Origin of the sequence: Sinorhizobium garamanticum (assembly GCF_029892065.1) — a bacterium.
Taxonomy (GTDB): domain Bacteria; phylum Pseudomonadota; class Alphaproteobacteria; order Rhizobiales; family Rhizobiaceae; genus Sinorhizobium; species Sinorhizobium garamanticum.
Genome location: NZ_CP120373.1, coordinates 560,602 through 616,830, shown reverse-complemented (window position 1 = coordinate 616,830; position 56,229 = coordinate 560,602). Strand labels below are relative to the sequence as shown.

The window sequence follows — 56,229 nt, the reverse complement described above, 5'->3', positions numbered from 1 at the left end:
GGGCCGAACTGACCGCCGAAAAGCTGGTGCGCGCGGCGGCCGGCATTGAAACGCAATCGAACGGTAGGGCCGCATGATGGCGAAGCTCCTCAAGAATCGCGAAATCCTGCTCGTCGTCGCCATCATCGCGCTCGTCGCCCTGATCGCATTGCGGTTCCCCGCTTTCGTAACTCCGGCAAGCTTTGCCCGTGTCTACAACGACACCTCCATTCTGATCATTCTGGCGCTCGGGCAGATGGCGGTGATCCTCACCCGCTGTATCGATCTGTCGATGGCCGCCAATCTTGCGCTGAGCGGCATGGTCGCGGCCATGTTGAACACCGCCTTTCCCGGTCTGCCGATTCCCTTGATCATTCTTGCGGCGATGGCGCTCGGCGGCCTGCTAGGCATGATCAACGGAACGCTCGTCTGGAAACTCGACATACCCCCGATCGTCGTTACGCTCGGAACGCTGACGATCTATCGCGGCCTGATTTTTCTTTTGACGGACGGCAAGTGGATCAACGCCCACGAGATGAGCGACGCCTTCAAGGCGCTGCCGCGCTTGGGCTTTGCGGGCGTGCCGGTGCTCTCGTGGCTGTCGCTCCTGATGATTGCGCTGATGTTCCTGGTGATGAGTCGGACCCCGATCGGTCGTGCCTTCTATGCGGTCGGCGGCAATCCGCACGCGGCCGTCTATACGGGCATCGATGTCGGCCGCACGCGCTTCTTCGCCTATTGCCTCTCGGGCACGCTCGCCGGCCTTTCCGGTTATCTCTGGGTGTCGCGCTATGCGGTCGCCTATGTCGACATCGCCGCGGGCTTCGAGCTCGATATCATCGCGGCCTGCGTCATCGGCGGCATTTCGATTGCCGGCGGCATCGGCTCGGTGGCAGGCGCCGTGCTCGGCGCGCTGTTCCTTGGCGTGATCAAGAACGCACTGCCCGTCATCAACATCTCGCCCTTCGCGCAGATGGCGATTTCCGGAACGGTCATCGTCATCGCGGTCGCCGTCAACGCCCGTGCCGAGAGGCGCAAGGGCCGTGTCATTCTTAGAAAAGCGGAGGCGGTCTGATGACGGACGCCCACCTTTCTCCCCGCAACATTCCAGACCGGCTGCAGGGCCGCGGTGCTCGCATCCTGAAGAGCTGGGAAAGTCTGCTGCTTGCCGTCGCGGTCGCGATCTTTCTCGGCAATTCACTGGCGTCGCCCTATTTCCTCGATCCGTGGAACCTCTCCGACGCCACGTTCAATTTCACTGAGAAGGCGATGATTGCCTTCGCCATGGCGCTCGTCATCATCTCCGGCGAGATCGATCTTTCGGTCGCCTCGATCATCGCGCTTGCCTCGACGGCAATGGGCTACGCTGTGCAATTGGGCGTCGATACCCCGGCGCTTGTCGCGATCGGCCTTGGCGTCGGGCTCATCTGCGGCATGGTCAACGGGCTACTGATCACCGGCCTCGGCCTGCCGTCGATCGTGGTGACAATCGGTACGATGAGCCTCTTCCGCGGGCTCTCCTTCATCGTCCTCGGCGACCAGGCCTTTACCGGCTATCCCGAAAGCTTCGCCTGGTTCGGGCAGGGCTATGTCTGGTGGGTCTTCTCTTTCGAGTTCACCTTGTTCGTCGTGCTCGCAGTCGTCTACGGCGTGCTCTTGCACAAAACGAATTTCGGCCGCGCCGTCTATGCGATCGGCAACAACCAGACGGCGGCGTTGTTCTCCGGCGTCCGCGTCGCGCGGGTGAAGTTCATGCTCTTCCTGCTGACCGGCCTGATGGCAGGGCTCGCCTCCGTCTGCCTCACCTCGCGTCTCGGCTCCACCCGCCCCTCAATCGCGCTCGGCTGGGAACTCGAGGTGGTGACCATGGTGGTGCTCGGTGGCGTCAACATCCTCGGCGGCTCGGGCACCATTCCCGGCGTCGTGCTGGCGGCGTTGATCATGGGTATGGTCACATTCGGCTTCGGCCTCCTGAACGTGCCCGGCATCGTTATGTCGATCTTCATCGGCCTGCTGCTGATCTCGGTCATCGCCCTGCCGATCCTTTGGCAGCGTGCCCGCCGCCGTCTCGCGCATTGAGGTTCAATCCATGGAAAAGTATGCCTTCCGCATGCGGCTCAATCCAGGAATGGCCGCCGAATACAAGGCGCGCCACGACGCGATCTGGCCCGAACTGGTGGTCCTGCTCAAGGAAGCGGGAATTTCCGACTATTCGATCCATTTCGATGAAGAGACCAATCTGCTTTTCGGCGTGCTCTGGCGGACCGATACGCACGGGATGGCGGAGCTTCCCTCGCACCCGGTCATGCGGAAATGGTGGGCCTACATGGCCGATATTATGGAGACGCATGCGGACAACGAGCCCGTGGCCATGCCGCTGAAGACCGTTTTCCATCTGAGCTGACGATGAAGACGGTCGCTGTCATCGACATAGGCAAGACGAACGCCAAGGTCGCGCTGGTCGATCTCGACCGGTTCGAGGAAATCGCCGTGCGCAAGACGGGCAACGGCGTGGTCAATGGCGGTCCTTACCCGCACTTCGATATCGACCGTCTCTGGCGCTTCATTCTCGATAGCCTCGCTGCACTTAATCGCGAGCACAGGGTGGACGCCATATCGGTTACCACGCACGGCGCCACCGCCGTGCTGCTTGACGACGCCGGCGATCTCGCCCTGCCCGTTCTCGATTACGAGTTCGCCGGGCCGGACGCGCTCGCGGAGGACTATGACCGTGTTCGTGCGCCGTTCTCGGAGACCGGTTCAGCGCGCCTGCCGATGGGCCTGAATGTCGGTGCGCAGCTCTTCTGGCAGGAGCGTACGTTTCCGCAGCACTTCGCGAAGGTCACGACGATCCTCACTTATGCGCAGTACTGGTCCTACCGGCTGACCGGCGTAAGAGCGAATGAATTGACTTCGCTCGGCTGCCACACCGACCTTTGGAATCCCAAAGCCGCGGCGTTTTCCTCGATGGTCGAGGCACTCGGCTGGCGCAAACTCTTCGCGCCCGTTCGCAAGGCGAGCGACGTGCTTGGCGGGTTGTTGCAACAGCTGGCCGATGAAACGGGCCTGCCGCAAAATCTGCCAGTCTATTGCGGGATCCACGACTCCAACGCCTCGCTACTGCCGCATCTGCTGACCCGCAGCGCGCCGTTTTCGGTCGTCTCGACCGGAACCTGGGTCGTCATCCTCTCGGTCGGCGGCGACAGGGTGGATCTCGACGAGAAACGTGACACGCTGATCAACGTCAACGCACTCGGCGATCTGGTACCCTCGGCCCGTTTCATGGGTGGCCGCGCCTTCTCGACGCTTGTCGGGGAGAAACCACCCATCGGTTCGCTGGAGGTGGAAAGCAAGGTCTTGGCTGCGCGCCACATGCTGCTGCCGTCGGTGCCTGTCGGCTCCGGCCCTTTCCCTTGGGCCACCGCGCGCTGGACGACCGACGAAAGAGCGCTTGCTCCGGCTGAGCGGCTTGCCGTCGTTTCCTTTCATCTCGCCCTGATGACGACGACATGCCTTGATCTCATCGGAGCAAGGGGAGAGATCGTCGTCGAAGGGCCCTTCGCCGCCAACGCCGCCTATTTGCGGATGCTTGCTGCGGCCACGGGCAGAGAGATCCTTGCCGACAGTCACAGTGCCACCGGGACCAGCCTTGGTGCGGCCTGTCTCGTGACCGGCATTCGTGTCCACACCGGAGCGGAGCGCTTCACGTGTAGCGTCTCGGATGGCTATGCGGACTATGCTGAGGAATGGCGCGCGCTCACTGCGGCGCACGTAAAGCGCGTAGCCGAGGCCTAACATCTACCCAATGTAATGTGATGTAACGCGAAGTAGAGCGGCTGCGTTGCAACAAATCGATCAGAAAACGGCGGTCCGGTTTAGCGACCGGTTATGTTCAAGATTGATGACGATCGAAATTGCCGTCATTGTCAGGATTGCAGTGATGGCGGCGCCTATTCCAAGAACAATCATTGTTCATTTCCCGTCGGCGCACCATCATGATGCCGCCCAGCCCGTGTGAAAGTTACTGCCGGCGGTCTGCGCCTTTTCCACTTTCGCTTCGATACGCTATGGCAAGTAGAAGCACAATTCTAAACTCTTGTGATTGAAAACCTGTTGTTGTTTTGATCGAATATACCGCCCGTTGCATTGCAAAAGCGACGGCCTACAAGTTCTCCGCGAATTTTAGCGATTCCGATTACGGGCCAGGAAGCGTTAACTTTCAAGCAACGAATTAACCATAAACATGGTCGCACACGTCGGAATGGGAAAGTCTCAGGTTCTCCTCAAGGCATGACGCCGCACCGCCGTACCGGTTCCGGTCCGGTATCTATTCTTCACCGAAATTACTTGCGGGATGGACGATGGCAGACGCTGCGGCGCGCTGATCGCATCGATCGGGCGTGACCACCGACGGCCGTTTGGCTGGCCGGACCTCCCCAGGCGAGTTTCGATTGCAGTAGCCGGGGATTAGTGTGAGGCAGGACGCGTCAGAACAGGCAAGAAAGGGCCAAGCAGGCAGCTTGCTTGAGCGCCTGCGCTTTTCCGGGCTCGACGAAGACGGCTGCGCGCTGCTGCGCCAACATCGCGAGAGCCTTTCGCCACGCATCGACCTTGCGCTTCGGGACCTCTTCCATCGGTTCCAGACCTACGCCGCCAGCCACTTCGATAGTGATCGTCAGCTCGATCGCCTGCACGATCTGCAATCGTCGCATTGGAATGTGCTGACCGACGCCCGCTTCGACGGGCTCTATGCGGAGCGCGTGAAAGTGTTGGCCGATACCGAAGGCCGCATGGGGCTAGACCCGCGCTGGCAGGTCGCAAGTCACGCGGTCGTGCTGGAGCATCTGTTGACCGGCCTCATCGAGGATGCGTGGCCGAACTCACTCCTTCCCTTCGGCAAGGCGCGGAAGAAGGAACTATGCAATCTCGTCGCCGCGCTCGTGCGCACCACCTTCGTCGACACCGAGATCGCGGTGTCGCTGCGTTTCAACGCGCTCAGGCAGCAGCATCAGCGGCAACTCGCCGAGCAGCGCCGGGACGACGAGACGGAAGTCAGCGATCTTTTCGCAAACTTTCTGCAGGCTCTTGGTGACGGTGATCTTGCTGCCCGACTGCCGGAAGGCGCTTCGGATGCATATCAACCAATCGTCACACGCCTCAATGCGTCCCTGGATCAGATTCAGGCGGCCCTGCAATCCGCAGACGAGCGCAGCGCAGCGGCAGAAGCGATGATCTCGGATCTGCACGCCCGCGCGGCTGAATTCTCCGGCAGGGCTGGAGGTGAAGCCGAGGCACTTTCGCGTCAGGCGGCGACGCTCGGCGGCATGACCGAACGCATGCAAACCGGTTCGGCCCGCATCGGTGAAACCGAGGCGAGGGCGAACGAGACGCGCATTGCTGTCGAGCGGAGCGGTGAGATTGCCGGTCAGGCGATTTCGGCCATGGCGGACATCGAGGCGTCGGCCGAAAAGATCGGTCAGATCATCGGCGTGATCGACGAGATTGCCTTCCAGACCAATCTGCTGGCTCTCAACGCCGGCATCGAGGCGGCGCGCGCCGGCGAGAGTGGCCGCGGCTTCGCGGTGGTCGCCCAAGAGGTCCGCGCACTTGCTCAGCGCTCCGGCGAGGCGGCACGCGAGATCAAGCAGCTTGTTACCGGAACCAAGGCCCAGGTCGAGGCCGGCGTCGAGATGGTCGGCCGGACCCAGGATGCGATCAGCAGCATCGTGGAGCAGGTGATTTCCATCAACGCGGCCGTCTCGGGCATCGCCCGCCAAGCCGAAGATCAGGTGAGCGATCTTCGTACCGCCACCACCGAAATCGGCGGTATCTCGCAAGCGATGCAGCAAAGCGCGGCGCTGGCGGATAGCGCGGCGAGTTCGTCGGGCGACCTTCATGGGATCATCGAGCAACTCGGGCAGGCGATCCGCAGATTCCGTCTCGAACGGCATCAGGCGGCACGCGCTGCGGCGACGCGCAGCCCGGTACTCCCGCGCGCACCGCAGCACGCGGCGGCGCAGGCCGGCGACGACGACGCGGGCGCTCTGTTCGACGAGGGTGCTGTCTCGGAGCGGCATGTCGTGGGACGGCGCTACTAACCTTGGGCATTTTAAAGCAGGCAGGCGAGGAAACCGGAATGGCCAGCAAGAAGACCGCTCAGAAGACGCTCAGGCTCGCTCCTGTGCTCGATCTGAATGAGGCGACGGCGCTGCATGAAAAGCTGCTGGCGCTGAAAGGCAGCGCGGTCGCTATCGACGCCTCCGCTGTCGAGCGGATCGGAGCGCTCTGCGTTCAGGTGCTGGTCGCCGGCGCAAAAAATTGGGAAGAGCAGCAGCTGTCTTTCACCTTTGCAAAGGTGTCGGACGCCTTCGTTAAAACGACACAGCTCATCGGCGTGGACATCGATCCCCTGATGGCAAAGGAGATTTGAGAAATGAAGAAGAGAGTTCTGACTGTCGACGACTCCCGGACGATCCGGAACATGCTTCTCGTCACGCTCAACAATGCCGGATTCGAAACGATCCAGGCCGAGGACGGCGTCGAAGGCCTCGAGGTCCTCGAGGAAGCCAATCCGGACGTCATCGTCACCGACATCAACATGCCGCGTCTCGACGGCTTCGGTTTCATCGAGGGCGTGCGCAAGAACGACCGCTACCGCGCCGTGCCGATCCTCGTGCTGACCACGGAGAGTGATGCCGAAAAGAAGAACCGTGCGCGGCAGGCAGGTGCCACCGGCTGGATCGTCAAACCGTTCGACCCGACCAAGCTGATCGATGCGATCGAGCGCGTAACGGCCTGAAATCCGAGGACAGCCTCCAATGGATATGAACGAAATCAAAGAGATTTTCTTCCAGGAATGCGAGGAGCAACTCGCGGAACTGGAGTCGGGTCTCATGAAGCTCAACGACGGCGATCGTGATCCGGAAACGGTCAACGCCGTCTTTCGAGCGGTGCACTCCATCAAGGGGGGCGCCGGCGCGTTCGGGCTGGATGATCTCGTGTCGTTCGCGCATGTGTTCGAGACGACGCTCGATTGCGTTCGATCCAACAGGCTGGAGCCCAATCAGGACGTTCTGAAGGTCATGCTGAAGTCGGCGGACGTGCTCGCTGACCTCACCAATGCTGCCCGCGACGGCGGCAGCGTCGATGAGGCCCGCAGCCGCCAACTGATCAAGGAACTCGAAGCGCTGGCGAATGGCGAGCTGCCGCAGGCGTCGGCTGCCGAGCCGGCGCCCAAGGCTGCAGCTCCCGCGCCCATTGCCGCGACCCCAGTCAATGAGGAAGGCTTTCAGCCCGTCGCCTTTTCCTTCGAGGATTTCGAGGCGGACGAACCGGCCCTGATCGAGGCGACCTGCTACGAGATCGTCTTCAGCCCGAAATCCGAGCTTTATGCCAAGGGCAATGATGCGACGCTGCTTCTGCGCGACCTGTCGCGGCTCGGTGAGATGAGCATTCACTGCGATATGGATGGCATGCCGCCGCTCGACCGGATGAATCCGGAGGCTGCCTACTTCTCCTGGAAGATTTCGCTGAAGACGGACAAGGGCGAAGACGCGATCCGCTCTGTGTTCGAATTCGCGGAATGGGACTGCGACCTCGACATCGCTTTGGCCGGCGGCTGCGCGGTCGATGCGCGCGAGGAGCTGCCGATGCAGCCCGTTCCCTTCGATCTCTCGCTGCTGGACGAGGCACCGGCCGGTTCGGCTGAAGAGGAAGAGCAAATTGCCAGCCGCGACCGCGATGCGGCCGTTTCGGCGGCTGAGACCGCGAGCAATGTCTTGCAGATGGCCCAGTCCTCTACCCGGGCTCCTGCGGAAGCTCCGAGGAACGCGACGGCTGCGGCCAGCGCGGCCGCCCAGCAGGCCGCCTCGGCCGCGACCCCGACCATCCGCGTGGACCTCGATCGCGTCGATCGTCTGATCAACCTCGTCGGCGAACTCGTCATCAATCAGGCGATGCTATCGCAGAGCGTGATCGAGAACGACACGAATGGTCCGTCATCGATCAACATGGGTCTCGAGGAGCTGCAACAGCTCACCCGCGAGATCCAGGACAGCGTCATGGCGATCCGCGCGCAGCCGGTGAAGCCTGTCTTCCAGCGCATGTCGCGCATCGTCCGCGAAATTGCCGACATGACCGGCAAGTCCGTTCGTCTCGTCACCGAGGGCGAGAACACGGAAGTGGACAAGACGGTCATCGACAAACTGGCCGAACCGCTGACGCATATGATCCGCAACGCCGTCGACCACGGCCTCGAAACACCGGAAAAACGGCTTGCCGCCGGCAAGAGCGCCGAAGGCACCGTGCGCCTGACGGCCAAGCACCGCTCGGGTCGCATCGTCATCGAGCTTGCCGACGACGGCGCGGGCATCAATCGCGAGAAGGTGCGCCAGAAGGCGATCGACAACGATCTCATCGCTGCCGACGCCAACCTCTCGGACGAGGAAATCGACAACCTGATATTCCATGCGGGCTTCTCGACCGCCGACAAGATCTCCGACATTTCCGGCCGCGGCGTCGGCATGGATGTCGTCAAGCGCTCGATCCAGGCGCTCGGCGGGCGCATCAACATCTCGTCCAAGCCCGGGCAGGGTTCGGTCTTCACGATGAGCCTGCCGCTGACGCTCGCCGTCCTCGACGGCATGGTGGTGACAGTCGCCAACCAGACGCTGGTCGTGCCGTTGACTGCCATCGTTGAAACGCTTCAGCCCGAGGCCTCCGCGATCCATAGCTTCGGCTCCACCCAGCGCCTGATCTCGATCCGCAACTCATTCTGCCCGCTGGTCGATGTCGGCCGTATCCTCAACTTCCGCGCGACGCAGGCCAATCCAGTCGACGGTGTGGCACTGCTCGTCGAGTCCGAAGGCGGCGGCCAGCGCGCCCTGATGGTGGATGCAATCCAGGGGCAGCGACAGGTGGTGATCAAGAGCCTGGAGGCAAACTATACCCATGTTCCGGGCATCGCGGCGGCGACCATCCTTGGCGACGGCCGCGTGGCGCTCATCCTCGATGTCGACGCAATCGTCGCTGCCTCGCGTGGGCAAACCCTGAAACCTGAAATGTCACTTGCTGCAGCCGGATAATACTCATGACCTATGCCGCAAAAAATCTGACGACTGGCGGACGGGAGCTCATCGCCTTCCGCGTCGGAGATCAGGAATTCTGCGTAAACATTATGGTGGTCCGCGAAATACGCGGCTGGACGCCGGCAACGCCGATGCCGCATGCGCCATCCTATGTGCTCGGCGTGATCAATCTGCGCGGCGCAGTATTGCCGATCGTCGATCTATCCGCGCGTCTCGGCATGAAGCCCGCGGAACCGACCATTCGGCACGTGATCATCGTCGCTCAGGTGAAGAATCAGGTGGTGGGGCTCCTGGTCGACGCAGTGTCCGATATCCTGACCGTCAGGGACGATGAGATCCAGCCGACGCCGGACATTTCGTCCGAATTCGAGAAGAGCTTTGCCCGAGGCGTATTGGCGATCGAAGGCCGGATGATCTGCCTGGTCGAACTCGAAGCGGTTTTCCCCCAAGAGGAAAGGGAGGCGGCATGAGAGCTCAGGCCATTCTCGAACAGAAACTGTCGCCGGACGAATGCCTTGCAAGCGGCGAGTATCCGCTGACGCGTCGTGATCTCAACGAAATCGCTGCGATGATCTATGCCGACGCCGGCATCTATCTGAACGAATCCAAGGCGTCGCTCGTCTATTCGCGGCTGTCGAAGCACATCCGCAATCTCGGGCTCAAGGGTTTTCGCGACTATTGCCAACTCGTCGCTTCGCCGGCTGGCGCCGCGGCCCGGCGCGACATGCTCTCGCACCTGACGACGAATTTCACCCGCTTCTTTCGCGAAAACCACCACTTCGAACACTTGAAGACGGACGTATTGCCGGACCTCATCGCCCGCGCGAAGAATGGTGGACGTGTTCGCATCTGGTCGGCTGCGTGCTCGGATGGTCAGGAGCCCTATTCGATCGCGCTTACGGTTCTGTCGCTGCTGCCGAACGCGGCGGACTATGACTTCCGCATTCTCGCGACGGATATCGATCCGAAGATCCTGGCACTCGCCCGGGCCGGTGCCTACGACGCCACGGCGCTGGAAACGATCGACCCCGCCATGCGCAAGCAGTGGTTCAGCGAGGTTAATGTCGGCGGCCGCGTCAAGTGGCAGATCGACGATCGCGTCAAGCGGCTGATCACCTTCAACGAGCTCAACCTCATGGCGCAATGGCCGGTAAAAGGGCCCTTCGACGTCATCTTCTGCCGCAATGTGGTTATCTATTTCGACGAGCCGACGCAGATGAAGATCTGGTCGCGCTTCGCCGGCGTGCTGGACACCAACGGATATCTCTACATCGGCCATTCGGAGCGCGTGTCGGGAGACGCCAAGTCGAAGTTCGACAATATCGGCATCACCACCTATCGCCATACCGGCAAGTTTCATGGAGTTCGGGCATGAGTGTTCCCGCGCGCGTTCTCGTTGTCGATGACTCGGCCACCATGCGCGGCCTGATCACTGCCGTGCTCAATGCAGATCCGGACGTCACCGTCGTCGGTCAAGCGGCCGATGCGATCGAGGCCCGCCAGGCGATCAAGCAGCTTGACCCCGACGTCGTCACCCTCGACATCGAGATGCCGAACATGAACGGGCTCGAGTTTCTCGACAAGATCATGCGGCTGCGCCCGATGCCGGTCATCATGGTCTCGACCTTGACGCACAAGGGCGCGGAAGCGTCGATCGCCGCGCTCGAAATCGGTGCGTTCGACTGTGTCGGCAAGCCGCATCCCGGCGACCCGAATCCTTTCGGCGACCTGGCAGACAAGGTGAAGGCGGCCGCCCGCTCCCAGCGAAAACACATCATCACTGGCAACAAGGCGGCGGTGCCGGCCGCCGCGAACGCAAATGCCGAATACCGGGCGGGCCGCAAGATCATCGCCATGGGAGCCTCGACCGGCGGCGTCGAAGCGCTGATCACCGTCTTGCAGAAGTTTCCGGCCAATTGCCCTCCGACGGTGATCACGCAGCATATGCCGCACACTTTCACCAGGAGCTTTGCGGAGCGGCTCAATCGCCTTTGCGCGCCGTCCGTTCAGGAGGCGACCGACGGCGCCCGTCTTGAGATCGGGAAGATCTACCTGGCACCGGGCGGCGAACGCCACCTTCAGGTGGCCAATGCCGCCGCGCCTTGCTGCCGCCTCGTCGACCGCGCCCCTGTCAACGGCCATCGCCCTTCGGTCGATGTGCTGTTCGATTCGGTCGCCGAGCTCGCGGGCCGCAATGCGATCGGTGTCATCCTGACCGGAATGGGCCGCGACGGCGCATCCGGCCTCCTTAAGATGCGACATGCCGGAGCACTCACCTTCGGACAAAACGAAAAGACTTGTGTCGTCTACGGCATGCCGAGAGTTGCCTATGAATTGGGTGCTGTCGAAACGCAGCTCCCCCTCGGATCGATCGGGGAGGAGATCCTGAAGACCGCAGCAGCCCGAAAAGAAGGAAGCGAATAATGTCCATCGCCGAAAAAATAAAAGTTCTGATCGTCGACGATCAGGTCACGAGCCGCCTGCTGCTCGGCGACGCCCTGCAGCAGCTTGGTTTCAAGCAGATCACTGCAGCCGGCGACGGGGAGCAGGGCATGAAGATCATGGCCCAGAACCCGCACCATCTGGTTATCTCGGATTTCAACATGCCGAAGATGGATGGCCTGGGGTTGTTGCAGGCCGTTCGGTCGAACCCGACGACGAAGAAGGCGGCCTTCATCATCCTGACCGCGCAGGGCGACCGCGCGCTGGTGCAGAAGGCAGCTGCACTCGGTGCCAACAATGTTCTCGCCAAGCCGTTCACGATCGAAAAGATGAAGGCTGCAATCGAGGCCGTGTTCGGGGCACTGAAATGATGACCGCGGCTGCTGCCGGCAGGCGCGTACACGTCATCCAGGGCGAGTTCAAGGTCGTCAACGATCCGGATATCGTTCTTTCGACCATTCTCGGGTCCTGCGTTGCCGCCTGCCTGCGCGATCCCGTGATCGGTGTCGGCGGCATGAACCATTTCCTGTTGCCCGGCTCCGCGACAACCGGCGGCGATGCCACGCGCTATGGCGTGCACCTGATGGAACTCCTGATCAACGGCCTGCTGAAGCAGGGAGCGCGTCGCGACCGATTGGAAGCGAAGATCTTCGGTGGCGCCAAGACGATTGCAAGGTTCTCGAATGTCGGTGAGCAGAATGCCGCCTTTGCACGCCAGTTCCTGCTGGACGAAGGCATCCGCATCGTCGGCGAGAGCACAGGCGGGGAGCACGGCCGCAAGCTGGAATACTGGCCATCCTCCGGCCGTGCCCGCCAATACGCTTTGACGGGGATGGAAGCGCAACGGGCGATGCAGATGGACCAGCGCCCCGTATCCGTGCCGAAGCCGGTGGAAAGCTCGATCGAATTCTTCTGATCGTGCTTGCCCATGGGCGGCAGGAAAACGCAATTCCGAATTCGCAGACGACGTGAGAACAGACCATGCAGATCGACTATCAGAGCCATACGCCTCACGCCGAAGAATCCTTGCCCGGCGTGCTGATGCGCATCGTCACGGAGCTCCATGACGTCGCCTATCTCATCGAACGCATCGAGCCGCAGCTCTACGGCAATCGCGGCGTGGCCTCGTCGGATGCGTCCGAGCAGATGATGGTGCTTCAGGGCATTGATCTGGCCGTCCAGAAGACGCGTGGGCTGGCCGAATTTATCGATACGATCACGGCATCCATCCCCGACACCTGGCTCGTGGACGTTACGACTGCGGTCAACCTGATCAAGCTTGCCGATATGAAAAAGGCCCTCGGTAGCGGCATGCTGCGCCACGGCCACTCGCAGCCTTTGACGAAAGCCTCGGGCGACTTCGAAGCGTTTTGACGTCGATCACGTGATTTAATCGAGTAACCGAGGCGGGTTTGCCCCTGATCCCAAATTCATGAGGATTGCCCTTCACACCAGCCCTTTCCTGAGCAGGACTGGGAGACGGGACTTAAGAGGCCGCCGCGAGTCTCCTTCGCCCCGCTTGCTGGGAGATGTGGTCGCACCCCTTCGACGGATTCTCCCTGTTCTTCGTCAAGTTCGCGCAAGTTTCGCCGCCTAGCTTCGCATCCGGGGCTGGTAGATTCGCGCGTATTGGACATCGGCTGAAGCGCAAGCCGATACCCAGCGAACCCGAATGTTGGATCTGCGCATGGCGCTGGCCGGATGACCGGCCGGCCGTCTTGCGATACTGGGTGCGGAAACAGAATGAATCTGTTCGATCAATTCTCGACGTTCACGAAAAACCTCGGCAGTCTGGGGCAAAGTAAACTGATCGCGCTCGCCGTAGCCGGTATCGTTGCGGTCGGGTTCGTCCTTGCCGCCGGCATCTACGTCAACAGGCCTTCTTTTGAGACGCTCTATGTCGGCCTTGAGCGCAGCGATGTGACCCAGATCAGCATTGCGCTCGCCGAAGCGAACATCGATTTCGATGTCGGGTCCGATGGCGGCAGCATCCAGGTTCCGGTCGGGATGACCGGCAAGGCCCGCCTGTTGCTTGCTGAACGCGGTCTGCCCAGCAGCGCCAATGCCGGTTACGAACTCTTCGACAATGTCGGCTCGCTAGGCCTCACCTCCTTCATGCAGGAAGTGACGCGCGTTCGTGCGCTTGAAGGCGAAATTGCCCGGACCATCCAGCAGATTTCCGGCATCGCCGCCGCACGCGTGCACATTGTGATGCCGGAGCGCGGAAGCTTCCGCAAAGCCGACCAGACGCCGACGGCGTCGGTGATGATTCGCGCGAGCGCAACGGTCGGCCGCGGTGCCGCGTCCTCGATCCGCCATCTCGTCGCATCGTCCGTACCGGGGCTCGATGTCGACGACGTCACCATCCTCGACTCGACTGGGCAGCTTCTCGCCTCCGGCGATGACCCGGCGAACAGCGCGCTCACCCAGTCGCTCGGCGTCGTCCAGAATGTCCAGACGGATCTCGAAAAGAAGATCGACAATGCGCTCGCACCGTTCCTCGGCATGGACAACTTTCGCACGAGCGTGACGGCGACGCTCAACACCGATGCGCAACAGATCCAGGAAACCGTCTTCGACCCCGAGTCGCGTGTCGAGCGCTCGACCCGCGTGACCAAGGAAGAGCAGAAGTCCAGCCAGCAGCAGCCGGACAATGCCGCGACCGTGCAGCAGAACGTGCCCCAGGCCGCACCGCGCGGCGGCGCCGGTCCGCAGTCCAGCGACGAGGCGGCAAAGAAGGAAGAGCAGACCAACTACGAGATCAACAGCAAGACGATCGCCACCGTCAAGAACAGCTATTCTGTCGAGCGGCTGTCGATCGCCGTCGTCGTCAACCGCGGTCGTCTCGCGGCGATGGTGGGAGAACCGGCTGATCAGGTAAAGATCGACGCGTATCTCCAGGAAATGCAGAAGATCGTCTCGTCGGCCGCTGGTGTCGACGCAAACCGCGGCGACGTCGTCACGCTGAACGCGATGGATTTCGTCGAGACGCAACTCCTGGACCAGCCGGTGGCCGGCCCGGGCGTCATGGAAATGCTGACGCGCAATCTCGGCGGCATCATCAACTCGCTTGCCTTCGTTGCCGTCGCCTTCCTGGTTGTCTGGATGGGCATGCGGCCGCTCGCTCGCCAGATGGGTTTCGGCGGCAAGGCAGGCCAGTTGGAAAGCGAGGCGGCAGGCCTCGAACTGCCCGACTTCTCGCCGGTCGGTGCCGGTGCCGGGGGTGCGCTCATGGAAGGCTTCGGTGCGGACTTCGGCTTCGACAGCACCGACGACCTGCTCAACCTCGGCGAGGAGGGCAACTTCAACCGGCGCGTCAAGGAAGGACCGGAACGGCGGCTTGCCCGCATGGTGGAGATCAGCGAGGAACGCGCGGCGAAGATCCTGCGCAAATGGGCCCTCGATCGCGCCGCCTGACGAACAGTCGCAAGGCAACCGGCATATCGCAGAAATCCCGCCCGAGTGGCGGGATTTCTTGTGCGGCCAGATCAGCTCCGCCCAGCGTAACGCACCGAAGGTCCCGAATGCGAATTGTGGCTCTGGTCGAAATATTGGCTGAGTCCGGCGTGTATTGGCGACCGGCTTGGGATTCGACATCAAGAATCCTCCGCAACCCATAGAGTCTTGGCGGCGACGTCCGGCATGAAAATTAACAATAAAGCAACCTTTATAGATTCGGGGCCGCGGTCGGTGCCCCGACCGAAGGTGCATCTACTGATGATCTCTACGTCCAATGCTGAGTTTTCGTCAAATATAGTTTCGATGATTCCAAATAAAATGGAGAACTCGTGGTTTTCTATTCATGAAGCTCCTTGGCTCAGACTGCAGCTTAGTTGATGCATTTCGGCAACAGGCACGACCGTAAAGTAAGTTCCACTTTTAATTCGTTGGAAGCTTTTGTGCAAAAAGACAGGTTCGCGCGCCCTAAAAAACGCGCCTAAGTCGGGGCCAAGGCGCGCCTTCGTGACTTGTCGAGGCAACGAAATCGCATAAAAAAATATTGCATATCAATGTGGTATATCCCGCAACGCTTTCGGCCCGGTCTTTACCTGATCAGTCGCGAGGCAGGTGCGCGCAAAGGATTTCATCGGTCAGTGCCGAAGTAAACGCCTGGAAGGCGCCAATGGCTTTTCCGCGGACGCGATGTACAGTTTAGGAACTGATTCGCGTCCTGATTTGCGGATGGCGGTGAATATCGGTTCCGGCCGGGCTGTCGGCGGCGATAACAAGCGCATGTCCAGGGCGTCGAATTCGGCACGGGGGCTGAAGTTATGGACATTTCGCAGGCAGGGGCCGTCTGGCCTTTGCAGACGGCGGCGCCGCATAGAGGCGGTCGGGAAGTTTCAAGAGAACAATTGATCCGGCGACTCGCCGAAACCGCCGAACGCGGGGGTTTCGCAAACGCACTTGCGACGCTGACGGATTATGTTGGTGCGACCCACTATCTGCTTGCGCGCCACGAGCTTTCCCAGGACGGCGGGCTTGACAGCGTCGTCTGCTCCGATTGGCCGTTTGACGTCGTGCGACGGCTGGCGGGAATCGTCGTGGGCCTGAACGCCAAGACGACCGAGCTTGAGAAGTGCCTCACGGTACTGCAGCCGTGCTTTCACACGATGCCGGACGATATAGACCTGCCTCGCGGGGTCAGCCGGGAATACTGCGCCATTGTTTTCAACGTCGGACGAGCGCGGTTCTCGCTCATGCTCCTGTTCCCCGCGGACGTCATCCTGTCGCGGGAGGGATTGCGCGATATCGCGCTGCTTGCCGCCTATATCGCAAGCCTCAAGACCAGCGTCGACGCACGGCATGAGCGCGAATGCGAATTGACCGAGCGCGAAATCGAATGCCTGTTCTGGATCGCCGAAGGAAAGACAAGCGACGAGATCGCCGTCATTCTCGGGATATCCCGCAACACCATCAACAACTACATCACCAGCGTGATGCGAAAGACTGCAACGCGAACGAGGTCGGAAGCGATCGCCCATGCCGTTCGCAACAATCTAGTTTAGGGGAGGCGCCGATGGTTCATTTCGTCACAGGTGGTCGCCCCGACGACGATGGCCGACTGGGCAGGAATGGGCGAGCTGCGCGTGCAGCGACGCTGGTCACACGGCTGCAGGCGATGCAGCGGCAGATCAACGCGAAGAATTTCGCTGTCCTGCGCGTAAACGGCAGAGGTACGGCTGCGGCGCGCAAGCTAACCTGCGTGCTTCACAATTGGGGTGCCGCGTGTGAGGCGAACGCCCGCGATCTCGTCGGCGTCTATGGCGAAGAACTGCTCGCACATCTCGATCGTTCTCTGCTGCCGATCCTCTGGGATGGTCTTGGTGAGCACCAGGCCGCCGAAGCCGCCGATTTCCGCCCGTTCGCGCAACGGCTGACGGGGCGAAAACTCGCCTATTCGGGAATAGCCTTTCCGGTCCGGCTCGGCGCCCAGGGCAACGGCTATGTCGTCTTTACCGGCAGCTATATCGATGCATCCAGCGAGCAGGTCGTCGATCTGCACGCGCACAGCTGCCACATCATGACGGATCTGCTTGCGGCAGACGAAAGGCGGCTGTTTCAAGCGGAAGCACTCAGCGATCGCGAGATCGCCTGCCTGCAGATGGCCGGCGACGGCCACATCAGCGAGGAAATCGCCGAGAAGATGGGCCTCTCCGTGCACACGGTGAACGCCTATCTCGGGGCGGCGACGACGAAGCTCGATTCCGTCAATCGCATCCAGGCGATCGCCAAGGCCATACGCCTTGGCTATATCGCCTGACGGCTTTCGGCGCAGTGGCTTTTCGGTCCTAGCTCGCGAGCGGAAGGGCATAGGATTTGACGAATTTCGCCTCTTCCAGGCTTTTCGCGAGGAAGGCAGTATTTTCGTCCGCATCCGTGGAAGGCTGCTGGAAGCTGATATGGCTAATCTCGACCCCGGCGGTGTCGTTGCCGAGGGTCAGCCGGGCGTAGACCGTGACGCCGCGCGGCTTCAGTTCGAGGTCGAGGACGATCTCGGGGTTGCTGTCCCAATCCAGATTGTAATTGCCGCCGAGGCCGAAATTCACCGTGCCGGGGAGGAAGTAAAGCTCGGCGGCAGACTCCACGAGGTCAGCGAGGCTCGCATGAGACTCGAACCGTAAGAGCGCGATGAAGTCCGCAGCGTCGACCAGACGCAGTTCCGTCGCCACCGGACGGATTGCCTCCGCCACTATCTGCTCGCGTTTTTCGGAGAATTCGCACTTTTTCATCGAGGTCACGTCACCCGTTTTTGTTGCGGCTGAGCTGCATAAACCCGGTGAATAAGTTCGGCGACTGCCTTGTAAAACACCGGTGGAATAACACTATCCACCGAGACTTGTGCAAACATGGAGCGCGCAAGCGGCGGATCCTCGAAGACCGGAATGCCGTTTTTTTCGGCAAGTTCACGGATCTTGAGCGCGACCAGGTCCTGGCCCATGGCGACCACGACCGGTGCCTCGTTCTCTTCGCGGACATAACGCAGGGCGACGGCGTAGTGCGTCGGGTTGGCGATCACCAATGTGGCGCGCGGCACCGAGGAAATCATGCGCTTGCGCGCCCGGTCACGCTGGATCGAGCGCAACCGCGACTTGACGATCGGGTCGCCCTGGGACTGCTTCAGCTCCTCCTTTACCTCCTGCTTCGTCATCATCAATTCCGTGTACCAATGATGCCGGGTCCAGAAGAGGTCGACGATCGCAAGCACGGCAGTCGCCAAGAGGACGACGATCATGATCTGTTTGAGGTCGGACGTCATTGCCGTGAAAATCATCACAGGATCGGAGAACATCAGATCGAGCGCGGCGAAATAATCGTTCCACAGAACGAGGACCACGATGGTCGAAACGACGACGATCTTGAACAAGGACTTGCCGAATTCGACCAATCCCTGCACGCCGTAGATGCGCTTGAAGCCGGCCGCCGGCGATATGCGGTTCATCTTCGGCTGAATGCGATCAAGAACCGGACGGGGGAGGTTCTGGAAGATCGACGATCCGACGCCGAAGATGATGAGCAGCACGAAGATCGGGACGAGCAGCGCCGCCGATTTCAGGATGATGTGCGAAATCAGCGCGACGACGTCGGTCGATGTCTCCAGCCGCCAGGCTTCCGGCTGCTCGAAGATGTCCTTGAGAGCCTCCGCGACGCTGACCGCCCCATCCGACAAAAAGAACACGACGAAGATATAGATCGCGAGCGTCGAGGCGAACACCGTCACTTCGCGCGAAAATGGGACGTTGCCCTTGTCGGCGGCATCGGAGAGCTTTTTCTCCGATGGCGCCTCGGTCTTGCTGTCTTTGTCCTGATCTTCCGACATGAAACAGGAAGCTCCCGGCGATTTCCCGATCGAACGTCACCGGATCAGGCAAACCTGCGGCGATGCTCTCCCGCTGTCGTGAACCTGGAAGCTCTGGCGCGCAAGGGTCTGTCGACGTAGGCGGGGCCGGGTCAACAGGAATTATAAAGTTGCGGTGGCGACAGGCCTCAGGCGGCCTCCGCTTCCTTGAGCTCCAGCTGTCCGCTGGCGGCGAGGCGGATCGCCTCCTGCGTGATCGACCGTCTGGCGATCGCGATGTCGCGGGGGTTGATGCCCGCATCGCCGACAGCCAAGTCCGATTCGATCATGCGGCGCTGACGGGCGCCGATCGACGCGAGAATCGATTCGCGCAGTTCCGGCGCCGAGCCGCGAAGCGCCATCGTGATGATGTCGGTGGAGACATCGTTGAACAGTTGCACGCGGCTTCTTTGCGGCATGAAGAGAATGTCGTCGAAGAGGAAGATCTTCGGCCGGACCCTTTTGGCCGAGTCGGTGCTGATCGTTTCGAGCGAGGCGAGCAGCGTGTCCACCTGTCCCTTTTCGAGTTCGTTCATGACCTCGGCGATCTTGGCCGGTCCGGGCGAGTTGCGCTCGGCTTCCATCTCGTCGATCATTTCCATCACGCGCGCTTCGATGATGCCGGCCGCCTTCGGGCTCACGTTCTTTATGTTGACGGCGCGGTTGAGGATATCCGGTCGTTGCGTTTCCGAAAGTTGCAATAGCACCTTGGCGCCGAAGCTCGATGGCATCATCGACAGGACGTAGGCAATTGTCTGCGGGTGTTCCTTGGCGAGCGACTGGGCGACGAGAACCGGGTCGCATTCCTGCAGACGATCCCAGATATTGGCTTCGTAGGATTGGAAGGTGGCTCGGCGGCCGAGCAGGCCGTCGACCTCGTCCGGGGTCAGCCCTTCTTCCAGAATGCTCTCGATCGCCCGGGCATTGTCCATCAGGCCCGCACCTTCGGTGAAGAGATCCTCGAACTCGTTGACGAGCGCTTCGAGTTCGTGGGGCGGGATGGAGCGCAATGATTGCGCTGCGGCGATGATCGCCTGGAGTTCGCTCTGGGTGAAGAACTTCAAGAGCTTCCCGGCCACGGACTTGCCCATGGCAAGCAATACGGCGGCCGCCTTGTCTGTCTGGCTCAGCGGATGTGCCGGCGTCTGCGCCCCGAAACTTTCGAAATCCATCATGGATTTATCCCTCGCCCTTCATCGGGCCTATGACTTCTTGCTTCCCTTGATCTCGATGAGCTTGACGCCGAAACGGGTCACGTCGCCCTCGAGTACGGTAATTTCACCACGACCGATCACCCGGCCATTGACCATGATTTCGACCGGCTCCCCGATCTTGCGATCGAGCGCGATCGTTGCGCCTTCGCTGAGGCCCATGAGTCCGGAAACCTGCATCCGGCTGGTGCCGAGCACGATCTGAACATCGATCGGAATGTCCATGATCAGATCGAGATTGGCCGTCATGCCGCTGCCGGGCGCGGATTCGGTTGCCGGCTCGGCGGCATCGAAACCGCCATCGCCAAAGCTTCCGCCGGCGTTGAAGGCGCCGTTCATTCCCGCACCGGCGAAATCGCCGCCGAAGCTATCCGCCCCGAAGTCGCCGCCAAATGCGCCTGCGGTATCGGTGGCGCCACCAAAGTCGCCGCCGAATTCTGTTGTCATGTCCAGCGCCCCGGTGGAGCCGAAGTCGGCGCCAAAATCCGTCGCCTGCTCGCCATCCTTCTTGAGAACGCCGCGCAGGTCGTCGATCGCCTGGTCGAGCTCCGTGTCTTCGACGGCGAAGGCGGCCTGTTCTTGGATGGGTGCTGCTTTCTTGGGTGCCATGTGCGAATTATTCCAGTTGAAGCTTGCCTCAGGCATTCTGCCGGGAGAGGGCGGGCTGTTAACTCATGATGTGGCGAAGGATGTCCTGTTCGGAGCCGTGCGTATCCTTGACCCGGACCGTATATTTCGCGCCAGACCGCCCGAACTCGCAGACATAGAGCTCGCGCCCATTGGCGTTTACTTCCACGCGAACGTCCTGACCGTCATGAAACGGGATCACGTCCCCTGGCTGCAGGCGGCTGATCGTGTCGAGCGTGAGACTTTCCAAACGGACGCGCGCCTCGAGCGTCACTGCGGAGCGGCGAACCTGCTCCTCGAGCTGTTCGGTCCATTCCGTCTTTGTTTTATTGCCCTGGCCGGCACCCTTGACCGGGACGATTTGCGTCTTGAGGAGAACGCTTTGGGGAACGATGACCGAAAAGGTCGAGAGCACCGGCCCGAGGCCGATCGTCATATCGATCGAGGCCGCGTAAATGTCTTCCATCGCGGGGTCGGGTTTGGGGCGCGTTTCGCTGTTGTATGGACGGCTGACGACGGGCTCGACGCCGCCGGGCGCGTTCACCGCCAGGCGCAGTACATCGGCGATCTTTTCGAAGATCGGCACCGCGACGTCGATCTCGATCTGTGACATCGAGCGGGGCTGCGGTTCCCCGATGCTCGTGGGCTCGGCACCGAGCAGGGCTTCGACGAGGGTGATGAGAACCGGACTGTCACAACCGATCTGGAAATCCTGGCACCAGTTGCGCAGCGAAGCGTCGGTTAGCAGAACACCGCCTCCAAGGCCCGCAATGAGCTCGTTCCTGAGACCGGTCTTGAAACCGGCATAGCCGATCGCAATGTCGTGACCGGTCTCGGCCTTATACATGCCCGGAAGCAATTCGCCGAAGGCCTGGCCGAGTTCGAGCGCGGTCCGGCCGATCACCTTGTCGTCGCCGAGCGCGCCGGTCATGCGCGCAAGCAGCCCCTTGTCGAATGCGTGGACGTTCGATGCCGTGCTCGGATTCATATTATGCCGCCTTGCTTTCGCTGCCGCCGCCCGGGTTCATCATCTCCTGCTCGACCGCGTCGATGGAAGGCCGTTCATAGGCGGAGATGGTCTTGCGGCCATATTCGAGCGCGACCTGCGGGACCGAGCCGTTCATGTAGGCAAGCAGCGTCTGCTTGACGATGACGTAGAGGCGGTTCTGCTTCTCGCGCACCGCCTTGATGTTTGCGACGAGCGGGCCGACGATCGAGTAGGAGAGGAAAACGCCGAGCAGGGTTCCGACGAGTGCGGCGGCGATCTTGGCTCCAAGCACTTCGGGCGCCTCGTTGATGGCGCCCATCGCCTTGATGACGCCGAGAACCGCCGCGACGATACCGATCGCCGGCAGCGCGTCCCCCATGGTTGTCAGCGAGTGATAGCACTTCATCTTGTCGTGCGTGATTGTCTGGATTTCCTCGTCCATCAGCGCCTCGATCTCGTGCGAGCGGGCGTTGCCGATGATGATCAGTCGCACATAGTCGCAGATGAAGGCGGTCAGTTCCTTGTTCTGCAGGACTGTGGGGGCGGACTGGAAGATCGACGATTCTTCCGGGTTGTCGATGTGGCTCTCGATCTCATTGCGGGATTTGGTTCTGAGATCGCGCATCAGGCTGTAGAGCACACCGAGCGTATCGAGGTAGTGCCGCTCCTTCGGGACCTTGTGCCGGAAGGCTTCGCCGAGCGCCCTGCCGGTGTCTTTCACGACCTTCATCGAGTTGGCCATGATGAAACCGCCGATGCCGGCACCGCCGATGATCAGCAGCTCGAAAGGCTGGTTCAGGACTTCCAGGTGGCCGCCCATCGCGAGATATCCGCCGAGGATACAGCCGAAGGTCACAAGAAGCCCGATGATGATGTTCATTGTCGATACCTGTCGCGATCGTGATTTTCCGTTGATGGAATAGGATTTCATCCTTGCGTGAGGCTGTTCGTAAGGCCCCGTTGAGAGCCGCGCGCGGAACAGGTTCGCGCAAGCCAGTCAGGTCAGGATTTGCGAGGTCGGGCCACGTCGCGCCCGGCCTTTATTCCGGACAGGGCGAAGCGATCGTGACCACGACCTATACGAGCTACAAGCTGATCACCGCCGATCTGACGAAATCGCTGGAGCGCGTTTCCGAACAGCCGGACGTTGCGCGCGAGACGGAATACTATCTGGCGAAGATCGGCAGCATCAAAACCATCGACGATTTCTTCGCCGACAGCCGGCTCTACAACTACGCGATGAAGGCGCACGGTCTCGAAGACATGGCCTATGCGAAGGCCTTCATGCGCAAGGTGCTTTCCGAGGGCATCGACAACGACGATGCCTTTGCCAACAAGCTGACGGATGCCCGCTATAAGGCGCTGGTCGAATCCCTGAACTTCGCTCGCAATGGCGAGGCGGCGACCTCATTCGATCGCGCGCAAAAGGGTGTTGCCGACAAATATGCGCGCCAGACGCTGGAACAGAACGCCGGCGAGGAAAATGCCGGCGTGCGGCTGGCGCTCTATTTCTCGCGCATGGCGCCGACGATCACCAGCGGCTACGCCATCATCGCCGACGAGGCGCTGGCACAGGTTGTGCGAACCGCCCTGCAACTGCCGGAGGAATTCGCGGCGACCGATGTCGATCGCCAGGCCGAAGCCTATGAGGCGGCGATCGATCTCAAGGACTTCCAGGATCCCGAAAAGCTGGCGGCGTTTCTCGACCGCTTCACCGCCCTTTGGGAACTCAACAATTCCACGGACAGCTACGATCCGCTTGCGGTTTTCGGTTCATCGAGCGGCTACGGCATCTCCTCCGATCTGCTCCTGTCCATCAATAGCCTGAAACTCGGGGGACGCTGACGTGCAGACCGGTCTCTATGTGGCGATCTCATCGCAGATGGCGCTCGAAAAGCGCCTGAACACGCTCGCCGACAACATCGCAAACTCCGGCACCGTCGGCTTTCGCGGGGCTGAAGTGAAGTTCAACCAGATGCTCGGCGACACCAAACCGACCAAGGTTTCCTATGTGTCGGAAGGTGAGGAATACCTCAATACCAATACCGGGTCGCTTGCACGCACCGGCGCCTCGCTCGACTTTGCGATCAAGGGCGACGCCTGGTTTTCGATCGACACGCCCGGCGGGCCGGCCTTGACCCGCGACGGCCGGTTCACGCTGACGGAAACGGGCGAACTCGTCACCATCAAGGGCTATCCGGTGCTCGACGCCGGGGGGGCGCCGATCCAGCTGAATGGCGGAGCAGGCGAAATCACCGTCGGCGCCAACGGCGCCATCCACCAGAACGGCAATCAGGTCGCTCTGCTTGGCCTTTACGAGGCGGACTTCAGCAACGGCTTCATGCGCTACGACAACAGTGCAGTCATGCCGGCAATTCAGCCGGAGCCGGTCGTCGACCGTTTCGATATCGGCGTGATGCAGGGATTCCTCGAAGAGTCGAACGTCAACGCCATTCAGGAAATGTCGCAGCTCATCATGGTCACCCGTGCCTTCGACAATATCACGGCCCTAATGCGCGACAGCGAGGGATCGCTGGAAGAAGCAATCAAGACGCTGGGCGGCAGCTGATAAATGACCGAAACCATGGAACGTGACGGCCCCGAGACCCTTGCCGCATCGACATCGCTGGCGGCGCTTGCCGGGTTGGTCGAGCGCTACGCGAAGCCGGAGTTCTCGATCGCGCCGGGTGGGCACGTGCAGACGATCGCGCCCGGGCATTACACCGTTAGCGGTCTTTCGCGCCATGCTCGGCTCGGCGATTTCGTCGCGCACAAGAGCGCGACCGGCACGCATCTCGGCGAAGTCGTCCGTGTCGAACCTGAACGCGTGGTCGTCTGCCCGATCGAACCCGGCGATCCGATCGGCATTCACGATACGGTCATTCGCAAGGGCGCTTTCCGGATAGCTCCCACGGACAATTGGTGCGGGCGTACGATCAACGCGCTGGCGGAGCCGATCGACGGCCTCGGGCCGCTACTACAGGGCGACGTTCGCCGCTCGATCTCCAACACTGCGCCGCCGTCCATGACGCGCAAGCGCGTCGAGCATGGTTTCAGAACCGGCGTGCGTGCCATCGACATTTTCTCGCCGCTTTGCCTCGGGCAGCGCCTCGGCATCTTTGCCGGCTCCGGCGTCGGCAAGTCGACGCTGCTTTCGATGCTGGCGCGCGCCGATGCCTTCGATAAGGTTGTGATCGCGCTGGTCGGCGAACGCGGCCGCGAAGTGCGTGAATTTATCGAAGACACGCTCGGCGACAATCTTTCCAAATCGGTCGCCGTCGTCGCCACCAGCGACGAAAGCCCAATGCTGAGGAAGATGGCGCCGCTGACCGCCGTCACAATTGCCGAGCATTGTCGCGACAAGGGCGACAATGTGCTCCTCATCGTCGACAGCGTGACACGCTTCGCCCATGCGATCCGCGAGGTGGCGACGGCGGCGGGTGAGCCTCCGATCGCGCGCGGATATCCGGCTTCCGTCTTCACCGAACTGCCCCGCCTGCTAGAACGCGCCGGGCCCGGCGTCGAAGGAAGCGGGACGATCACGGCGATCATCTCGATCCTGGTGGATGGCGACAACCACAACGACCCGGTTGCCGACTCGACGCGCGGCATTCTGGATGGGCATATCGTCTTGGAGCGCAGCCTGGCGGAGGAGGGACGCTATCCACCGATCAATCCGCTCGCCTCGATCTCGCGCCTGGCGCGGAAGGCGTGGACTCCGGATCAGGAAAAGCTGGTGGCGCGCCTCAAGGCGCTGATCCATCGCTTCGAGGAAACGCGCGACCTTCGCCTGATCGGCGGCTACCGACCGGGCGGCGATGCCGATCTCGACATGGCGATCAAGCAGGTGCCGGTCATCTATGAGGTACTCAAGCAGACGCCCGGCGAGCGGGCCGTGTTCGACGCCTTCACCGATCTTGCCAATGCGTTGAAGGCGGCCGCGATGGGAAATCAGCCGGGTGCCGCCGGCATGCGACCGAGGGGGTAGGGGTGACCGACTACGACGCAGACGAGATCGTTCAGCAGCGCCGTCGGGAGGCAAAGATGCCGCTGATCGACAAGTTCCTGGCTGCCATCGGACTGACGATGGCGGCGTTCGCGACCTTCTTTCCCTGGTACGCCTTCGTCCATCAGGGCGAGTTCTCGATGCCGCGGCTGTGGCAGGGAACGACGCGCGACTTGCCGGAGCGCCCTGGCCGCGATGTGCTTTCCGTTTCGCCCCAGGCGATGAAGGACATGGATAGCGACACGGCGGCCGCCGTGGATCGCCTGACGACGGCTACCGTGCCTGGGCTTGGCGATGCAGCGGATCGTGGGCAGGCGGAGGCGGAAGCAGGGATGGATCAGCCGTTCCCGGGACCGTCTGGCTTCACGTTGCGACATGTCGTCAACGGCCGCGCCCTGATCGAGGATGCGAGCGGCATGTACATTGTTCGCGTAGGGTCGATCCTGCCTGACAACAGTCGCCTTGCGACGTTTCAGGAGCGCGGTGGCCGCTGGGTGATGATAACTTCCAAGGGCGAGATCTACGAAGAGCAGTAGACCAGCCATCAACGCACGCGGCGGGAGCAGCAGGGCGCCGCCGCATTAGCTGCGGGCAGCTCCTTTCCGTTCCGTGCTCAAAAATGAGACGATACTGCGCGTTCCTTCAATTGAAGCCGTTTTAGAACCGGATCGCGATGCGGCCAGAAATCGCGCTCCCGACAAGTCCCACGCAAGATTACCTGCCTAGGTTCGTCACCATCAGGCAGGAGCTTTTGATGGAACCGATTCAGCTTTTCGAACTTGCGTCGCGCCAGGCCCAATGGCTGACGGTTCGTCAGAACGTCGTGGCCGGCAACATCGCCAACGCCAATACGCCGCACTACCGGGCGAAAGACGTCGAGCCCTTTGAAAGCGTGCTGCAGAACACCGGCATTCAGATGGCGGCGACGCATCGCGCGCATTTCACCGAAAGCCCAGACGCCGCCCAGGTCACCGAAGTCAGCATGATCGACGACGTGCAGGTGCAGCAATCCGGAAACACGGTCGCGATCGAACAGGAAATGATGAAGACCGGTGAAATCAAGCGCGACTACGAGCTCAATGCCGGGCTCGTGAAAGCCTTTCACCGGATGATGCTCATGACGGTACGGAAGTAAGAATCATGGATCCTTTGACCTCGGCGCTCAAGGTTTCGGCCTCCGGCCTGCAGGCGGAATCGACCCGCCTGCGCATCGTTTCAGAAAACATCGCCAACGCCCGCTCGAGCGGCGACACCCCCGGCGCCGATCCGTATCGCCGCAAGACCATCAGTTTCGCGGCGGAGGTCGACCGGGCGAGCGGCGCATCGCTCGTCGAGATCCAGCGTCTCGGCACGGACGACTCGAATTTCAACATCGAGTTCGATCCCGGCAATCCGGCAGCCGACGAAAAGGGCATGGTCAAGATGCCGAACGTCAACGTCCTGATCGAAATGGCCGACATGCGCGAGGCCAATCGCGCCTATGAGGCCAACCTGCAGACCATCAAGCAGTCTCGCGACCTTATCTCCCAGACAATCGACCTGTTGAGGGCTTCGCAATAATGATCGATGCAATCCAGTCCGTCGGCGCGTTTTCGGCCATGAAGGAGACGGAAGGCACGAGCCTGACCGCTTCCAGCGCGCTTATCACGCCGGGCGCCGGCGCTGCGGTTCCGCAGTCGCAGAGCTTCGCCGAGGTCCTCGGCAACATGGCGACCGACACCATTCGCTCGATGAAGTCCGCCGAAGGGGCATCGCTCCAGGCCGTCCGCGGCGAAGCCAATACCCGTGAAGTCATCGATGCGGTGATGAATGCGGAACAGTCGCTTCAGACCGCACTCGCCATTCGCGACAAGGTGGTGAGCGCCTATCTCGAAATCGCGCGCATGCAGATCTGAAGGAACGAGACATGAAGGCCCTTTCCATCGCCGCCACGGGCATGAACGCCCAACAGTTGAACCTGGAAGTCATCGCGAACAACATCGCGAACATCAACACGACGGGCTACAAGCGGGCGCGCGCCGAGTTTTCAGATCTGCTTTATCAGACCGAGCGCGCCCAGGGCGTGCCCAACCGCGCCAACCAGGCAATCGTCCCGGAAGGCGCGATTATCGGTCTCGGCGTGCAGACTTCGGCCGTGCGCAACCTTCATATCCAGGGCAGCCTCGTCAACACCGGAAACGACTACGATCTGGCGCTCGTCGGCCGCGGCTGGTTCCAGATCGAGACGCCGGATGGAGAGACGGCCTATACACGTTCAGGCGCCTTCAACACCAATGCCACCGGCCAGCTCGTCACCATTGACGGCTACACCGTCGTTCCCGGCATCACGGTGCCGCAGGATGCCAGCGAAATCACCTTCACCTCTTCCGGGCAGGTGCTGGTGCGCATCGGCAACAACACGGAACTGCAGGAAATCGGCCAGCTGACGATCGCGAACTTCGTCAACGAGGCCGGGCTCGAGCCGCAGGGCGAAAACCTATTCAAGCAGACGCCGGCTTCTGGCGAGCCGATCATCGGGACGCCGGCGGATCCCGGCTTTGCCCAGATCAAGCAGAACTATCTCGAGGCCTCGAACGTGGATCCGGTCAAGGAAATCACCGACCTGATCTCGGCCCAACGCGCCTATGAGATGAATTCCAAGATCATTCAGGCCGCAGACGAGATGGCGGCGACGGTCAGCAAGAACCTCAGGTAACGTGAAACAGGGGCAAACATGATGTTTCGCCGATCCGCCGCAAACAAATCGACAAACGGTTCCCGGCTTCGGGTGCGAACCGTGGCATTCGCCGCGGCTCTAGCGGCCCTTCTGTCGCCAGCTATTGTTTTCGCGGAACGGCCGACCGCTGTCATCCCCAAGCAGACGATCTATCCCGGCGAGACGCTCGACCAGAGCCTCGTCGAGGTCGTCGACGTGACCAATCCCAATCTCACGGAGGGCTATGTCCGTTCCATCGAGGAGATCGAGGGCAAGGTTACGAAACGGACGCTGCTTCCCGGACGGGTGATCCTCGCTTCGGCATTGCGTGAGCAATACGCGGTCGAGCGCGGTTCGACGGTTCGGCTCGTCTTCAACAAAGGTGGCCTGACGATCACGGCGGCCGGTTCGCCGTTGCAGGACGCCGCGGTCGGCGAACTGATCCGCGCGCGCAACGTCGATACTGGCGTCATTGTGTCCGGCACGGTCATGGCTGACGGCACTATTCATGTGGTGGCGAAATGAAGCGGCATGTCTGTAAGTGGTTCCTGACGCTCGTCGCGACCTTCGCCGCGACACTGACGCTTGCCCATGGTGCCTCCCGCATCAAGGATGTGGCATCGCTGCAGGCCGGACGGGACAACCAGCTGATCGGTTATGGTCTCGTCGTCGGTCTGCAGGGAACCGGCGATAGCCTGCGCTCCTCGCCCTTCACCGACCAGTCGATCCGCGCCATGTTGCAGAACCTCGGGATCTCCACCCAAGGCGGCGAGTCGCGCACGCGCAACGTCGCGGCAGTGCTGGTCACGGCCACGCTGCCGCCCTTCGCGAGCCCTGGCAGCCGCGTCGATGTGACCGTCGGTTCCCTCGGCGATGCGACGTCGCTGCGCGGCGGCACGCTGGTCATGACCTCGCTTTCCGGCGCAGACGGCCAGATCTACGCGGTCGCGCAAGGCTCGGTCGTCGTGACCGGATTCAATGCGCAAGGCGATGCCGCCACCCTCAATCAGGGCGTGACGACGGCCGGGCGGGTGCCGAACGGCGCCATTATCGAGCGGGAACTGCCGGCGCGATTCAAGGACGGCGTCAATCTGGTGCTGCAACTGCGCAACCCGGATTTCTCCACGGCTGTCGGCATGGCCGCGGCGATCAACAAATATGCCGCCGCACAGTTCGGCGGTCGCATCGCCGAAGCGAAGGATTCGCAGTCGGTGCTGGTCGAAAAGCCAAAGATGGCCGATCTCGCGCGCTTGATGGCCGATGTTGAAAACCTGGTGATCGAAACCGATGTGCCGGCGCGCGTCGTTGTCAACGAAAGGACCGGCACGATCGTCATTGGCCAGGACGTGCGCGTGGCCGAGGTCGCGGTTAGCTACGGCACGCTCACCGTGCAGGTGACCGAGGCGCCGACCGTCGTGCAGCCGGCGCCATTCTCGCGCGGCGAGACCGCGCTCGAGCCGAACACCATTATCGAAGCACAATCGGATGGCGGCACGGTCGCGATCCTGAACGGCTCGAGTCTCCGTTCCCTCGTCGCCGGTCTCAACAGCATCGGCGTCAAGCCGGATGGGATCATCGCCATCCTCCAGAGCATCAAAACGGCGGGAGCCCTTCAGGCGGAGCTTGTTCTGCAATGACCGAACACTTGAACGAATTTCTCGGCAAATCGCCGCGCATGCTCCTGATCTCGGCCGCTGGCGCACTGATGCTGGCCCTGCCGGGGGCTTTCGCGCAGGATGTCACGGCGCCGCCGGCGGAAAGCGGCAGCGCCAACGAGATCCAGCAGTTCTGCACAAACATCGCCGATGCCGCGCGTGACCAGCGCTACCTCCTGCAACGCAAGGAACTGGAGGAACTTCAGGCCAGCGTCGACGAGCGCATCGCGACGCTCGAGAGGCGGCGCGCCGAATACGAGGACTGGCTGAAGCGCCGCAACGATTTCTTGAAGCAGGCGGAACTCGGGCTCGTCGATATCTACAAGACGATGAAACCCGATGCCGCGGCCGGCAAACTCGAGATGGTGCGCCCGGAGATCGCCGCGGCGATCGTCATGAAGCTGCCACCGCGCCAGTCGTCGCTGATCCTCAGCGAGATGAGCGACGACAAGGCGGCGGTGCTGACCAACATTATTTCGAGCGCGAGCGACCCCAACACCTCGAAGGAGCCATCATGAGAAAGCATTTTACGGCCGTCCTGGCCGCGGGCCTCCTTGCGGGATGTCAGAACCAGGCGTTGAGAGAGATCGGCCAGGCTCCGTCCATGAGCCCGATCGGCAGCGGTCTGCAATACACGCAGGCGCCGCAGCTCGCTGCATATCCAAAGCAGCCGCACCACGTCACGAACGGATATTCGCTCTGGAATGACCAGCAGGCCGCTCTCTTCAAGGACGCGCGCGCGATCAATGTCGGCGACATCCTGACGGTCGATATCAGAATCGACGACAAGGCGTCCTTCGACAACAAGACGGACCGTAGCCGCAAGAATTCGAGCGGCTTCAACCTCGGTGCCAGCGGGGCATCGCAGACAAGCGATTTCGAATGGTCGGGCGATCTCGAATACGGCTCCAACACCAAGACAGAGGGCGATGGCAAGACCGAGCGGTCCGAGAAGCTGCGCCTGCTTGTTGCCGCCGTCGTGACCGGAGTGACGGAGAACGGCAACCTCTTGATCAGCGGTTCGCAGGAAGTTCGCGTCAACCATGAACTGCGCATCCTCAATGTCGCAGGCATCGTCCGGCCGCGCGACGTCGACGCCGACAACATCATCGCCTACGACCGCATCGCCGAGGCCCGCATCTCCTATGGCGGCCGTGGCCGCTTGACCGAAGTGCAGCAGCCGCCTTGGGGACAGCAAGTCGTAGACCTGCTCTCGCCGATCTGATCGGGGGCAGATTGCAAATCAACGTGCCACGACGTCGCCTGTCCCCTCGACAAGGTGTGGCGCCGTGGCCAACCGTCACGGAAGGGCACGATGGAAGAGATCGATAGCGCGCAGTCCTCCAAATCCAAAGTGATGACGATTGCCGCCCTGGCCGTGCTGACCGTAATCGCCGGCGGCGGCGGGTGGCTCGTCGGCCAGCTGCTGGCGCCGCCGCCCGCAGCGGAGAAGACCGAAGCCGTGGCGGAAGTCGCTCCGAACGCCACCGGCGCCGAGGGCCTTCCGAAGATCGCCACCGAAGCCAACGGCGTCGTGCAGTTGGATCCGATCACGACGAACCTCGCTTACCCTTCCGAAAACTGGGTCCGCCTGGAAGTCGCGCTGCAGTTCAAGGGCATCCCGGACGTTGCCTTGGCCGAGCAGATACACCAGGACATTGCAGCCTACCTAAAGACCGTGTCGCTGCAGCAGATCCAGGGGCCGCGCGGCTTTCAATATCTCCGGGATGACATTCAGGAGCGGGTTGACCTGCGCTCCGACGGACGCGTAACGAATGTGATGTTCCGAACCTTCGTCATCCAGTGATTCGGCAGGGTCAGGACTAGTAATTCATTCATTCTGTTCAGGCCCCTCAATGCTCCGGATTGCTGCCTTCATAATCGCCATGATGGCGATGTCGGGAATTGCCGGGGCGCAAAGCTTTCCCGCCGACATTCTGAACACGCCGGTCGACGGTTCCGTCGCATCGTGGATCATCCGCACCTTCGGCCTCATCACCGTTCTGTCGGTGGCACCGGGCATTCTGATCATGGTGACGAGCTTCCCGCGCTTCGTCATTGCCTTCGCAATCCTGCGGTCGGGCATGGGACTGGCAACGACCCCGTCCAACATGATCATGGTGTCGCTGGCGCTGTTCATGACCTTCTACGTCATGGCGCCAACCTTCGACCGGGCCTGGCGCGACGGCATCGATCCGCTGCTCGACAACGAGATCTCGGAAACCGAGGCGATGCAGCGTGTGGCGGAGCCTTTTCGCGAGTTCATGCTTGCCAACACGCGCGACAGGGACCTGCAGCTCTTCATCGATATCGCCAAGGAGAAGGGACAGACGGTCGTCGTCGACGAAAAGGTCGATCTGCGCGCCGTCGTGCCGGCATTCATGATCTCGGAGATCCGCCGCGGCTTCGAAATCGGCTTCCTGATCATGCTGCCGTTCCTGGTGATCGACCTGATCGTCGCGACCATCACCATGGCGATGGGCATGATGATGCTGCCGCCTACGGCGATCTCGCTGCCGTTCAAGATCCTCTTCTTCGTGCTGATCGACGGCTGGAACCTTCTCGTCGGCAGTCTGGTGCGGTCCTTTACCTGATCGGTCTCTTTGGACGCCGGCACCGACAGCCCAACGCGCTACAGAGACACGTATGCGCCGTTGTGCTACTCCGCCGGAGTATCCCGTAGCCGCGTTCTGCAGTTTGCTCTGGCCCGCAAAGGGAAAAGAGAGACAGCGCGTGCTGCCTCTCTTTGAAACGCGCTTCTACCCTATTGATGGAAGGAGCCCGCGCGCCGCGGAAGCGCAGGAACGTCGATGTGATCGGGCGGCAGTTTCTGTTTCGCCCGATCGATCATCATTTCATAGGCGCGCTCCAGATGCCGGCAAAACCGTTCTGCGTCGAACAGCGGCATGGTAAAGCGGTTTGCTTCCAAGGCCTTCCGGCACTCGGCAAGCTTTTCGCGGTTCTCATAGAGCGCGACAGCCTCGGCGACGTAACGCTCCCAATCCTCCGCTACGAGATCGGGCACGCCGATTGCGCGCAGCAGGCTTTCGCTCACGCGGGACGCGAAGTTGGTGCCCTTGAAGGTCAGCACCGGCAGTCCCGCCCAAAGCTGCTCTGATGTGGTCGTGTGACCATTGTACGGGTAGGTGTCGAGGCCGAGGTCCGCGGCTGGCAGCCGGTTTATGTGCTCGGAATACGCTGCCTTGTCACAGAAGATGATCCGCTTCGAAGCAATTCCGCCGCTCTGGAACTTGCGCAAGATGTTGGCCTTGGCGTCCGGCTTGCACATGATCCACATGACGCTTTCAGGTGTGCGGCGAAGGATCTCGATCCAAAGACCGATGGTCTGTAGCGAGATCTTCCGGTTTGCGTTGAAGGACGCGTAGATAAAGGCGTCATCCGGGAGACCGAGGTCTTTGCGCGCAATACCGTATGGCCGCGGGCGATGGTAGGGATCGTTCGGCTGGTAGGTTTCCGGCAGGCGGCAGAACTTTTCATAATAGTGTTCCTGGCTTCCATCCGGCAGGACATACGGATCGCCGATGACATAGTCGACGTCGACGTTCGCGGTGGTTCCCGGAAAACCGAGCCATGATGCCTGAACGGGAGCGGCCTGGTGGTTCAAGATCTTCACGCGGTTGTCCATCGTGTGCCCCTTAAGATCCACGAGGACATCGACGTTCGCCGCACGAATGACTGCGGCGGCCTGTTCGTCGGACGTCTCATTGATGCGGACGATGCGACCCCATCTACCGCGATTGCCTCTGTCGCGCGCCAGGTTGCTATCCCTTGTATGGCAGAACAGTGTAACTTCGAATTTCTCCGGATCGTGCAGTTCCAGCACCGATTGAAGGAGTTTCATTGTGGCGTGTTGATCCCAGAAATCCGACGACAGATAGCCGATACGGATTTTCTCCGCCCATTGATGCGGCATGTTTCGCCGCGCCTCTGTAGTCGTGGAGGCAAACGACTGACTCCGCGCGCCTGCTAATTTGTTGAGCTTTTCATCGCCGCACCAGGTGACGTGATAGTAGGGGGATTCCGCGATCAGGATTTGATAAAGGCCGGCATCCAGCGCTTTCTGAACCTCCGGATGATATCTCTCGATTTCCGCGTAATCATTCGCCTCCCGGGCGAAGACGAGGTGGGCAGAGCGCAAAACTGCGTTCTTCGGGTTCTTCCGGAAGAGATTTGCGACCGCATCCCGGTCCTGTTGATCGTCGACTTCGGCGGTCAAAAGCTTGAAAGCGAGTATCTGGTGCTGTGCGTTGGAGCTGGTCGACAGCGGTGCCTTGAACAGGCCGAGGATTTCTTTCTGGTCGCGCTTTAAGAAAATCGACGCGATGATGAAGGCGATATCGGGATCGCTTTTTGCCTTCTCCAACAGCGGAAGTCCGATGCTCAACGCCTCGTCTTCGTTGCCGGAGGCGAAATGCAGCTTCATCGCCTCGGTTAGATAATGCTCTGAACGCGAGCCTTCCTCCTGTCCTGCAAGGTGATAGGCGCGCGCCGCGTCGGTCTTGAAACCGAGCTTCAAGAGCACCTTTGCCAAGAGCGCGTAGGTTTTGGCGTCTCTGCTGATGTTCATCAACTGATTGAGTTGATCGAGTGCCTCCGTGTATTGGCCTTTCTGGTATTGCCGAGAGGCGGTCGTAAAGATGGCGTGCGCGTTCAAATGGGGGCTCCGTCGGATATGCGGGAGGACCACGGCCCTTGTCGGGCGAAGTCCTCGTTAGGTCGACATGCATCGTCGAGCATTATCGTGCCGGGACCTTGCCTCAGGCGTGAGTCGCGCCCCGGCTTCGCGGCGTCCTCCAGGATGCCTTGGAAGCCCAACGACGGAGCAGAAAAACACGTGCCGTCAGACATTTAGGGTTCATTAATCATGAAACATACCTCCCGACGGCGGCTCCCGCATTTAATGAATTTGCAAGTATTGCCGTCGATATTCGGCTTCACATGACGGGTTTGGTTTCTTCCAAAGGATGTTTGTTGGAACCGAGTGGCATGAAGCCGGTCCGTCATCACCGGTAGTGTACGCAGTCCGGTATGTCCCCCAATCGTATTGAGTAAAAAAAAGGGACAACTCATATGACCAGCATCATGACGAACTCTTCGGCAATGGCCGCAATCGCGACCCTGCGTTCGATCAACTCCTCGATGGAGACGACCCAGGACCGGATTTCCTCTGGCTACCGCGTTGGTTCGGCCGCTGATAACTCGGCTTACTGGTCGATCGCGACCACGATGCGTTCGGACAACAAGGCGCTCTCGACCGTTCAGGATGCGCTCGGCCTCGGCGCCGCAAAGACAGACGTCGCCTACACTGCAATGGAATCCTCGATCGACGTCGTCGACGAAATCAAGGCGAAGCTCGTTGCAGCCAGCGAGCCGGGCGTCGACAAGAGCAAGATCCAGAAGGAAATCAAGGAACTTCAGAATCAGCTCGTCAGCATCGCGAAGTCTGCTTCGTTCTCGGGCGAAAACTGGGTCTACAATGATCCGAACAACACGGCCGGCACGAAGTCGATTGTCGGTTCGTTCAACCGCGACGCCGACGGCAACGTCAGCCTGACGACGCTTCAATTCGACACGACGAAGAGCTCGCTGATCGAAGTCGATGCGTCTGGCGATTATGTCACCAACGGTGACGGCGTCCTTTCCAACTTCATGGAATACGAGGATGCAACCGGCTCGACTGTCACGATGACGTACTCGCTTCTCGAGATGGACATCAGCAGCATGACCGCGGGTGATCTCTCCGAAGCTCTCTCCGGTGTTGACGCTGCCCTGCAGACCATGACCGATGCCGCTTCGGACCTCGGCGCTCTCAACAGCCGCGTCGACATGCAGAAGGACTTCGTCGCCGACCTGATGGACTCGATCGAGAAGGGTGTCGGCAAGCTCGTCGATGCCGACATGAACGAGGAATCGACTCGCCTCAAGGCTCTGCAGACGCAGCAGCAGCTCGGCATTCAGTCGCTGTCGATCGCCAACAGCAATTCGCAGAACATTCTCTCGCTGTTCCGCTAAGCGAAATTTCCCAAGCGCGGGAGACTTCCCGCGCTTGGCCGCAAATCGATCGAAGCCGCGTTTCGCAAGGGACGCGGCTTTTCAATTTTTGTGGGTTCGACGTCCTGATCGAAAAATTCTCCGCAAGCCGCGCCGGCTTCAGGCTTCGTTAACTATGTTGGTGTTTGCTGTGGCCATCGAAACAGCGGGTTAACCAACAAGATTAACGCGTTAGCAGGCATGAAGCTGACCGCCGTTTCCCGGTAATCCCGGAATGTCCCTTTCAATTTTCAACAGTCACCAAGGGGCACTCAGCCAATGACAAGCATCATGACGAACACCGCCGCAATGACGGCGCTTGCAACCCTGCGCTCGATCGACGCGTCGATGGAAACGACGCAGGATCGCGTTTCTTCCGGTTATCGCGTGGGTGCCGCACAGGACAACGCCGCCTATTGGTCGATCGCGACCACGATGCGTTCGGACAACAAGGCGCTCTCGACCGTTCAGGACGCGCTCGGCCTCGGCGCCGCCAAGACCGACGTCGCCTACACGGCAATGGAATCGTCGATCGACGTCGTTGACGAAATCAAGGCGAAGCTCGTTGCCGCCAGCGAACCGGGCGTCGACAAGAGCAAGATCCAGAAGGAAATCAAGGAGCTCCAGGCTCAGCTCGTCAGCATCGCGAAGTCTGCTTCGTTCTCGGGCGAAAACTGGGTCTACAATGATCCGAACAACACGGCCGGCACGAAGTCGATTGTCGGTTCGTTCAACCGCGACGCCAACGGTAACGTCAGCCTGACGACGCTTCAATTCGACACGACGAAGAGCTCGCTGATCGAAGTCGATGCGTCTGGCGACTACGTCACCAACGGTGACGGCGTCCTTTCCAACTTCATGGAATACGAGGATGCAACCGGCTCGACTATCACGATGACGTACTCGCTTCTCGAGATGGACATCAGCAGCATGACCGTCGGCGACCTCTCTGAAGCCCTCTCCGGTGTTGACGCTGCCCTGCTGACCATGACCGATGCCGCTTCGGACCTCGGCGCTCTCAACAGCCGCGTCACGATGCAGACGGACTTCGTCGCCGATCTGATGGACTCGATCGAGAAGGGTGTCGGCAAGCTCGTCGATGCCGACATGAACGAGGAATCGACTCGCCTCAAGGCTCTGCAGACGCAGCAGCAGCTCGGCATTCAGTCGCTGTCGATCGCCAACACCAACTCACAGAACATCCTGTCGCTGTTCCGTTAATCGGAGCCGGCTACAGCTTAATCCGACAAGAAAGCCGCGCTGCTCGATGGGCAGCGCGGCTTTCCGCTTTCTTGCCTGCCAAGCGTTTGGTTAAGGTCTTGTCCATCTTTGTTTATTTTCGTTCACTTTTATTACTCGCGCGTAAATCCCATTAACGATTTGTTAACCATCAAATCGTTACATCTTCGTTAAGAGCGAAGGGCCGTCTCTCAGGGCAAATCAGAGACGGTTCGCATGACGCTGGTCCCGTCGCTGCCGGTGCACTCCGGAATGTTTCTGAAAAAATCATTCAGGGCAAACGATCTATGACCAGTATCATGACCAATGCCGCCGCCATGGCGGCGCTCCAGACATTGCGCTCGATCAACAACAACATGGCCGAGGTGCAGAATCGGATTTCCTCCGGCTATCGCGTTCAGACCGCCGGGGACAATGCCGCTTACTGGTCGATCGCAACGACCATGCGGTCCGACAATGCGGCCCTTTCCACCGTTCAGGACGCACTTGGCCTCGGCGCCGCCAAGGTCGATACGGCTTATGCCGCCATGGACGCTTCGATCGACGTTATCAGCGAGATCAAGGCGAAGCTCGTTGCCGCGCGCGAGCCGGGCGTTGATAAGCTGAAGATCGACAAGGAAATCGCCGAGCTCAAGAACCAGCTCGTATCCGCCGCGCAGTCCGCATCGTTCTCCGGCGAGAACTGGCTTTACAATTCCAACGCGGCCGCCGTCGGAACCAAATCGATCGTCGCGTCCTTCAACCGCAGCGGCAACGGCAACGTTTCCGTGACGACGCTCGACTTCGACACGGCACAGTCGATGTTGATCGACACGGCGAATGCGACCCGCGGCCTGCTGACCAACAGCTATGACGCCGATCAATTGCAGGCGACGCCGTCGGGCACGGCGCGGCTTTTTCACCTCATCGTCGCGCCTCCGGCCACGCCTGTCGCCGGCAGCACCGAGATCAAGCTGACCACTGCGACGACCAGCGCGCAGCTGGACGATATGATCCGCGTTGTCGACAAGATGTTGAGCAAGCTCACCGATTCCGCCTCCACGCTCGGAGCGATCACCACCCGCATCGACATGCAGGAAAGCTTCGTTGCGAACCTGATGGATGTGATCGACAAAGGCGTCGGACGTTTGGTCGATGCCGACATGAACGAGGAATCGACGCGGCTCAAGGCTCTGCAGACGCAGCAGCAGCTCGGCATCCAGGCCCTGTCGATCGCCAACACCAATTCCGAGAACATCCTGCGCCTCTTCCAGCAGTAAACGCTGGTGTCACTCGCGCGACGGCGCAAATTGCCGTCGTCGCTCCTAGAGCATCCTGCTTTCAAGCGGAATCACTGAAAGCAGAAAAGATGCTCTAGATTCAAAGTTCTAGAGCGTCCTTTACGCGTTCATTTGAACGCGCGGCGCTGTAGTCCGCTTGCTCGAAAGCAGGCGGCGTCGCGTTCCGCCGTGCCGCCGGTCATCGGCATCTTGCGGAAACAGTTGGACCGCGCTACTTGCCCTGGCGCGGTCCAACCATTTTCGCGCAAGTTTGACCGAATAGCCTCCCATCGCAGTCTTGTCGGACTGTCGGCCAAGATGAGTTTTGCGCCGCCGCTTGCACCGGTTTTTGCCAGCTCCGCTTTCGCAAAGGGCCGCTGCACATCGAGAATGTTGGGTCCTGTCGCTGTCTCGGGCGGTCGGGACCCGAGGGAGACATTGAAAACGTGTCAGGCTCTTTGGATTTCCGGGCCGTGAGGCCGCGTGCGAGGGACGGGCGGATCATGCCGACGTCTGCCGCGCGACCATCGGAGGCGCGCCGATGAGCGCGCAGCTTTCCCGGTACCTCAAGGATTTCAGCGCGCCGAAGATCGAATTGTCGAGGATGCCGCCGAAATATTTTCCGGACGTCGACACCGACTTTCCAGGCGTGGATCGTCCCGGTGCGAGGCCCGCCATGCCGGAGATCGACATCGATGCCGAGCGGCGCAATGCCTTCGCCCAAGGTCGCGCCGAAGCCACCGCCGAACTCGTCTTCGAGCATGAAAGAGAGATCGCCGAACTCAAGGCGCGCCACGCAGAGGAAATGGAAGCATTGACGCGGCACCTCGAAGAGGAGGTTGCCGGCAGACTGGCAAGCAAGATCGCGGAAATGACCGATCGCCTCGCCCTCGGCCTCGGTGACCAGACGGCGCGCGTGCTTGCGCCGGTCATGGAAGAGGCATTGCTGAAGCGCGCCATCGAAGATCTGGCGCAGATGGTCAGACAGGGACTTGGCTCTGGCGAGGGATGCGTGATCACGGTCAGGGGGCCGCTGCCCCTTTTCGAGGCGCTGAAGCGGCATTTGCCGGATCACACAACGCTTTTCCGCCATATCGAAACCAACGAAATCGATCTCGCGGTCGAAATGGGTGACGCCGTACTGGTGACCAGAATGGCCGCCTGGTCCGATACCGTCCGGAAAGTTCTGGCATGAGTGACGAAAGCCATCATAACGGCAAAAACGAAATCATCATCGTCAAGCGTTCCTCGGATGGTCATGGCGAGCATCACGGCGGCTCGTGGAAGATCGCCTATGCCGACTTCATGACAGCAATGATGGCCTTCTTTCTTGTGATGTGGCTGATCAATGCCGCGAACGAAGAGACGAAGGCGGCCATCGCTTCCTATTTCAACCCGGTGCAACTCACAGACCAGAAGCCCTCCGAGAAGGGGCTCAAGGATCCCGCCAAGGACGCTCAGGGCGAGCAGACGCAGCAGCGGTCGAAGACCGATGGTGAGCAAGCGAAAACCGGCGGCGCCGCCAAGAAAGGCGATCAGCTGACTGCGACCTCCGGCGAGGAAACAAAATACTCCGACGCCGATTTCTTCGAGAACCCCTATTCGGTTCTTTCCGAGATCGCCAGGGAAGTCGGCCAGCAGGCCAATATCAGCATCAAGGGCGATGGCGGCGCCGCCCAGTCGGGTCCGGCGACGGGTGCCGAAGGCGGCGAAGCCTACCGCGATCCCTTCGATCCGGACTTCTGGACCAAGCAGGTCGAGATCAAGGAGGCCGGCAATGCCGCGGTAAGCGACGTGGCAGCCGCGACGAACCCCGCGCAGCAGGGGACATCTGAGCAAAAGCCTGCCGCCGACGGCACGCTGCCGGCCAAAATCGAGGACCAGACGGCGGCGAGCGCTGACGCGTCCAAGCCTGAAACCGCCGAAAAAGATCAGCAGAAAGAGGCAGACGCGCTTAAGGCCGAAATCAAGAAGGAGCTCGGCGGAAATGCCGGGCGGCTCATCGAGGGGCTGCTGGTGACCCCTAGCGAGGGCGGTCTTCTGGTGACCATCAGCGAGCAGACGGACGCGCCGATGTTCGCGGTCGGCTCCGCCGTGCCGCAGAAGGAACTCGTGCTCGCCATGGAAAAAATCGGCCGGCTGCTCGCAGCGCGCAAGGGTGCTGTGGCGATCCGCGGCCACACGGACGGACGGCCGTTCAAGGATGGCACCTATGACAATTGGCGCCTCTCGGCGGCGCGTGCGCAGAGCGCCTATTACATGCTCGTCCGCGGCGGCCTGAAGGAAGAGCGTGTCAGCCAGATCAGCGGATTCGCGGATCGGCGCCTCCAGGTCCCGAGCGATCCCTATGCCCCCGGCAACCGGCGCATCGAAATCCTGTTGCAGTCGGGACAGGGTTGATCGGATGCTGAAGCGGCTGCACGCCATCCTCCTGACGTCAGTTCTGGCCCTCCCGCTTGCCGTCGGGCTTGCCCGGGCGGGTGCCGCGGAAGAGCTCGCGCCCTTCAAGATGATAAGGTCGCTGCAATATGTTCAGGATTCGGTGGTTCTCGGCGATCATTCCGCAATCGAGATGCAGCGCTTCATGCTGGGCGCGATCGACAAACGGCTGAGAGCCGTCGAGCAGTCGGCCTTCCGCGATCCGCGCAACGTCGATGCGGCGCTCGTTTATGTTATGAGCGGCGGCAACCCCGACACGCTCGACTATCTGGCCGACCGCGACGTCGACGGCAATTTCGATAGCAGGGTAACGGAAGCGTTGCGGCAATATCTGAGCGGCAAGGGCGCGCTCATCGTCGAAACCCTTTCCAAGGCTGTGCCAGAATACGAGAACGCCCGCATCGGCCCCTATCTTTTCCTGATCCTAGGGAACGCGACCTCGCAGCAGGACCCCTTGGCTGCGATGAAATATTACGACTGGGCCCGTCTGACTGCGCCGGGCACGATCATCGAGGAGGCGGCGCTGCGCCGCTCCGTCTTGCTGGCAGCGAAGGCGAACGAACCCGATAAAGGGTTTCGCTACGCTCTGAGCTATGCGCGCCGTTACCTGACGTCGCCTTATGCAAGCCAGTTCGCGGACGTCTTCGTCGAACTCGCGGTTGCACATTTCGACGAAGTCGCCGAGCAGAAGATCTCCGAAGTTCTGGCCTTCATGGATCAACCGCGCCAGCGCGAGGTCTATCTTCGTGTTGCGCGGCGTGCGGCGATCGGCGGCAACCAGGCCCTAGCACGGCTCGCCTCGAAACGGGCCGAAGGTCTCGCCGGCGGGGGCACTTCACAGTCGCAGGTACTCGCGAGCTTTTATGAGGGGCTCGCCGCGGTGCCCTCAGCGGACGTGCTCGCGGCCACTGAGACCATCAATGCCATTCCCGATGAAAAACTGTCCCCGCGCGACCGGGCGCTCCGCGATGCGGCCAAGGCGATTGCGGACGCGGTCGTGCAACTACCGAAGGATGAAAGCTCCACGCAAGCGTCAGCGCCTACACCGGACGGAATCGCCGCGGAAGAGGGCCAGGCTGTGTCCGGGGAGACGGGAAGCGGGATGAGCCCATTCGGCGAGACGGCTGAGGCATCGGGTCAGTCGAGCGAAGGCGGCAAAACGAGGACGGGCACGCCCCCGTCTGCGGACCCGGCACACGACGGGTTCCTCACCAACGGTCGCTCGAAGATCGCCGAGATCGATGCTCTCCTGAAGGAGGAAGGACTATGAGGCCTCTCGAAGAGAGTTTGCGTAGCGCAGTCCCAGCGGCGACAGGCAAGCCGGGATCGCGGCAGGGCGGAAGAGAGCAGCTCGGGGACGGGGCTCGCGCCTTCGAGGACGTCGTTGCCGATGCCGGCCGGCAGAAGACGCAGGGGCAAGGCGCGGCCTCCGGCGATGCCAATCAGCCGACAGACGGTTCATCAGCGGATGGATCGCAGCGGTCGTCCGCTGAAGTCACAGCAGCCGGCGCCAGCGAGAATCGCGTCTCGATCGGACGCGAGGGATTAGAGGGCAACTGGGGCGCGAGGTCGTTGCAGGATCTCGGCAATGGCGGAGGGGAAGATGTGATTGCGGCGGACAATCGACGGTCATCCGACACCCTCTCCGTTCGCGAGCACGCGATGAAGCGGCTTCAGCTGGCGGGCAGGGAACGGGTGCCATCGGGCAATGATCGAGCCGGTGGCGGCGAGCAGGACACGGATGCACTCGCGCAAAAGGTTGCTGCTCTCACACGTGGGCAGGCGATGGCGGAAGGCGCGGCCTTGGATGAGGCGCCGACGGGTGCCGGACAGGAGGGTGCTTCCGGCTCGACCGAGCCCGCGAAAGGAACCGTCGACGACTTGCTGACGATGCTCGGTGCGGCCGCCGTGATAACCGCTGCTCTGCAGCAGCCGGAAGGTAAGACGGACCGAGCGCCCGGCGAACGCAACGTTGCGGGCAACACGGCCCGAATTAAAGGCGAGGGCGCGGCCGACATTGTTCCGGATGAAGGTCTGGCTGTCGAGAATGAGGCGTCCGAGTCCGATCAACTCTTCCGGTTTGCGCGTGCCGATGGCAAAGGCCAGGCCGTGACGATGACCATTTCGAAGGACGGAGAGAAGGCCGTCGTCGATAACGGCAAGCCGGCCACCACGTCCAAAGCGGAAAACGTCACTGTCCTGGAAGCGCGCCGTTATCTCGGCTTGGCCATGAACACCAACGCCGCGTCTGTGGCTGGCGCGATTGCGGGCGATGGCGGGTGGGCGCAGATGATGCAATCAAGCACCGCCTTGGCGCAATCCGACCCTTCGGGCCAAGTCGGCAAGACGCTCAACACACTCAAGATCCAGCTGCATCCGATCGAGCTTGGCATGGTGACGGCAACCTTGCGGTTGAAGGACGACGAGCTGCAGGTCGATCTGAAGGTGGAGTCCGGCGAGGCGTTCCGGCAGTTGCGCGACGATCAGGGCGAGATGGTGAAAGCGTTGCGCGCACAAGGCTTTGCGGTCGACCAGGTCAATATCGTGTTCAATGGCGGCGGGGACGGGTCTTCTGGCGGTGGTGCGCAGCAGCAGGCGCAAACCGCGCCCGGTCAGCAGGGGCGTGAACACGCAGGCGAGGGGAGCGGGCAGGAGCGCCAGAGACAGGATGGTGCGCAAGCATCGGCGGAAAGGTGGGCGGGCAATGACGGACTGGATGATGCGCCGGTTGACGCTGAGCGCACTCGTGCTGGCGACATCTACATGTAGCGCCTGGGCAAGCGCCGGCGTCTGCGAGCGCGAGATCATTTCAGCCGCTTCGAAATACGGCATCCCGACGGGAATTCTCTATTCCGTCGGCTTGACCGAGACCGGCCGCAAAGGATCTCTCCAGCCTTACGCTATGAACATCGAGGGCAAGGCCTATTTCGGCACCAGCGCGCAGGACGTTTTGCTCCGCTTCGGTACGGCCCGCGCGCAAGGGGCCAAGCTTATCGATCTCGGCTGCATGCAGATCAACTATTACTTCCATGGCGAGAATTTCCGTTCGCCGGAGGAAATGCTTGATCCGCGCAAGAATGTCGAATATGCCGCGCGCTTCCTGTCCAATCTGCGCGCGAAGCACGAGAGCTGGACGATGGCTGTCGCGCGTTATCATGCCGGCCCGAACAACGACCCGGCACAGAAGAAATACGTCTGCCGCGTGATCGCGAATCTCGTCGCGACGGGCTACGGCAAGTGGACGCCGAACGCCACGCAGTTCTGCCAATAATCAACCTAAAATTGCACTTTTCGATCCGCGGCCACATTGTGGCGACAATGCGGGCGGATTATGATGGCAAGTGGATTCGTTGCGTGTTGTTAACTTTTCCACACGATTTTAGTGTCATGATTAACGAGTACCCACTAGATATAGATCAAATCGGCACGCAATCCCTAATCAATTATTAAAATCTCCCATTAACTTCCTCTAGTTGTTCGTGAATCCCTCGATTCGTACCTCTTTATCAACGAGGCACCCATATTGATTCGGAGGCGGACGAATGATCGTGGTGGTTGACGATAGAGAGCTCGTAAAGGATGGCTACACGTCCTTGTTCGGGCGCGAAGGTATTCCCTCGACGGGTTTTGATCCGAGGGAATTCGGCGAGTGGGTAAACACGGCTGCGGACTCGGATATCGATGCGGTCGAGGCGTTTCTGATCGGGCAGGGCGACAGCGCATTCAGCCTGCCGCGCGCGATCCGTGACCGGTCGATGGCACCGGTGATCGCGATGAGCGACACACCTTCGCTCGAAAACACCCTGGCGTTGTTCGACTGCGGTGTCGACGACGTCGTACGCAAGCCGGTGCACCCGCGCGAGATCCTCGCTCGGGTTGCCGCGATCCGCCGGCGCCTCAAGGCCATCACCAACTATACCGATATCGGAGCGATCCGCGTTTTCGCCGACGGCCGCGATCCGGAAATCAATGGCGAGGTCTTCGCCCTGCCGCGGCGCGAGCGGCGCATTCTCGAATACCTGGTCGCCAACCGCGGCCGCCGCGTGTCGAAGTCCCAGATCTTCAACGCGATCTACGGCATCTTCGACGAGGACGTCGAGGAGAACGTCGTCGAAAGCCACATCAGCAAACTGCGCAAGAAGCTGCGCAAGAAGCTCGGTTTCGACCCGATCGATTCCAAGCGTTTCCTTGGCTACTGCATCGACTGGAATTGAGTGCCGGGCGCTGGGCCGGGCCACCTCAAGACAGGTTCACGCAAGGCCCGGCTCCTAGTGTCGCCGCAACGAGGAATTGAGGATCCGATATGAGTCTCTACGGTACCATGAGAACCGGCGTTTCAGGCATGAACGCCCAATCGAATCGACTCAGCACAGTCGCGGAGAACATCGCGAACGCCAACACGACCGGCTACAAACGCGCATCGACGGAATTCTCGTCGATGATCCTGCCGTCGAGCAATGGTGCCTACAACTCCGGCGGCGTGCAGACCCAGGTTCGATACAGCATCTCCGAGCAGGGTGCGACAACCTACACGACATCCGGCAGCGATCTTGCCATCGACGGCGGCGGCTTCTTCATTGTTCAGGGTACCAATGGTCAGGAATACCTGACACGCGCCGGCGCCTTCGAACCGGACAGAGAAGGCAATCTCGTCAACGGCGGCTTCACGCTGATGGGTTACGAATACCAGGCCGGGGTCGATCCGACGGTTGTCGTCAACGGGTTCGACGGTCTGACCAAGGTGAATCTCAGCTCCGAAGGGCTGGTCGCCAAAGGTTCGACCAAGGGCGAGATGGGTGGAAATCTTCCATCAGGGGCGGCCGTAGGCGCTACGCATCCCACATCGCTTGTGGTCTTTGACAGCCAGGGTAACTCCCGCCTTCTCGACTTTGTATACACCAAAACCGCAGCAAACAGCTGGTCGGTGGAAATCCGCGACCGTGCCACCTATACGGCCGGTCCGCCCGTCACCGGCGTGCTCGGAACCAAGGCCTTAACCTTCAATGCAAGCGGGGTGCTGACGACTTCTCCGGCAACGGTTACGACCTCGGCAATGACGGGCCTGCCCGGGACCGGCGCAAACCTCGCCGCGCTCACCATCGACCTCAGCAAAACCACGCAGCTCGGTTCCGACTTCAGCTCCGACGGTGGTGACATAGACGGCAACGCGCCGAGCAAGGTTGCCGGCTTCCAAATCGATGCCGATGGCATCGTCTACGTCAAATACGAGAGCGGCGAACTCGACCCGCGTTATCGCATCGCGCTTGCCAATGTGCAGAGCCCGGACAAGCTGCTGCCAGAGTCCGGCAACGTCTATTCGCAGGGTGTCGATTCCGGCGTCATCATCACCGGTTTCGCCGGCTCTGGTAACTTCGGGAACATTCTTTCGGGCGCGCTTGAAAGCTCGAATGTCGATATCGCCGAAGAACTGACGGCGATGATCGAATCCCAGCGCAACTACACGGCCAACTCCAAGGTCTTCCAGACCGGGTCGGAACTGCTCGACGTGCTGGTCAACCTGAAACGGTAATCGAAAAGAGAGACGGTCCGCGTTATGTCGCTGTCCACCGCAATCACAATCGCGCAATCCGCTTTCAACACCACGGCGGCACAGACTGCCATCGTGTCGAAGAACATCGCGAATGCGGGCAACGCGGACTATTCGCGTCGGATGGCGATGCTGGGCTCGACGCCGAACGGCGCGCAGGTCGTCTCGATCTATCGGGCACAGAACGAGGCGTTGCTCAAGCAGAGCATCGCCAGCATCGGCCAGGCCTCGGGCCAGGGCCGCCTGCTCTCCGGCCTCGAGCTATTGAAGTCGTCGCTCGGCGGCAACGACTACGAAACGTCGCCGGCGAAATTCCTGGCGGCGTTCCGGGACAGCCTGCAGACATTCGCATCGACACCCGGCAATCCTTCCATGGCCGCTTTAGCTGTATCGGATGCCGGCGATCTGGCCAATTCGATAAGCACGACGGCAAAGGCTGTTCAGAGCCTGCGCGCCGATGCCGACAAGGAGATCGCAATCGAGGTCGAGAAGCTGAACAGCCTTCTCGCCGATTTCGAAAAGGCGAACAATGCCGTCAAGTCGGCAACCGCCCAGGGGCAGGACGCGAGCGAAGCCCTCGACCAACGCGACAAGATACTGAAGCAGGTGTCGGAGATCATCGGCATCTCGACCGTGACGAGAGCCAACAACGACACGGTGATTTACACGACGGATGGCACGGTGCTCTTCGAGACCATGCCTCGAGCTGTCACCTTTGCTCCGAAAGCAGCCTACGACGCAACGATCACCGGCAACAGGATCTATGTCGACGGTGTACCGGTTGCTGCGGGTTCCGGGGCCAACACGACGGCCGAAGGCAAGCTGGCGAGTTTGCTTCAATTGCGCGATGACGTTGCGCCAAAATTTCAGTCGCAGCTCGACGAAATCGCCCGCGGTCTGGTGACACTGTTCCAGGAAGGCAATCCGTCCGGCGTGCCGCCGATCCCGTATGCACCCGGGCTCTTCACTTGGGCAGGTGGCACGGTCCCGCCGGCGGGCACGGTCGTTCCCGGCCTTGCTGCGACGCTCGCCGTCAACCCCTTGGCAAAAGCCAATCCGATGCTGCTGCGCGATGGTGGCTTCAATGGTGTCGTGTCCAATCCGGGCGGCGCTGCAACACCCGATGCGGGCTACACCGCCCTGCTCGCAGGCTTCATCGACGCCATGGGTGAGGACATGGCCTTCGACCCCGCAACAGACCTCGACGGAAGCAGCTCGATCCTCGATTTCGCGACATCGTCGATCGGCTGGCTGGAGCAGCTGCGCAGCACCGCTTCGACCGCCAGCGACAACAAGTCGGCGCTTCTCGCCCGCACGCAGGAGGCGCTCAGCAAGGAAACCGGCGTCAGCATCGACGAAGAATTGTCCCTGCTGCTCGACCTGGAGCAATCCTACAAAGCATCGGCCAAGCTGGTCAGTACCGTGGACGCCATGATGGCGGCCCTACTCGAAGCCGTGAGGTAATTATGAAGACGTCCTTCGTTTCGAATCTGGCGATACAAAACGCCATGCGGCTGACGATTCAGCAGCAGCAGACGGAGATGCTCAATCTTCAAAAGGAACTGACGACGGGCCGCCATGCCGATGTCGGCCTCACGCTCGGAGCAACGACCTCGCGCTCGCTCAACCTGCAACGCGAGCTCACGCGCATGAACGCGCTGACGAGCACCAACTCGATCGTTAATCAGCGCCTTTCTGCCTCCCAGGAGGCGCTCGAGACGATGGCGAGCGCCGCACAAAAGGTCCGCGACACCCTGGTGACGTTCAAGGGCAACGATTCCGCCGATAAGCTGGCGATTCAGAAGACCGAAATCGACAGCGCTCTTTCGCTCTTCACGTCGGCGGCGAATACCTCGTTCAACGGCGAGTTCCTGTTTTCCGGCATCAATTCCGACGTGAAGCCGCTCGCGGATTATAATTCGGCGGCGACCTCGGCTGCCAAGGCTGCGTTCAACACGGCGCTGTCGACATACATGGCCGCCCAGGTTCCGCCGCTGACGGCGATGAACCAGTTCTCTGTCACGCAGATGCAGGATTTCATCACCACGGTCGTGGAGCCGATGTATACCGGCGCTCAATGGGATGCCAATTGGTCCGACGCGTCGGACCAGAACATGACCAGCCGCATCAGCACGTCCGAGGTCATTGAAAGCTCGACGAACGTCAATACGACCGGGGTGCGAATGTTCGCGCTCGCGAGTGTTATCGCCTCGGAACTGATGGACAAGGGCGTCACTTCGGAAGTGCGCAGCGCAATCGGCGAAGCAGCCCTTGAGTACGTGGAACAGGGGATCACCGGCATCGACGCGGAGCGCAGCAAACTCGGTGTCGCCGAGGCCCGCGTGAAGAAGGCAAACGACTCCCTGGCGGCTCAGATCAAGCTCGTCACCACGCATATCGGCGACATCGAAGGCATCGACGAGGAGGCGGCGTCGACGCGCATAAACCTTCTGAAAACGCAACTTGAGACATCTTATACGCTCACATCGCGGATTCAGCAGTTGAGCTTGCTCAATTTCCTCTGATCGAGAGGAACCGGACAAACATGAAGGATGTCTGAATGTATCAATTTTCGTATGCCGAGATCATGGAGGACGGCGTCGCCGATTCCAAGGATCGCGAACGGCAGGTACTCGATCGCTCGATCGCGCTTTTGGAAGCGGCGAAACAGCAGAAAGGGTATTCGAGGGAGGCTATCGAGGCGATCTATTTTACCCGGCGCGTCTGGATCCGCTTCATCGAGGATTTGCGCACGCCGGATAACCAGCTCAACGAAGAGCTGCGCGCCAATCTGATTTCGATCGCCATCTGGATCTTGAACGAGACGGAGAAGATCCGCAAACGCGAGTCTTCCAACTTCCAGGGCATCATAGACATTACCACCATCATCAGGGATGGACTGAAATGAAGAGCACACTGCGTATCTCGCTGAAATCGGGCGAAAGGATTTTTGTAAACGGCGCGGTGCTTCGCGTTGACCGCAAGGTCGCGGTCGAGTTCCTGAACGACGTCACCTTCCTCCTGGAAAACCACGTGCTGCAGCCGGAAGACGCGACGACCCCGCTGAAGCAGCTCTACTTCATTGCCCAGATGATCCTGATCAACCCGGAAGGCGCCGAACAGTCGACGGCGATGTTCCGCAAATCGATCGTCATGCTTTTGACCTGCTTCAAGAATGAAGAGGTTCTGGCCGAGCTGAAGCGCATCGACGGTCTCGTCACGCAAGGGCGCGCCTTCGAAGCGCTTAAGGCGATCCGGGCGCTCTATCCGATCGAAGATCGTATTCTCAACGCGCAGGAAATCACGCCGGCAACGGTCGAGCAGATTCGCAAGGAGATCGCACCATGGCGGTAAGCGGCGTCAACAATACGTCGAGCAGCTATACACCAACCGTGTCGGGGGCGGAGTCGGGCGCGGACGCCAGCGCCGCGGCGTTGAACTACGAGAGCTTCCTTAAGCTGCTCGTGGCGCAGATGAAGAACCAGGACCCGACCGAGCCGATGGACGCCACGCAGCAAATAGCGCAGCTCGCGACGTTCTCGCAGGTGGAGCAGACGATCAAGACCAACAAGAATCTTGAAAGCCTGCTTCAGCGCACTTCGCTCAGCGAAGCGGACGCGGTGATCGGCAAGACTGTTACCAGTGCCGACGGCAAGACGACTGGCGTCGTCAAGGAGGTGAAACTATACTCCGATGGAATCATCGCCCTTCTGGATACGGGCAAGGAGCTCGTCATCGGTCCCGGCGTCAAAGTGAAGTGATTTCCGTATGAACGAGGCGGACGCCCTTGATATTGTGCAGGCTGCGATCTGGACGGTGATCGTGGCCTCTGGTCCCGCCGTCCTCGCCGCCATGGTGGTCGGCGTCGTCATTGCGTTCATCCAGGCCTTGACCCAGGTCCAGGAAATGACGCTGACCTTCGTGCCGAAGATCCTGGCCGTCATGATCACCGTCGCCGTTTCCGCACCTTTCGTCGGTGCGCAGATCTCCATCTTCACCGACATCATCTTCTCCCGGATCCAGTCCGGATTCTAGAGCGAGGCCCGATCCGAATTAGCCGCAGCCGATTCCCCGCGAGCTGCCTCTTCGAGCGCTCGGCGACGCGGCGTTATCTCTGGGCAATTGCGTGCCCCCAGCGATCTCCCCCCTTGTGGGGGAGATGCCCGGCAGGGCAGAGGGGGTATCAACACCACTTCCTGTACCACCTTCGCGCAAGCTTGGGCCTGTAGATCTCCGGCGATAGCTTGGGCAGCTTTTGCGGACTGCTGCCCGCCTCTCATGAAGAGACGGAAGAGACATGGCACAACCGGCGACGCTGACCATCCCGAAACTCGCGCCCAAAAGCAGGGACATCGGCTTTGCGCTCGGGATCGTGACGATCCTGTCGATTCTCTTCCTGCCGATTCCGCCGTTCCTGATCGATTTGGGCCTGGCGTTCTCGATCGCCTTCTCGGTGCTGATCCTGATGGTCGCGCTTTGGATCCAGCGGCCGCTGGACTTCTCGTCCTTTCCGACCATTCTGCTGATTTCGACGATGACGCGCCTGTCGCTGAATATCGCGACCACACGCGTCATCCTTTCGCACGGGCATGAAGGCCACGGCGCCGCGGGCGGCGTCATTTCCGGTTTCGCCAGCCTCGTCATGTCCGGCGATTTCGTCATCGGTCTAATCGTCTTCCTTATCCTGATCACGGTGAACTTCATCGTCATCACCAAGGGTGCGACCCGTATCGCCGAAGTCGGCGCCCGCTTCACCCTCGACGCAATCCCCGGCAAGCAGATGTCGATCGATGCCGATCTTTCTGCCGGCCTGATCGACGAGAAGGAGGCGCAGCGCCGCCGCCGCGAGCTCGAAGAGGAAAGCTCCTTCTACGGCGCCATGGACGGCGCGTCGAAATTCGTTCGCGGCGACGCGATCGCCGGTCTGATCATTACCGCGATCAATATCTTCGGCGGCATCATCATCGGCTATCTCCGCCACGACATGCCGATCGGCGAGGCGGCAGACGTCTTCGTCAAGCTTTCCGTCGGCGACGGCCTGGTTTCGCAGATCCCGGCGCTGATCGTCTCGCTCGCCGCCGGCCTGCTCGTCTCGCGCGGGGGGACCGCCGGCTCGACGGACCAGGCGGTTATGGGCCAGCTCAGCGGCTACCCGCGGGCGCTCACGGTCGCCGCCGGTCTCGTCATCCTGCTTTCGGTGATGCCGGGTCTGCCGTTCCTTCCCTTCGCGGCTCTCGGCGGCGGCATGGCCTTCCTCGGCTGGGTTATCCCGAGGCAGCTCGCTGCTGCCGATGCGGAGAAGCGGGCACAGGAAGCGACGAAGGCGCAACAGGCGAAGGAGAGCGACAAGGATTCCGTCAAGTCGGTGCTGAAGACGGCGGAGATCGAACTTCTACTCGGCAAGCAGGTCTCGACCCGGCTGCTCGGCGCGCATCAGGAACTCGCCTTCCGCGTTGGCAAGATGCGCCGCAAATTTGCCGGCCAGTACGGCCTCGTCGTTCCGGAGATCAAGGTCTCCGACGATATCTCGATCCCGGACAAGGCCTATCATATCCGCATTCACGGCACGACGATCGCGTCCAACACGGTGCGCGTCGGCGAAGTGTTGGTGGTCACCGGTGGCGGCCGCCGGCCGAGCGTGCCCGGCGACGAGATCAGGGAACCAGCCTTCGGCATGCCGGCCGTCTCGATCCTGGAGACCTTCACGGAAGACCTGAAGCGCGAGGGTTTCCACCCTATCGACAACGTCTCGGTCGTGCTGACCCATTTGAGCGAGGTCATCCGCAACAATCTTCCGCATCTCCTCTCCTACAAGGACGTGAAGGTGCTGATCGAGCGGCTCGATCCGGAATATCGAAAGCTCGCCGATGAGATCTGCACGTCGCACATGTCCTATTCGGGGCTGCAGGCAGTGTTGAAGCTGCTGCTTGCAGAGCGCGTGTCGATCCGCAACCTGCACCTCATCCTCGAGGCGGTCGCGGAGCTTGCGCCGCATGTGCGCAAGACCGAGCAGATCGTCGAGCATGTGCGCGTGCGCATGTCGCAACAGCTCTGCGGCGACCTCGCCGACAACGGCATTCTCCGCGTTCTCCGGCTCGGCAACAAATGGGACATGGTCTTCCATCAGGCGCTCAAGCGCGATGCCAAGGGCGAGATCGTCGAATTCGACATCGATCCCCGGCACCTGGAGGAATTCAGCGAACAGGCGACCAAGGTTATCCGTGAACATCTCGATCGCGGCATGCCCTTCGTGCTGGTAAGTTCGCCCGAATCCCGCTCTTATGTGCGCATGATCATCGAACGTCTCTTCGCCACGTTACCCGTACTCTCCCACGTCGAGCTTGCCAAAGGCCTTGAGATCAAGATCATCGGCTCGATTTCATGATCACCGACCCCGAGGGCACGGTATTGGCGCTGTTTGCAGCCTTTTGCCGGATCGGCGCCTGCGTCATGATCATGCCTGGATTTTCAGCCGCGCGGGTTCCGGTCCAGATACGGCTGTTCATCGCCGTTGCGATCTCGATGGCCATTTTGCCGATCATGTGGGACGACATTTATCCGCAGGTTACCGGAAAGGGCCACACCTACATCTACCTTATCGCGACCGAGACGGTAGTCGGCGCCGTCATCGGTCTTGTCGCGCGTTATTATGTGCTTGGCCTGCAGTTCGCCGGCACGGCCGCGACCATGCTGATGGGGTTCAGCCCGCCGCCAACGGCGGACGTGCTTGAAGATACGGCCGAAAACCAGCTCACCAGCTTGATCACCTTCGCCGGCCTGATGATCCTGTTCATGCTGGACTTCCACCACGTGATAATCGAGGCGGTCGCGCAATCCTATCGGGTGATGCCGATCGGCAGCGGCTTTGATCCGCAAGGCGTGCTGATCACGCTCGCCAATTCGTTGGGACAGACCTTCATGATCATGCTGCGTCTGGCGAGCCCGTTCCTGATCTATGGCCTGCTTTTCAACGTCGCGATCGGCATGGTGAACAAGCTTGCTCCGCAGATTCCCGTCTATTTCATCTCCCAGCCCTACCTGATCATGGGCGGCATGTTCCTGCTCTATCTCGGGATCGCCGCAATGCTGCGGCTCTTCGCCGATGGCTTCGCGCCGGTAATGCAGGGAGGCTAGGCGTGAAGACGCGGTCGGAAAAGTTAAAGCGCCTTGTCGCCGTCCAGCGGCACCTCGAGCGGATGGCGGAAAGCGAGTTCACCGAGACCGCGCGCCAGCGGGCCGTTCTTGCCGAAACGATCGACGTAGTCGTCGATGCAATGGGTTCGGCGCACCCGATGCATCGCGTCTTCTCGGGTCACTATGCCTCCCACCTCGGGCGCCTGGTTCAGAAGGATCAGATGCTGCTCGGCATCCAGCAGGTTCACGAGGCGCGCATGCTGAGAGAGCGCGCAAAGGGCGATAGGTTCGAGGAGCACATGAAGGATGCCCGGCTCGCCGAGGATCGCGAGGCGGCCGACAATTCGATCCTCGATCTGATCGACCAGCATCTCTCTACAGCGCCGCGCGTCTAAGCAGACGCGCAAAGGTCGCTGTAGAGCTTTGAGTTTCTGCATGATTTTGTCCTTAAATCGATTCCGATTTAAGGAATCATGCAGTAGCGCTTCGCCAGCTTCCGGTAAGGTTGAAGGACGATAGTGCGCCATCGGGGCGGTCCTTCCAAGGGTGTGGGGCGAGCCCCGTTCGGGACATTTGCGGCCGCGCGGGATGTGCGGGCGCTCCGGCTTCGAGAGGATCTGACATGGCTATTTCCCCGCCCAGCGACCTTGTGATGGACGTCGTCCGCGCGGCCGATCCGGCGGAAATCCAGGAGGCTCAGGCAAGGCTCAAGGCCAACCGCGCCGCTTTTCAGGCAACGAGCCTTGCGGAAAACGGCAATGGTTTTGCCGCGGCGGTTTCCGTTCTCGATCCCTCCGAGGGTTCGACCGGACTGGGCGACATCAACAACCGGGTCGAGCAGAAGAAGATTCCCGAAACTTATCGGAAATTCGAGGCGATGGTGCTGCAGAATTTCGTGAAATCGATGCTGCCGAGCGAAAGCGAAAATGTCTTTGGCAAGGGCACATCCGGCGACGTCTGGAAGAGCATGATGGCCGAGCAGATCGGCGACGTTCTTGCCGCAGGCGGCGGTATCGGGATTGCCGACCGGATGGTCGGAGGCGATGCGACCGATCGGGTCAATGCATCCGTCGACGGCAACAGCCATAACCTCGCGACGAGCATGGTCCAGGAATATGAGCGCAAGGCTCTCGCCGACTTTTTGACCAACGATGAAAAGAAGAAGCAAGCCTAGAGCTTTCACTGTTTTTCATTGAAACAGTGAAAGCTCTAATCCTTTGAAACTACGCAATTCCGGACGGAAAACCGCTACGCACTTTTCCTGGAATTGCTCCAGAGCGGACGAGCATTTCCGGCGGTTTCCGCCTGCATCGCGCTTTAGATTATTTTGGGAGTTTGTTTATGGAAGCTGTGGCATCGAATGACGTACGAATTCGCAATGTTCTCGGCCGCCTGGAAATGATCATCGACAACGAGAACAGCCGGATCGGCGTGGACCCTGATTTCGATATCAAGACGTCGAACGCGCACAAGAGCCGCTGCCTCTATGAACTGACGATGCTCCACCGGGATGCCATTCCCGGCGAAATCTCGCCGGCCTTCGTTTCGCAGACGCGCCATTTGCGCAACAAGCTGCAGATCAACTCCCAGAAGGTCGAGGCGCACCTGGAGGCGGTACGCTCCGTGGTCGATCTTCTCAAGACGGCTGCCCAGGATGCTGACGCGGATGGCATCTACACGGAAGCGCAGTTCCGCTATAGCGATTTCTGATGCTGAAGCTCGTTCTCACCGGGGTCTGGGTCTGCGCGGTTACGCTCGGATCCGTCTATTTCTCGATGCAATACGCTTCCGCGCCTGTTATGTCGGAGGCCGACGCGGACAGACGCGCATCCGAGGAATACATACCGGGGGAAATCATCACGGTCCCGGTCATCAAGGAAGGGGCAGTGCAGGGATATTTCCTTGCCAAGCTGTCCTTTTCGGCCACCAAGGAAGGCATCGCGAAGCTGCACGCACCGCTTCGGCAGGTCGTGACGGACGAGCTTTATGACATGCTCGTCGGCTCGAAATTCGTCGATCTCGCCGACACCGGATCGTTCGATCTGCCGACCTTTAAGGTCGCGGTGAAGGATGGGCTGAACAAGAAGCTCGGCAACGAGGTGATTACCGAGGTTCTGGTGGAACAGCTCGAATATCTCACCAAGGATGATGTCGAGCGCGTCGCCAACAGCCAGAACAGGCCATATCAAAAGCCGGTCCCCGTAGTCGACAAGAACGGGAACGTCGCGGCGGACAAGATTCCCGAAGGTGCCGTCAAGGCCACGTCCAGCAGCCATTGATTGCTGGTAGCGGCGCTTCCGAGCCGGCATTCAGGTGACGTTACAGCGCCGCCGCGTCTAACCAGACGCGCAAAGGTCGCTGGAGAACTTTGAATTTCTTGTAAATCGAATCCGATTTAAGGAATCATGCAGTAGGCGTCCGGTCTTGCGCGTCGGCGGAGCCGATCTTCGCCGTCAGCCGGCCGACCGCGACATAGAGCGGATAGAGACTTGCGGCGGCAAGCCCGGTCTCCGCCCAAAGCTTGAGACCGA

General features: G+C 60.9%; 62 protein-coding genes (2 of these 62 cut by a window edge). 54 read left to right on the top strand and 8 right to left on the bottom strand.

The features are described 5' to 3' along the window. The 18 genes from PZN02_RS03030 to visR form a co-directional block, all read left to right on the top strand. Positions 1–77, top strand: partial view of a sugar ABC transporter ATP-binding protein gene (locus PZN02_RS03030; protein WP_280660151.1) — the 3' end only. It extends 1,435 nt beyond the left edge of the window; the window shows 77 of its 1,512 coding nt (coding positions 1,436–1,512); the start codon falls outside the window, past its left edge; the stop codon is at positions 75–77. Beyond that, positions 74–1,054: an ABC transporter permease gene (locus tag PZN02_RS03025; protein WP_280660150.1), complete on the top strand. Its 981-nt coding sequence runs from the start codon at positions 74–76 to the stop codon at positions 1,052–1,054. The genes PZN02_RS03030 and PZN02_RS03025 overlap by 4 nt, the downstream gene beginning before the upstream one ends. After that, a complete protein-coding gene (locus PZN02_RS03020; RefSeq protein ID WP_280660149.1) occupies positions 1,054–2,058 on the top strand; it encodes an ABC transporter permease in 1,005 nt (334 codons plus the stop codon). Before PZN02_RS03025 ends, PZN02_RS03020 begins: the two co-directional genes overlap by 1 nt. A 10-nt stretch (positions 2,059–2,068) precedes the next feature. After that, positions 2,069–2,383 (top strand): L-rhamnose mutarotase, encoded by a 315-nt coding sequence (gene rhaM, locus PZN02_RS03015; protein ID WP_280660148.1) that lies wholly within the window; start codon positions 2,069–2,071, stop codon positions 2,381–2,383. Continuing rightward, positions 2,380–3,774 (top strand): FGGY-family carbohydrate kinase, encoded by a 1,395-nt coding sequence (locus tag PZN02_RS03010; RefSeq protein ID WP_280661368.1) that lies wholly within the window; start codon positions 2,380–2,382, stop codon positions 3,772–3,774. The genes rhaM and PZN02_RS03010 overlap by 4 nt, the downstream gene beginning before the upstream one ends. 677 nt (positions 3,775–4,451) lie before the next feature. After that, positions 4,452–6,077 carry a globin-coupled sensor protein gene (locus PZN02_RS03005; protein WP_280660147.1) on the top strand — a complete coding sequence of 542 codons (1,626 nt, stop codon included), beginning with the start codon at positions 4,452–4,454 and terminating at the stop codon, positions 6,075–6,077. Positions 6,078–6,115: 38 nt separating this feature from the next. After that, positions 6,116–6,409, top strand: a complete 294-nt coding sequence (locus PZN02_RS03000) for an STAS domain-containing protein (protein WP_280660146.1) — start codon at positions 6,116–6,118, stop codon at positions 6,407–6,409. A gap of 3 nt (positions 6,410–6,412) precedes the next feature. After that, positions 6,413–6,778, top strand: coding sequence for a response regulator (locus PZN02_RS02995; protein ID WP_065784641.1), 366 nt, complete (start codon positions 6,413–6,415; stop codon positions 6,776–6,778). Between the two features lie 19 nt (positions 6,779–6,797). Then, positions 6,798–9,062 carry a chemotaxis protein CheA gene (locus PZN02_RS02990; RefSeq protein WP_280660145.1) on the top strand — a complete coding sequence of 755 codons (2,265 nt, stop codon included), beginning with the start codon at positions 6,798–6,800 and terminating at the stop codon, positions 9,060–9,062. A gap of 5 nt (positions 9,063–9,067) precedes the next feature. Beyond that, positions 9,068–9,535 (top strand): chemotaxis protein CheW, encoded by a 468-nt coding sequence (locus PZN02_RS02985; RefSeq protein WP_280660144.1) that lies wholly within the window; start codon positions 9,068–9,070, stop codon positions 9,533–9,535. Next, positions 9,532–10,440 carry a protein-glutamate O-methyltransferase gene (locus tag PZN02_RS02980; RefSeq protein WP_280660143.1) on the top strand — a complete coding sequence of 303 codons (909 nt, stop codon included), beginning with the start codon at positions 9,532–9,534 and terminating at the stop codon, positions 10,438–10,440. The genes PZN02_RS02985 and PZN02_RS02980 overlap by 4 nt, the downstream gene beginning before the upstream one ends. Continuing rightward, positions 10,437–11,489, top strand: a complete 1,053-nt coding sequence (cheB, locus tag PZN02_RS02975; RefSeq protein ID WP_280660142.1) for a protein-glutamate O-methylesterase CheB — start codon at positions 10,437–10,439, stop codon at positions 11,487–11,489. Before PZN02_RS02980 ends, cheB begins: the two co-directional genes overlap by 4 nt. Then, the gene (locus PZN02_RS02970) at positions 11,489–11,878 is read left to right on the top strand and encodes a response regulator (RefSeq protein ID WP_034851752.1); all 390 of its coding nucleotides are present in this window, start codon (positions 11,489–11,491) and stop codon (positions 11,876–11,878) included. The genes cheB and PZN02_RS02970 overlap by 1 nt, the downstream gene beginning before the upstream one ends. Beyond that, a complete protein-coding gene (cheD, locus tag PZN02_RS02965) occupies positions 11,875–12,423 on the top strand; it encodes a chemoreceptor glutamine deamidase CheD (protein ID WP_225105539.1) in 549 nt (182 codons plus the stop codon). Before PZN02_RS02970 ends, cheD begins: the two co-directional genes overlap by 4 nt. A 65-nt stretch (positions 12,424–12,488) precedes the next feature. Next, a complete protein-coding gene (cheT, locus tag PZN02_RS02960; protein ID WP_280660141.1) occupies positions 12,489–12,881 on the top strand; it encodes a chemotaxis protein CheT in 393 nt (130 codons plus the stop codon). A 369-nt stretch (positions 12,882–13,250) separates the two neighbouring features. Further along, on the top strand, positions 13,251–14,924 hold the full coding sequence (gene fliF, locus PZN02_RS02955) for a flagellar basal-body MS-ring/collar protein FliF (RefSeq protein WP_280660140.1): 1,674 nt from the start codon (positions 13,251–13,253) through the stop codon (positions 14,922–14,924). Between the two features lie 854 nt (positions 14,925–15,778). Then, complete coding sequence (visN, locus tag PZN02_RS02950) at positions 15,779–16,516, top strand: transcriptional regulator VisN (protein WP_280660139.1); 738 nt, start codon at positions 15,779–15,781, stop codon at positions 16,514–16,516. 11 nt (positions 16,517–16,527) lie between these two features. Further along, positions 16,528–17,271: a transcriptional regulator VisR gene (gene visR / locus PZN02_RS02945; protein WP_280660138.1), complete on the top strand. Its 744-nt coding sequence runs from the start codon at positions 16,528–16,530 to the stop codon at positions 17,269–17,271. Between the two features lie 28 nt (positions 17,272–17,299). On the opposite strand, the gene PZN02_RS02940 is transcribed toward visR, so the two are convergent. From PZN02_RS02940 to motA, 6 genes are all read right to left on the bottom strand, one after another. After that, positions 17,300–17,740 (bottom strand): hypothetical protein, encoded by a 441-nt coding sequence (locus PZN02_RS02940; protein ID WP_280660137.1) that lies wholly within the window; start codon positions 17,738–17,740, stop codon positions 17,300–17,302. 5 nt (positions 17,741–17,745) lie between these two features. Then, positions 17,746–18,828: a flagellar biosynthesis protein FlhB gene (flhB, locus tag PZN02_RS02935; protein ID WP_280660136.1), complete on the bottom strand. Its 1,083-nt coding sequence runs from the start codon at positions 18,826–18,828 to the stop codon at positions 17,746–17,748. 167 nt (positions 18,829–18,995) lie between these two features. Beyond that, a complete protein-coding gene (fliG, locus tag PZN02_RS02930) occupies positions 18,996–20,021 on the bottom strand; it encodes a flagellar motor switch protein FliG (protein ID WP_280660135.1) in 1,026 nt (341 codons plus the stop codon). Between the two features lie 27 nt (positions 20,022–20,048). Beyond that, positions 20,049–20,666 (bottom strand): flagellar motor switch protein FliN, encoded by a 618-nt coding sequence (gene fliN / locus PZN02_RS02925; protein WP_280660134.1) that lies wholly within the window; start codon positions 20,664–20,666, stop codon positions 20,049–20,051. 58 nt (positions 20,667–20,724) lie between these two features. Next, positions 20,725–21,672 carry a FliM/FliN family flagellar motor switch protein gene (locus PZN02_RS02920; RefSeq protein ID WP_280660133.1) on the bottom strand — a complete coding sequence of 316 codons (948 nt, stop codon included), beginning with the start codon at positions 21,670–21,672 and terminating at the stop codon, positions 20,725–20,727. A 1-nt stretch (position 21,673) separates the two neighbouring features. After that, positions 21,674–22,552 (bottom strand): flagellar motor stator protein MotA, encoded by an 879-nt coding sequence (gene motA / locus PZN02_RS02915; protein ID WP_280660132.1) that lies wholly within the window; start codon positions 22,550–22,552, stop codon positions 21,674–21,676. A 185-nt stretch (positions 22,553–22,737) separates the two neighbouring features. Between motA and PZN02_RS02910 the strand changes: the two genes are divergently transcribed. The 14 genes from PZN02_RS02910 to fliP all read left to right on the top strand — a co-directional run bounded on the left by PZN02_RS02910 (position 22,738) and on the right by fliP (position 32,622). Continuing rightward, positions 22,738–23,517, top strand: coding sequence for a DUF1217 domain-containing protein (locus tag PZN02_RS02910; protein ID WP_280660131.1), 780 nt, complete (start codon positions 22,738–22,740; stop codon positions 23,515–23,517). Position 23,518: 1 nt separating this feature from the next. Further along, positions 23,519–24,241, top strand: coding sequence for a flagellar basal-body rod protein FlgF (flgF, locus tag PZN02_RS02905; protein ID WP_280660130.1), 723 nt, complete (start codon positions 23,519–23,521; stop codon positions 24,239–24,241). Positions 24,242–24,256: 15 nt separating this feature from the next. Then, a complete protein-coding gene (gene fliI / locus PZN02_RS02900) occupies positions 24,257–25,660 on the top strand; it encodes a flagellar protein export ATPase FliI (protein WP_280661367.1) in 1,404 nt (467 codons plus the stop codon). A gap of 56 nt (positions 25,661–25,716) precedes the next feature. Continuing rightward, positions 25,717–26,214 carry a flagellar protein gene (locus PZN02_RS02895; RefSeq protein ID WP_280661366.1) on the top strand — a complete coding sequence of 166 codons (498 nt, stop codon included), beginning with the start codon at positions 25,717–25,719 and terminating at the stop codon, positions 26,212–26,214. 218 nt (positions 26,215–26,432) lie between these two features. Next, complete coding sequence (flgB, locus tag PZN02_RS02890) at positions 26,433–26,813, top strand: flagellar basal body rod protein FlgB (protein ID WP_136506090.1); 381 nt, start codon at positions 26,433–26,435, stop codon at positions 26,811–26,813. Between the two features lie 5 nt (positions 26,814–26,818). Next, on the top strand, positions 26,819–27,238 hold the full coding sequence (gene flgC / locus PZN02_RS02885; RefSeq protein ID WP_280660129.1) for a flagellar basal body rod protein FlgC: 420 nt from the start codon (positions 26,819–26,821) through the stop codon (positions 27,236–27,238). Further along, on the top strand, positions 27,238–27,573 hold the full coding sequence (gene fliE, locus PZN02_RS02880) for a flagellar hook-basal body complex protein FliE (protein ID WP_280660128.1): 336 nt from the start codon (positions 27,238–27,240) through the stop codon (positions 27,571–27,573). Before flgC ends, fliE begins: the two co-directional genes overlap by 1 nt. 11 nt (positions 27,574–27,584) lie before the next feature. Next, positions 27,585–28,373: a flagellar basal-body rod protein FlgG gene (gene flgG / locus PZN02_RS02875; RefSeq protein ID WP_173510901.1), complete on the top strand. Its 789-nt coding sequence runs from the start codon at positions 27,585–27,587 to the stop codon at positions 28,371–28,373. 18 nt (positions 28,374–28,391) lie between these two features. Further along, complete coding sequence (gene flgA, locus PZN02_RS02870) at positions 28,392–28,898, top strand: flagellar basal body P-ring formation chaperone FlgA (RefSeq protein WP_280660127.1); 507 nt, start codon at positions 28,392–28,394, stop codon at positions 28,896–28,898. Next, positions 28,895–30,010: a flagellar basal body P-ring protein FlgI gene (locus tag PZN02_RS02865; protein WP_280660126.1), complete on the top strand. Its 1,116-nt coding sequence runs from the start codon at positions 28,895–28,897 to the stop codon at positions 30,008–30,010. The genes flgA and PZN02_RS02865 overlap by 4 nt, the downstream gene beginning before the upstream one ends. Continuing rightward, the gene (locus tag PZN02_RS02860) at positions 30,007–30,546 is read left to right on the top strand and encodes a MotE family protein (RefSeq protein ID WP_280660125.1); all 540 of its coding nucleotides are present in this window, start codon (positions 30,007–30,009) and stop codon (positions 30,544–30,546) included. The genes PZN02_RS02865 and PZN02_RS02860 overlap by 4 nt, the downstream gene beginning before the upstream one ends. Further along, positions 30,543–31,253, top strand: a complete 711-nt coding sequence (flgH, locus tag PZN02_RS02855) for a flagellar basal body L-ring protein FlgH (RefSeq protein ID WP_280660124.1) — start codon at positions 30,543–30,545, stop codon at positions 31,251–31,253. Before PZN02_RS02860 ends, flgH begins: the two co-directional genes overlap by 4 nt. Before the next feature lie 90 nt (positions 31,254–31,343). Then, entirely contained in the window at positions 31,344–31,835 is a 492-nt protein-coding gene (locus PZN02_RS02850) for a flagellar basal body-associated FliL family protein (protein ID WP_280660123.1), read from the top strand. Between the two features lie 49 nt (positions 31,836–31,884). Next, positions 31,885–32,622 (top strand): flagellar type III secretion system pore protein FliP, encoded by a 738-nt coding sequence (gene fliP, locus PZN02_RS02845; RefSeq protein ID WP_280660122.1) that lies wholly within the window; start codon positions 31,885–31,887, stop codon positions 32,620–32,622. A 170-nt stretch (positions 32,623–32,792) separates the two neighbouring features. On the opposite strand, the gene PZN02_RS02840 is transcribed toward fliP, so the two are convergent. Further along, on the bottom strand, positions 32,793–34,703 hold the full coding sequence (locus PZN02_RS02840; protein WP_280660121.1) for an O-linked N-acetylglucosamine transferase, SPINDLY family protein: 1,911 nt from the start codon (positions 34,701–34,703) through the stop codon (positions 32,793–32,795). A 416-nt stretch (positions 34,704–35,119) separates the two neighbouring features. Between PZN02_RS02840 and PZN02_RS02835 the strand changes: the two genes are divergently transcribed. The 22 genes from PZN02_RS02835 (at position 35,120) to PZN02_RS02730 (ending at position 55,977) form a co-directional block, all read left to right on the top strand. Further along, on the top strand, positions 35,120–36,061 hold the full coding sequence (locus PZN02_RS02835; RefSeq protein WP_280660120.1) for a flagellin N-terminal helical domain-containing protein: 942 nt from the start codon (positions 35,120–35,122) through the stop codon (positions 36,059–36,061). A 297-nt stretch (positions 36,062–36,358) separates the two neighbouring features. Then, positions 36,359–37,300 carry a flagellin N-terminal helical domain-containing protein gene (locus tag PZN02_RS02830; protein WP_280660119.1) on the top strand — a complete coding sequence of 314 codons (942 nt, stop codon included), beginning with the start codon at positions 36,359–36,361 and terminating at the stop codon, positions 37,298–37,300. A gap of 305 nt (positions 37,301–37,605) precedes the next feature. Next, positions 37,606–38,577 (top strand): flagellin N-terminal helical domain-containing protein, encoded by a 972-nt coding sequence (locus PZN02_RS02825; protein ID WP_280660118.1) that lies wholly within the window; start codon positions 37,606–37,608, stop codon positions 38,575–38,577. A gap of 541 nt (positions 38,578–39,118) precedes the next feature. After that, entirely contained in the window at positions 39,119–39,772 is a 654-nt protein-coding gene (locus tag PZN02_RS02820; protein ID WP_280660117.1) for a hypothetical protein, read from the top strand. After that, entirely contained in the window at positions 39,769–40,977 is a 1,209-nt protein-coding gene (locus PZN02_RS02815) for a MotB family protein (RefSeq protein WP_280660116.1), read from the top strand. Before PZN02_RS02820 ends, PZN02_RS02815 begins: the two co-directional genes overlap by 4 nt. A gap of 4 nt (positions 40,978–40,981) precedes the next feature. Beyond that, on the top strand, positions 40,982–42,286 hold the full coding sequence (gene motC, locus PZN02_RS02810) for a chemotaxis protein MotC (RefSeq protein ID WP_280660115.1): 1,305 nt from the start codon (positions 40,982–40,984) through the stop codon (positions 42,284–42,286). Beyond that, the gene (locus PZN02_RS02805) at positions 42,283–43,785 is read left to right on the top strand and encodes a flagellar hook-length control protein FliK (RefSeq protein WP_280660114.1); all 1,503 of its coding nucleotides are present in this window, start codon (positions 42,283–42,285) and stop codon (positions 43,783–43,785) included. The genes motC and PZN02_RS02805 overlap by 4 nt, the downstream gene beginning before the upstream one ends. Beyond that, positions 43,721–44,287, top strand: coding sequence for a transglycosylase SLT domain-containing protein (locus PZN02_RS02800; RefSeq protein WP_425336266.1), 567 nt, complete (start codon positions 43,721–43,723; stop codon positions 44,285–44,287). The genes PZN02_RS02805 and PZN02_RS02800 overlap by 65 nt, the downstream gene beginning before the upstream one ends. Positions 44,288–44,558: 271 nt before the next feature. After that, entirely contained in the window at positions 44,559–45,230 is a 672-nt protein-coding gene (gene rem, locus PZN02_RS02795) for a transcriptional activator Rem (RefSeq protein ID WP_280660113.1), read from the top strand. An 89-nt stretch (positions 45,231–45,319) separates the two neighbouring features. Next, on the top strand, positions 45,320–46,546 hold the full coding sequence (locus PZN02_RS02790; protein ID WP_280660112.1) for a flagellar hook protein FlgE: 1,227 nt from the start codon (positions 45,320–45,322) through the stop codon (positions 46,544–46,546). Positions 46,547–46,570: 24 nt separating this feature from the next. Continuing rightward, positions 46,571–48,028, top strand: a complete 1,458-nt coding sequence (gene flgK, locus PZN02_RS02785) for a flagellar hook-associated protein FlgK (RefSeq protein ID WP_280660111.1) — start codon at positions 46,571–46,573, stop codon at positions 48,026–48,028. Between the two features lie 2 nt (positions 48,029–48,030). After that, positions 48,031–49,089, top strand: coding sequence for a flagellar hook-associated family protein (locus tag PZN02_RS02780; protein ID WP_280660110.1), 1,059 nt, complete (start codon positions 48,031–48,033; stop codon positions 49,087–49,089). A 35-nt stretch (positions 49,090–49,124) separates the two neighbouring features. After that, complete coding sequence (gene flaF, locus PZN02_RS02775) at positions 49,125–49,472, top strand: flagellar biosynthesis regulator FlaF (RefSeq protein WP_153438396.1); 348 nt, start codon at positions 49,125–49,127, stop codon at positions 49,470–49,472. Beyond that, a complete protein-coding gene (gene flbT, locus PZN02_RS02770) occupies positions 49,469–49,918 on the top strand; it encodes a flagellar biosynthesis repressor FlbT (protein WP_136506067.1) in 450 nt (149 codons plus the stop codon). Before flaF ends, flbT begins: the two co-directional genes overlap by 4 nt. Next, a complete protein-coding gene (flgD, locus tag PZN02_RS02765; RefSeq protein WP_280660109.1) occupies positions 49,909–50,325 on the top strand; it encodes a flagellar hook assembly protein FlgD in 417 nt (138 codons plus the stop codon). Before flbT ends, flgD begins: the two co-directional genes overlap by 10 nt. A gap of 7 nt (positions 50,326–50,332) precedes the next feature. After that, positions 50,333–50,599 (top strand): flagellar biosynthesis protein FliQ, encoded by a 267-nt coding sequence (gene fliQ / locus PZN02_RS02760; RefSeq protein WP_136506065.1) that lies wholly within the window; start codon positions 50,333–50,335, stop codon positions 50,597–50,599. Positions 50,600–50,861: 262 nt separating this feature from the next. Beyond that, the gene (gene flhA, locus PZN02_RS02755) at positions 50,862–52,949 is read left to right on the top strand and encodes a flagellar biosynthesis protein FlhA (RefSeq protein WP_280660108.1); all 2,088 of its coding nucleotides are present in this window, start codon (positions 50,862–50,864) and stop codon (positions 52,947–52,949) included. Then, on the top strand, positions 52,946–53,698 hold the full coding sequence (gene fliR, locus PZN02_RS02750) for a flagellar biosynthetic protein FliR (protein ID WP_280660107.1): 753 nt from the start codon (positions 52,946–52,948) through the stop codon (positions 53,696–53,698). Before flhA ends, fliR begins: the two co-directional genes overlap by 4 nt. A 2-nt stretch (positions 53,699–53,700) precedes the next feature. Further along, a complete protein-coding gene (locus PZN02_RS02745) occupies positions 53,701–54,093 on the top strand; it encodes a hypothetical protein (RefSeq protein ID WP_280660106.1) in 393 nt (130 codons plus the stop codon). Between the two features lie 227 nt (positions 54,094–54,320). After that, entirely contained in the window at positions 54,321–54,872 is a 552-nt protein-coding gene (locus PZN02_RS02740) for a rod-binding protein (protein ID WP_280660105.1), read from the top strand. Between the two features lie 167 nt (positions 54,873–55,039). Next, the gene (locus tag PZN02_RS02735; protein WP_280660104.1) at positions 55,040–55,408 is read left to right on the top strand and encodes a hypothetical protein; all 369 of its coding nucleotides are present in this window, start codon (positions 55,040–55,042) and stop codon (positions 55,406–55,408) included. Further along, positions 55,408–55,977 carry a hypothetical protein gene (locus tag PZN02_RS02730; protein WP_280660103.1) on the top strand — a complete coding sequence of 190 codons (570 nt, stop codon included), beginning with the start codon at positions 55,408–55,410 and terminating at the stop codon, positions 55,975–55,977. Before PZN02_RS02735 ends, PZN02_RS02730 begins: the two co-directional genes overlap by 1 nt. Before the next feature lie 124 nt (positions 55,978–56,101). On the opposite strand, the gene PZN02_RS02725 is transcribed toward PZN02_RS02730, so the two are convergent. Then, positions 56,102–56,229, bottom strand: the final stretch of a protein-coding gene (locus tag PZN02_RS02725; protein WP_280660102.1) for a glycosyltransferase. Its footprint extends 859 nt past the window's final position; 128 of the gene's 987 nt are visible here — the last part of the coding sequence; the start codon falls outside the window, past its right edge; it ends in the stop codon at positions 56,102–56,104.

Bases quoted from the DNA above. Each gene is read 5' to 3' on its own strand.
- PZN02_RS03025 (WP_280660150.1), top strand. From the start codon at position 74: ATGATGGCGAAGCTCCTCAAGAATCGCGAAATCCTGCTCGTCGTCGCC.
- PZN02_RS03020 (WP_280660149.1), top strand. From the start codon at position 1,054: ATGACGGACGCCCACCTTTCTCCCCGCAACATTCCAGACCGGCTGCAG.
- rhaM (WP_280660148.1), top strand. From the start codon at position 2,069: ATGGAAAAGTATGCCTTCCGCATGCGGCTCAATCCAGGAATGGCCGCC.
- PZN02_RS03000 (WP_280660146.1), top strand. From the start codon at position 6,116: ATGGCCAGCAAGAAGACCGCTCAGAAGACGCTCAGGCTCGCTCCTGTG.
- PZN02_RS02995 (WP_065784641.1), top strand. From the start codon at position 6,413: ATGAAGAAGAGAGTTCTGACTGTCGACGACTCCCGGACGATCCGGAAC.
- PZN02_RS02990 (WP_280660145.1), top strand. From the start codon at position 6,798: ATGGATATGAACGAAATCAAAGAGATTTTCTTCCAGGAATGCGAGGAG.
- PZN02_RS02985 (WP_280660144.1), top strand. From the start codon at position 9,068: ATGACCTATGCCGCAAAAAATCTGACGACTGGCGGACGGGAGCTCATC.
- PZN02_RS02980 (WP_280660143.1), top strand. From the start codon at position 9,532: ATGAGAGCTCAGGCCATTCTCGAACAGAAACTGTCGCCGGACGAATGC.
- cheB (WP_280660142.1), top strand. From the start codon at position 10,437: ATGAGTGTTCCCGCGCGCGTTCTCGTTGTCGATGACTCGGCCACCATG.
- PZN02_RS02970 (WP_034851752.1), top strand. From the start codon at position 11,489: ATGTCCATCGCCGAAAAAATAAAAGTTCTGATCGTCGACGATCAGGTC.
- cheD (WP_225105539.1), top strand. From the start codon at position 11,875: ATGATGACCGCGGCTGCTGCCGGCAGGCGCGTACACGTCATCCAGGGC.
- cheT (WP_280660141.1), top strand. From the start codon at position 12,489: ATGCAGATCGACTATCAGAGCCATACGCCTCACGCCGAAGAATCCTTG.
- fliF (WP_280660140.1), top strand. From the start codon at position 13,251: ATGAATCTGTTCGATCAATTCTCGACGTTCACGAAAAACCTCGGCAGT.
- visN (WP_280660139.1), top strand. From the start codon at position 15,779: ATGGACATTTCGCAGGCAGGGGCCGTCTGGCCTTTGCAGACGGCGGCG.
- visR (WP_280660138.1), top strand. From the start codon at position 16,528: ATGGTTCATTTCGTCACAGGTGGTCGCCCCGACGACGATGGCCGACTG.
- PZN02_RS02940 (WP_280660137.1), bottom strand. From the start codon at position 17,740: ATGAAAAAGTGCGAATTCTCCGAAAAACGCGAGCAGATAGTGGCGGAG.
- flhB (WP_280660136.1), bottom strand. From the start codon at position 18,828: ATGTCGGAAGATCAGGACAAAGACAGCAAGACCGAGGCGCCATCGGAG.
- fliG (WP_280660135.1), bottom strand. From the start codon at position 20,021: ATGATGGATTTCGAAAGTTTCGGGGCGCAGACGCCGGCACATCCGCTG.
- fliN (WP_280660134.1), bottom strand. From the start codon at position 20,666: ATGGCACCCAAGAAAGCAGCACCCATCCAAGAACAGGCCGCCTTCGCC.
- PZN02_RS02920 (WP_280660133.1), bottom strand. From the start codon at position 21,672: ATGAATCCGAGCACGGCATCGAACGTCCACGCATTCGACAAGGGGCTG.
- motA (WP_280660132.1), bottom strand. From the start codon at position 22,552: ATGAACATCATCATCGGGCTTCTTGTGACCTTCGGCTGTATCCTCGGC.
- fliI (WP_280661367.1), top strand. From the start codon at position 24,257: ATGGAACGTGACGGCCCCGAGACCCTTGCCGCATCGACATCGCTGGCG.
- PZN02_RS02895 (WP_280661366.1), top strand. From the start codon at position 25,717: ATGCCGCTGATCGACAAGTTCCTGGCTGCCATCGGACTGACGATGGCG.
- flgB (WP_136506090.1), top strand. From the start codon at position 26,433: ATGGAACCGATTCAGCTTTTCGAACTTGCGTCGCGCCAGGCCCAATGG.
- flgC (WP_280660129.1), top strand. From the start codon at position 26,819: ATGGATCCTTTGACCTCGGCGCTCAAGGTTTCGGCCTCCGGCCTGCAG.
- fliE (WP_280660128.1), top strand. From the start codon at position 27,238: ATGATCGATGCAATCCAGTCCGTCGGCGCGTTTTCGGCCATGAAGGAG.
- flgG (WP_173510901.1), top strand. From the start codon at position 27,585: ATGAAGGCCCTTTCCATCGCCGCCACGGGCATGAACGCCCAACAGTTG.
- flgA (WP_280660127.1), top strand. From the start codon at position 28,392: ATGATGTTTCGCCGATCCGCCGCAAACAAATCGACAAACGGTTCCCGG.
- PZN02_RS02865 (WP_280660126.1), top strand. From the start codon at position 28,895: ATGAAGCGGCATGTCTGTAAGTGGTTCCTGACGCTCGTCGCGACCTTC.
- PZN02_RS02860 (WP_280660125.1), top strand. From the start codon at position 30,007: ATGACCGAACACTTGAACGAATTTCTCGGCAAATCGCCGCGCATGCTC.
- flgH (WP_280660124.1), top strand. From the start codon at position 30,543: ATGAGAAAGCATTTTACGGCCGTCCTGGCCGCGGGCCTCCTTGCGGGA.
- PZN02_RS02850 (WP_280660123.1), top strand. From the start codon at position 31,344: ATGGAAGAGATCGATAGCGCGCAGTCCTCCAAATCCAAAGTGATGACG.
- fliP (WP_280660122.1), top strand. From the start codon at position 31,885: ATGCTCCGGATTGCTGCCTTCATAATCGCCATGATGGCGATGTCGGGA.
- PZN02_RS02835 (WP_280660120.1), top strand. From the start codon at position 35,120: ATGACCAGCATCATGACGAACTCTTCGGCAATGGCCGCAATCGCGACC.
- PZN02_RS02830 (WP_280660119.1), top strand. From the start codon at position 36,359: ATGACAAGCATCATGACGAACACCGCCGCAATGACGGCGCTTGCAACC.
- PZN02_RS02825 (WP_280660118.1), top strand. From the start codon at position 37,606: ATGACCAGTATCATGACCAATGCCGCCGCCATGGCGGCGCTCCAGACA.
- PZN02_RS02820 (WP_280660117.1), top strand. From the start codon at position 39,119: ATGAGCGCGCAGCTTTCCCGGTACCTCAAGGATTTCAGCGCGCCGAAG.
- PZN02_RS02815 (WP_280660116.1), top strand. From the start codon at position 39,769: ATGAGTGACGAAAGCCATCATAACGGCAAAAACGAAATCATCATCGTC.
- motC (WP_280660115.1), top strand. From the start codon at position 40,982: ATGCTGAAGCGGCTGCACGCCATCCTCCTGACGTCAGTTCTGGCCCTC.
- PZN02_RS02805 (WP_280660114.1), top strand. From the start codon at position 42,283: ATGAGGCCTCTCGAAGAGAGTTTGCGTAGCGCAGTCCCAGCGGCGACA.
- PZN02_RS02800 (WP_425336266.1), top strand. From the start codon at position 43,721: ATGACGGACTGGATGATGCGCCGGTTGACGCTGAGCGCACTCGTGCTG.
- rem (WP_280660113.1), top strand. From the start codon at position 44,559: ATGATCGTGGTGGTTGACGATAGAGAGCTCGTAAAGGATGGCTACACG.
- PZN02_RS02790 (WP_280660112.1), top strand. From the start codon at position 45,320: ATGAGTCTCTACGGTACCATGAGAACCGGCGTTTCAGGCATGAACGCC.
- flgK (WP_280660111.1), top strand. From the start codon at position 46,571: ATGTCGCTGTCCACCGCAATCACAATCGCGCAATCCGCTTTCAACACC.
- PZN02_RS02780 (WP_280660110.1), top strand. From the start codon at position 48,031: ATGAAGACGTCCTTCGTTTCGAATCTGGCGATACAAAACGCCATGCGG.
- flaF (WP_153438396.1), top strand. From the start codon at position 49,125: ATGTATCAATTTTCGTATGCCGAGATCATGGAGGACGGCGTCGCCGAT.
- flbT (WP_136506067.1), top strand. From the start codon at position 49,469: ATGAAGAGCACACTGCGTATCTCGCTGAAATCGGGCGAAAGGATTTTT.
- flgD (WP_280660109.1), top strand. From the start codon at position 49,909: ATGGCGGTAAGCGGCGTCAACAATACGTCGAGCAGCTATACACCAACC.
- fliQ (WP_136506065.1), top strand. From the start codon at position 50,333: ATGAACGAGGCGGACGCCCTTGATATTGTGCAGGCTGCGATCTGGACG.
- flhA (WP_280660108.1), top strand. From the start codon at position 50,862: ATGGCACAACCGGCGACGCTGACCATCCCGAAACTCGCGCCCAAAAGC.
- fliR (WP_280660107.1), top strand. From the start codon at position 52,946: ATGATCACCGACCCCGAGGGCACGGTATTGGCGCTGTTTGCAGCCTTT.
- PZN02_RS02740 (WP_280660105.1), top strand. From the start codon at position 54,321: ATGGCTATTTCCCCGCCCAGCGACCTTGTGATGGACGTCGTCCGCGCG.
- PZN02_RS02735 (WP_280660104.1), top strand. From the start codon at position 55,040: ATGGAAGCTGTGGCATCGAATGACGTACGAATTCGCAATGTTCTCGGC.
- PZN02_RS02730 (WP_280660103.1), top strand. From the start codon at position 55,408: ATGCTGAAGCTCGTTCTCACCGGGGTCTGGGTCTGCGCGGTTACGCTC.